This window comes from Mesorhizobium sp. M0029 (assembly GCF_040323735.1).
GTDB lineage: Bacteria > Pseudomonadota > Alphaproteobacteria > Rhizobiales > Rhizobiaceae > Mesorhizobium.
The window spans coordinates 1-56,369 of record NZ_JAMYVF010000011.1 but is presented as its reverse complement, the minus strand read 5'-3'; the positions used below and the strand labels follow the sequence as shown (position 1 = coordinate 56,369).

The following is a 56,369-nucleotide window of genomic DNA, read 5'->3' as shown; positions in this document are numbered from 1 at the left end:
GGCCTTGAACCAGCTGCGGTGTCAGCTTTCGGCGACATATTTTTCCGTGCCGGCGACGGGTCGGTTCGTCATCTCGATATGCTCGACGGGAAATTGACCAGAATTGCGGGTCATTGGGCGGAATTTCAGGCCGACTTGCAGAATGAAGCGCGCCGCGACGAGTTGCTGCTGGCGGGCCTTGTCGTTGCCGCCCGAAAGAACGGACTGATTCCGGCAGCCGGCCAATGCTATGATTTCAAGAAGCCGCCGGTGCTTGGCGGCGAAATGAGTCTGCGAGAGATGGAAACGACGTTTTTCGTTGTGAAGGTGCATATCGCCGGCCAAATCCATCGGCAGGTGAAAGATCTCCCGCAGGGCGCGAAGATAAACAAGGTTACGATCAGCGACCGATAACGCGACTTACGCCTTGCGCTCCCAGCGACGGTCGGGCGTCTGCTGCCAGTAGGTGACAGCGTGGCCCGCTTCTTTCAACACCTTCCAATGCGTCCGCGCCCCTTCGACCTGGGCCGCGTCATGGCCGTCGAACAGGAACACGGCGCGTTCGTAGCCGGCGAGATCGGCGGGTGCGGCGCCATCGACGAGGAAGCGTATCTGCGCCTGGTTGGGGTTGGCGTCGCTCGTGGTGAGCAGGATTGGCTGTTCGGCCGGATGGGCTTCACGGTCGGTCGCGTGCGCGAGGAACGAATCGTCCCTGAATGTCCACAGATGCAGGTCGAGCGCATCGCGCCGCTCCTCGGTCCCTGTCTGCACCACGGCGCGCCAGCCGCGATCGACGCTGCGCTCGAGCAGGCCGGGAAGCGCATCCTCCAGCGTCGATTCGGTCAGGTGGTAGAACAGGACATCGGCCATTCCCTGCCTTATCCCTCGTAATTGTCGCGCACCAGCCGGTCGAGCAGCCTGACGCCGAAACCCGAGCCCCAGGACTGGTTGATCTCGCTCGGCGGAGAGCCCATCGCGGTGCCGGCGATGTCGAGATGCGCCCACGGCGTTTCCTTGACGAAGCGCTGCAGGAACTGCGCGGCGATGATGGCGCCGCCATAGCGGCCGCCGATGTTCTTCATGTCGGCGTTCTTGGAATCGATCAGCTTGTCGTATTCGGGCCCAAGCGGCATGCGCCACAGCCGCTCCTGACTCGCCTGGCCGGCCGCCGTCAACCTGTCCGAAAGTTCGTCATTGTTGGAGAACAGGCCGGCATAATGCTGGCCGAGCGCGACCATGATGGCGCCGGTCAGCGTCGCCAGATTGACCATGAATTTCGGCTGGAAGCGGTCGTTGCAATACCACAGCGCGTCGGCCAGAACGAGGCGTCCTTCGGCATCGGTGTTGAGCACCTCGATGGTCTGACCCGACATCGAGGTGACGATGTCGCCGGGGCGCTGGGCATGGCCGTCGACGGCATTTTCCACCAGCCCGACGATGCCGACGACATTGGCCTTGGCCTTTCGCGCGGCCAGCGCCTGGATGAGCCCGATGACGGCCGCGGCACCGCCCATGTCGCCCTTCATGTCTTCCATGCCGGAGGCCGGCTTCATAGAATTGCCGCCGGTGTCGAAGGTGACGCCCTTGCCGACGAAGGCGACCGGTGCGTCCTTGGCCTTGCCGCCCTTCCATTGCATGACAGCCATCCGGGCGCCGCGCGGCGAACCCTGCGCGACACCGAGGAGCGAGCCCATGCCGAGCTTCTTCATTTCCTTCTCGGTGAGGATCTCGACCTCGACGCCGAGCGCTTCCAGTTCCTTGGCGCGGGCGGCGAATTCGATCGGGCCGAGCGTATTGGCCGGTTCGTTGACAAGGTCGCGCGCCAGAAGCACGCCGTCGATGACCGCAACCTCGTCGGCGAAGGCCTTTTTCGCCGCGGCAGGATCGGCGGTGTGGATGGTCACCTTGACCGGTTTCTTCGGCTCGGCATCGTCCTTGTCTTTCCTGGTCTTGTATTTGTCGAAGGAGTAGCTGCGAAGAATGATGCCGGCGGCAAGGTTCGCCGCTTGCCTGCCGCCAATCTTTGCGCCCGGCACATCGAGGATGACGGCCACCTCCGCTGCCTTGCGCAGGGACGCGGCGATGGTGCCGCCAAGCTTCAGCCAGGCAAAGTCATCGAGGCCGGCGACCTTGCCGGCGCCGACCGCCACCAGTCGGTCGAGCGATGTTCCCTGCGGCGCCAGCACTTCGACGACACCGGCGAATTTTCCGGAAAACTCCGCCACCGGAAACGCCCGCGCCAGCGTTCCTGAGGGGTCGCAGGCCTTTGCCGGTTCGCCAAGACCACCATCGTCGGCCGCCAGCACGATGATGCTGCCCTTTTTGGGTGCGGCAAATTTGGCGAAGGCGATCAATGGTCTCAAAGTCATCAGGTCCTGCTTTCGGGAAACGGCTCAGATTTTCAGGAAAAATGCATTCTCAGGGAAGATGCGCGACATTTGGTCGTTTTCCTTGATTTGGCAAGACTTTGCCGGAATCAGGGCTCATATGCGCAGCGGAATCGATAACGATTCGTCGCGGCACGGCTCCGCTTTCCTGCCGCAACCTTTTGTTAACCATTGATGTTCTCCCTTTCTTATTCATTGCCGCCGACACTCCGGCCTGCGGAACGGGCGATGTGGGACGGAGAATCGGATCGAACCGCCTGAAAGAAATGGCCAAACGCACCCAGTTGTACAGCCGCAGCCGGACGACTACCTTGTCGGCGGGCATGATGCCGTTCGGCAAATCGAGAAAAGCCTTACATGAAGGTCGTTGAACGCTACATCATGCGTCGCGCACTGGCGGTGTTTCTCGCTGCGCTGATCTGGACGCTGGCCATTGTCTGGACGACGCAGGTGCTTGCCCGCATCGACCTGGTCACCGACAGTGGCCAATCGGCGCTCACTTTTTTCGAGGTCGCGGGCCTCATCATCCCCACCATCATCCCGATCGTGGTGCCATTCGCCCTGGTGGTGGCGGTGGCCCAGACGCTCAGCGTCATGAACTCCGATTCGGAATTGGCCGTCATCAACGCCGCCGGCGCCTCGCGCTGGACGATTGTGCGGCCGGTCCTGCTGATCGCGCTGGCGGCCAGCGTCTTTTCCTTCGCGGTCGACAATGGCGTCGAACCCTATGCCAGGCAGAAGAACCGCCAGCTGATAGCATCCTCGCGCGCCGATCTCTTGTCGCTGATCATCCAGGAAGGCACGTTCCGCAAGATCGACGACGGGCTGTTCCTGCAGATAGGCGAGCGGCTGCCGGACAACCGGCTCGGCGGCATCTTCGTGGCCGATTCGCGCGAGGAAGGCGCCAATCTGATCTATTATGCCAAGAGCGGCAGCGTCGTCGAAAAGGGTGACGAGAAGGTGCTGATGATGAATGACGGCGTCATTCATCGCAAGACGCTGACCGGCGACCTGTCGGTCATTCGCTTCACGTCCTACGCCTTCGACCTTTCCGCCTTCATGTCGGCGGCGAACGATATCATGCTCCTGCCCAAGGACCGAACGACGCAATACCTGCTCAACCCGGATCCGAACGACAAGATCTTCCAGCGCAGGCCCGGCGCCTACAAGGCCGAGCTCGACCAGCGCTTTTCCGAATGGTCCTATTCGCTGGTGTTCGCGCTGATCGCGCTGGCCGTGGCAGGCGATGCGCGCTCACACCGCGAGGCGCGCATCCACCCGCTGATCACAGCCATCGCCATTGCGCTGTTCGTGCGCTGGCTGGGCTTCTTTGCCGCCGGCAAGGCCGACAAGATCCCGCAATACGCCTATATGGTCTATGGCGTGCCGGTCATCGCCTCGGCGGTCGCCATCTGGTTCATCGTCACCTCGCGAAGCATGGAACTGCCCGGCAGCTGGGCCGACTGGATGACGAATTTCGCCGGCCGCGTCAGCGATGGCTGGACGGCGCTCAAGCTGCGCCTCAATCGGCGCTACACATCCGGCCAGGGAGCCTGACGATGGGCTGGACCCTGGGCCGCTACTTCTTCTTTCGCTACGTGTCGATCACGATCTGGTTCTTCATCGGCCTTCTGGCGCTGGTGTTCCTGATCGACTTCACCGAGCTGTCCGACCGCATCACCGGCCTGCCGGGCTTCACCTACGGCACGGCGGTCGCCATCTCGGCGCTGAGGATGCCGATGATCATGCTGCAGACGGTGCCGTTCGTCGGCCTGTTCTCGGCGATGGCGACGCTGGTCTCGCTCAACCGAAAATACGAGCTGGTGATTGCGCGCTCGGCCGGAGTGTCGGCCTGGCAGTTTCTGTTGCCCTGCTGCATCGGTGCGCTGTTATTCGGCATATTGTCGGTCGGCGTGCTCAATCCGATCGCCGCGCATGGCTTCTCATGGTCGGAGCAGATGGAAAACCAGCTGCGATCCGGCAATTCGAACGCGGTGGCGGCCGATGCCACGCCGTGGATCCGCCAGAAAACCAACTCCGGCGATACCATCATCGGCGCCCGCGCCATCCTGAACCAGGGCCTGGAAATGGCCGACACCGTGTTCTTCGTCCTCGATCCGCAGGGCAATATCGTCGAGCGCAAGGACGCCGCCCGGGCCTTTCTGCGCGACGGCTACTGGGAATTGCAGGACGTCAAGGTGTTCAAGGACGGCAACATCCGTTCCGAAACGACCGACCAGTTGCCGACCAACCTCAAGCCGGAATTCGTGCAGGAACGGCTGGCGCGCCCCGAAACCATCCCGTTTTACGACCTTCCCGGCAAGATTGAGGTTGCCCGCTCCTTCGGCCTCAAGGCAAATGCCTTCGCCATGCAGTTCGATTCGCTGGTGGCGTTACCGTTCCTGCTTGTGGCCATGACGCTGATTGCGGCAACAGTTTCAATGCGATTTGCGAGGATGGGGCAGTCGGCAACGATGATTCTGGGTGGCGTCCTCGCCGGCTTTCTGCTTTATGTCGTTTCGGTATTGGTCAAGGCATTCGGCGTTGCGGGATTCGTGCCCACAGCCGTGGCTGCATGGGTTCCGGTTGTCGTGGCTATGTTCTTTGGGGTGACATTCCTGCTATACAAGGAAGACGGCTAGTGAGGGAGGCGGCTTTGCGCAGCCATAGGCAGGCCGGTTTGGCGCGCCTCTATTCGGCGAGCGCCTTGGCATGCCTGCTCGCCTGCGGCGTGCTGACGGGCCCTGCGCTGGCGCAGGACGTTACCGACGTGGCAACGAAGGTTCCCTCCGGCTCCCAGATGCTGCTGGCGGCCGACACGCTCGTCTATAACAACGACAACCAGACGGTCACCGCCATCGGCGGCGTCCAGATCGACTATGGCGGCAACAAGCTCGTCGCCCAGCGCGTCGTCTATGATCGAAACACCAAGCGGCTGGTTGCCAGCGGCAATGTCGAGATCGTCAACAGCGACGGCACCAAGATCAACTCGCAGCATATCGATATTACCGACGATTTCGCTGACGGTTTCGTCAATGCGCTGCGCGTCGAAACGCCCGAAAAAGCCTATTTCGCCGCCGAAAGCGCCGAGCGCATGGGCGGCGTGCTGACAACGTTCCACAACGGCGTCTATACGGCCTGCGAGCCTTGCGAAGACAAGCCGGACAAGGCGCCGACCTGGCGGATCAAAGCCAGGAAGATCATCTGGAACGGCGAAAAGAAAACGGTTCGCTTCGAGAACGCGAATTTCGAATTATTCGGTTTCCCGCTGGCTTATCTGCCGGCGTTCGAGATCGCCGACCCGACGGTCAAGCGCAAAAGCGGCTTCCTGATCCCCAGCATCGGCTACAACAATCGTCTCGGCGTCGGCGTCAAAGTCCCCTACTACTTCGCTTTGTCGCCGACCTACGACCTCACCGTTACCGGCAGCGGCTACACCAAGCAGGGTTTCCTCGGCGAGGCCGAGTGGCGCCAGCGCTTCAACAATGGCCAATACACGCTGAAGCTTGCCGGAATCAACCAGCAGGACCCTGGCGCTTTCCGTGATTTCGCGGCTTTCCCCGGCGGCTACAATGTCAATTCGGGGCCAGCAGGCGATCCGAACAAGTTCCGCGGCATGATGGGCACCAAGGGCCAGTTCGCCATCAATCCGCGCTGGGACTTCGGCTGGGATATCCTGCTTCAGACCGACAAGAATTTTTCGCGTACCTATACGATCGAAGGCTACAACGACGCCGTGCATCAATCGTCGGTCTACCTGACCGGCCTAAACGACCGCAATTATTTCGATGTGCGCGCCATGCGCTTCCAGGTTCAGGAGAACACACCGGACGGCAACGTCGCATCGCGCAGCGACAAGCAGCCCTGGGTGTTGCCGTCGCTCGACTACGCCTACATCCCCGACATGTCGGTGGCCGGCGGCCAGCTGTCGTTCAACGTCAATGCGCGCATCATCCGCCGCGACGATCTCGACCAGGCCTATTTTACCCCCTATGTGCCGGGCTCAGGCGTCCAGCGCGTGCGCGGCATCGAGGGCGAATCCGGTCGCCTCACCGCCGAGGCCGAATGGAAGCGTACCTTCACCACAGACGGCGGATTGCAGTTGACGCCCCTTCTGGCTCTGCAGGGCGACGTCGACTATCTCAACGCTTCTTCGGCTTCGCTGACTGCGGTAAACCAGATGGCAACGAATGTCGGTGCCGCCGACGACATGCGGTCTTCCTTCGCCCGGTACATGGCGACCGCCGGACTTGAAATGCGCTGGCCGGTGCTGTTCTCGATGACCGGCTCCAGCCATATCGTCGAGCCGATGGCGCAGGTCTTCATGCGCCCGAATGAGCAGTATGTCGGCGGGCTCGCCGTTCCCAACGAGGATGCACAGAGCTTCGTCTTCGACGCCACGACCCTGTTCGAGCGCGACAAGTTCTCCGGCTACGACCGCGTCGAAGGCGGCAGCCGCGCCAATGTCGGGTTCCGCTATTCCGGCGCCTACGACAGTGGCTGGGGCACCAACGCGATCTTCGGCCAATCCTACCAGTTGGGCGGGCGCAACTCGTTCGATTCACCGGATCTGGTCAATGCGGGCGCCGATTCCGGCTTGGAGACTTCGACCTCCGACTATGTCGGCCTTGTCGGCTTCAGCAGCCCGAGCGGCTTCTCCGGTTCGCTCAGCGGCCGCTTCGACGAGCAGACCTTCGAAGTTCGCCGTGCCGAGGTGAAGGCCGCCTATTCCGGGCTGCCGGTTTCGCTGAGCGCCAAATACGCCTTCATCCAGGCGCAGCCGCTCTATGGTTTCACCACCGACCGCCACGAAGTCACGCTCGGCGCCTCGACACACCTGGCCGAAAACTGGCGCGTCTTCGGCACCGGCACCTACGACCTGCAACAAAGCGTGCTGGTCAAGGACGGCGTCGGCTTTGCCTACAATGATTCCTGCTTCACCTACCTGATGACGTACTCGGAATCACGCGACATCAACACCAAGGAAGTGTCGCAGAATGTCGGCTTCAACCTGTCGTTCCGCACGCTCGGCGATTTCGGCTCGTCCCAAAGCTCGATCGACTCCATCCAGTAGAGCCGGCTGACGACATCGTTTTGCCGCATAAAGCGGGCACGGATTTCGCCAATATCGGGCTGGAATCGGCCAAAACCGGGCTAGAATGGGATGCTTTCGATGAGGAAATACCTGTTTTCGGCAGGATTCGCGCTCCTGTTCGCGGCGACCTCGGTCTCTGTCACCACGATGGTACCGCCGGCCTTCGCCAGTGAAATCAAGTATGTCGTCAACAACATGCCGATCACCACCGGCGACATCGCGCACCGGGCTGCCTTCCTGAAACTGCAGCGCAAGAAGGGTGACGCGGGTCAGGAAATGATCGACCAGACGCTGCGTATGGCGGAGGCCAGGCGTCTCGGCATCCGCATCTCCGACGCCCAGGTAGAGGCTGCCTATCAGCGCTTTGCCTCGAGCAACAAGATGCAGCTCAAGCAGCTCGACGGTGTCATGGCGCAGTCCGGCGTGACCAAGGAGCATTTCAAGGAATTCATCCGCTCCCAGATGGCGTGGAACCAGGCGCTGAGCGCACGCTACGGCGGCGGCGGCGGGGAGGTGAGCGAACAGGATCTGGTCAAGCGCATGCTCGAAAAAGGCGGCGCCAAGCCAAGCGCCACCGAGTACATGCTGCAGCAGGTGATCTTCGTGGTGCCGAAGGCCGAGCGCAGTGCCACACTCGCCAAACGCAAGCGCGAGGCCGAAGCCATGCGAGCCCGCTTCAATGGCTGCAACACCACGCGTGAATTCGCCAAGGGCCTGATCGACGTCACCGTTCGCGACCTCCCCCGATTGCTGGCGCCACAACTGCCGCCGGACTGGGCCGAGCAGATCAAGGCCACCAAGCTGGGCGGCGCCACGGCCGTGCGCGAGACCGATCGCGGCATTGAATTCATCGGCATCTGCTCGTCGCGCGAGGTTTCCGACGACAAGGCGGCCCAGATGGTGTTCCAGAGCGAAGGCAGCGACAAGAACGCCGACGAGCTCTCGGCCAAATATGTCGAAGAGCTGAAGGCGAAAGCCAAGATCGTTACGCGCTGAACCGGCCCAGCCGTGCGTGAGACAGAGCTTCCGCTGGCGCTGAGCGTCGGCGATCCATCCGGCGTCGGTCCGGAAATCGCCATTGCCGCGTGGCAGAGCGCCCGCGGTTCCGGTGCCGCGCCCTTCTATCTTCTCGCCGATCCGGCGCTGATTGCCGCGCGGGCGCGCCGGCTCGGCGCGGCGGTGGCAATCGCCGAGACGGTGCCGGCCCAAGCAGCTGGTGTCTTTCAACACGCCTTGCCCGTGGTGCCGCTGGCGGCCCACTTCACCGACGATCCCGGCCGGCCCGACCCGGCCAATGCCGCCGGCATCATCGAGGCCATCGATCGCGCCGTCGCCGACTGCCTTGCCGGTCACGCGGCCGCGGTCGTCACCTGTCCGATCGCGAAGAAGCCGCTTTACGATGCCGGCTTCGGCTTTCCCGGTCACACCGAATATCTGGCGCATCTGGCCTCGCTCCACACCGGCGGCACGGCGACGCCGGTGATGCTGATCGCCGGCCCCGAATTGCGCACCGTTCCTGTCACCATCCACATCGCGCTGGCCGAGGTGCCGAAGACGCTGACGACGGAGCTGATCGTTGCCATCGCGCGCATCACCGCCGGCGATCTTGCACGCCGTTTCGGCATCGCCAGGCCGAGGCTCGCGCTTGCCGGCCTCAATCCGCATGCCGGCGAAAGCGGCGCCATGGGGACAGAGGACGAGCGCATCATTCGTCCTGCGGTCGACATGTTGCGGGCGCAAGGCATCGATGCCTTCGGGCCGCTGCCGGCCGATACGATGTTTCATGCGCGCGCCCGCGCCGGCTACGACGTGGCGGTCTGCATGTACCATGACCAGGCGTTGATCCCGGCCAAGGCGCTGGCCTTCGACGAGGCCGTCAACGTCACGCTTGGCCTGCCGTTCATCCGCACCTCGCCCGATCACGGCACAGCCTTCGACATCGCCGGCAAGGGCATCGCACGTCCCGACAGCCTGATCGCGGCGCTGAAGCTGGCCCGCCGGCTGGCCGATACCGGCGCAAAGCCCGCAGCTGCATGAGCCAAAAATCATGAGCCCAAATCATGAGCCCAAAATTCATGAGCATTGACGGGCTGCCGCCGCTGCGCGAGGTGATCGAGCGCCATGGACTGCAGGCAAAGAAGGCGCTTGGCCAGAATTTCCTGCTCGACCTCAATTTGACCGGCAAGATCGCGCGGGTCGCCGGCGACCTCAGCGACAGCACGGTGATCGAGGTCGGCCCCGGCCCCGGCGGGCTGACCAGGGCGCTGCTCTCTGCCGGTGCCCGTCGCGTCGTCGCCATCGAGCGCGACGAACGCTGCCTGGCGGCCTTGGCCGAGGTCTCCAACCACTATCCGGGCCGGCTCGAGGTGATCAGCGGCGACGCGCTGAAGACGGATTTTGCCGCTCTTGCCAATGCCGCGTCACAAGGCGGTGGCCCGGTGAGGATTGCCGCCAACCTGCCCTACAATATCGGCACCGAGCTGTTGATCCGTTGGCTGACCATGGCGGACTGGCCGCCCTTCTATCAATCGATGACGCTGATGTTCCAGCGCGAGGTGGCCGAGCGCATTGTCGCCGGTGCCGGCGGCGATGCTTATGGCCGGCTCGGCGTGCTGGCGGGCTGGCGGACCGAGGCGAGGATCGCCTTCGACGTGCCGCCTCAAGCGTTCACGCCGCCCCCCAAGGTAACGTCCTCGGTGGTGCATCTGGTGCCGCGCGCCAACCCTTTGTCAACCGACGTGAAAAAACTCGGCCGCGTCACCGAAGCCGCTTTCGGCCAGCGCCGGAAGATGCTGCGGCAGAGCGTGAAGAGCCTGGGTGGCGAGGCACTGCTGACGCGCGCCGGCATCGATCCGACCCGGCGTGCGGAGACGCTCAGCGTCGAGGAATTCGTGCGGCTGACAAACGCGGTTTGACCGGCGGCGCTGGCGCGGCCGTGGACCCAAATCGCATCCTGTGTGACAGCGACGACAAGCAGCATATAGCGGCATGCAGTTGCCGGTGAGTCGCCGAGCGTGATATTGTCGTCATATGAAAAAGAGTACCTTAAGCCACCGGCCGACCCAAAATGGCCAGTTTGTGCTGACCAGCGGCAGGGGCGAAAAAATCAGCGCGGTTGAAGGCTTGAAGCTATCGCAACGTATGGGCTTCATTCTGAAGGAAGCCGTGAGCGCGGCCTGAGCGGAGATGAGCGCAGGGCGCTTATCAAGGACCAAGTAACCCGCAAGAAGTAGGATCGGCAGGTGGTCTATGCCGCTGAACATGATCCGCTGTGCTACCCAGGCACGACCGTTCTCCGCAACAGGCTGAATATCAAAGACCAGGCCCTACTCGATGAATTCGAGTTGGCACTTTTCCTGACCAGGCGACGAACATATCCCCGCAGGCCGTCTGGATTTCGAGCACTACAAGGCTGTCCATCATCACCTGTTCCAGGACGTTTATGAATGGGCGGGAGAGGTTCGCGCCATCCGCATCGGCAAGGGGGGCAACTGGTTCTGCTATCCTGAGTATATCAACCAGGAAATGCATAGAATTTTCGGCGAACTCGCCGACGGTGATTATCTCTGCGAACTCGACCTCGACGCCTTCGCCGTTCGGGCCGCGCATGTTTTGGCCGAAATCAATGCCGTCCACCCGTTTCGCGAAGGCAACGGCCGCAATGCTGATGGAGAATGCGGGATTCCCATTCAGTGCCGATATGCTCGGTCGCGAAAACGTCCTGAATGCGATGATTGAGAGCTTTGCCGGCGAGGAAACCCCATTGGCAGAACTCATAAAAGATATCGCCAGCCAGTAACAGATGCCCACAGCGTCATATTGCCAGATCGTTTGCCAAAGACGCCTTCATGGGGACAGCCGGCCATCGGGGAACGACAGCTGCCTATTCCGTCTTCTCGTCCAGCAACCCCGAGACGAATTCGAACAGCCCGGGCCGGCGGTCGCGCCGCAGCCTTTCCGCCGTCACGATGCCACGCACTTCGGCGAAGGCGCGGTCGAGATCGTCGTTGACGATGACAAAGTCATATTCCTTCCAGTGCTCGATCTCGTTGCGGGCGTTCTTCAGCCTGGTCTCGATCACGTGCTCCTGGTCCTCGGCGCGGCGCTTGAGGCGCGACTTCAATTCCTTCATCGACGGCGGCAGGATGAAGATCGAGACGATGTCGGCGCGCATCTTCTCCTTGAGCTGCTGGGCGCCTTGCCAGTCGATGTCGAAGAGCATGTCACGGCCCTGCGCCAGCGCCAGTTCGGCCGGCTCGCGCGGCGTCGCGTAGCAATTGCCGTGCACCTCGGCCCATTCGAGCAATGCGTCGGAATCGCGCAGTCGCTCGAACTCGCGCGTGGTGCGGAAGTGATAGTGGACGCCCTCGATCTCCGAGCCGCGGCGTGGCCTGGTAGTCACCGAGACCGATAATTCCAGGCTGCCGTCGCTTTCCAGCAGGTTGCGCGCGATCGTCGACTTGCCGGCGCCCGACGGCGACGACAGAACCAGCATCAGCCCGCGGCGGCGAATGCGGGATCCGAGATCCCTGGCAACCATCGGCTCCTTGCCACCCATTCGGGTTTACTCCAGATTCTGGACCTGTTCGCGAAACTGGTCGACCACCGCCTTCAGTTCCAGCCCGATGGCGGTGACAGTGGCGGCGTTCGACTTGGAACACAGCGTATTCGATTCGCGGTTGAATTCCTGCGCCAGAAAATCGAGCTTGCGGCCGATGGCGCCGCCACTTGCCAGCAGCGCTCTGCCCGACGCCACATGCGTCTTCAGCCGGTCGATCTCTTCACGGATATCGGCCTTGGTGGCCAGGAACGCCGCTTCCATGTGCAGCCGGCCGGCATCGAGATTGGCCGACGCATCCATCAGCAGCCGCACGTGTTCGGCGATCCGCTCGCGGATTGCCGCCGGCTCGCGCGACGGGTCGGCCTCGGCTTGAAGCGTCAACGCTTCGATGGCGTCGATATGGCCGGAAAGCAGCGAACGCAGCGCTTCGCCCTCGCTCTGGCGTGCCTGCTCGAGGCCTGTAAGCGCCGTTTCCAGCGCCGACAGGATTGACGCGTCGAGTGCTGCCCGCACCTCCTCGGTTTCGCTGGTTTCAGGGATATCGAGCACGCCGCGCAGGGAAAGCAGACCGTCGGCAGTTGCCGGACCAACACCGAACTGGTCCTGCAGCCGCTTGGCCAAGCCCGCCAGATCCCTGAGGAAGGCTTCGTTGACCACTGGCTGCGCCTGCTGGCCGGCGGCGCGGCCGACGGTCAGCGTCGCCTGGAAATTGCCACGCGAAAAGCGCTTCTGCAGCGTCTGCCGCACAGTCGGTTCGAGCCGCTCGAAACCTTGCGGCAGCCGCAACCTGACCTCGACGCTCTTGCCGTTGACCGACTTGACCTCCCAGGCGATCGAGGCGCCGTCATGTTCGGCAACAGTGCGTGCAAATCCGGTCATGCTCTGCAAATTCATGATGCGGCTCGTGTCTCCCTGATGGTCCGATTCTAACAATTGCGCATGCGTTCGATATCACGGGCAGCGCGAATGTCAGAATCGCAATACCGGCAGGATGTTGATTTCCGCTGTCGTTTCGATCTCGCAGGGCTGAAATCGAGATGCAGAGGCACCCGAGCAAGACCGAAAACGCTTCGAACCGCGCTACTCGTTCAAAGCAGCAGCGCGTCCGCCTCTGTCCGCGTCGCTTAAGGTCGATCCGTCTGAAAGCGCCGGCCTGCTACTGGGCGGCACCCGTATCGCCGGCATCACCGCTGTCACCGGCGGCATCGCCACTTGCGTCACCGTTGTCGTCGCCATCCGCCGGCGCATCGGTCTGGCCCGGAGTCTTGGCGCCCTTGGCGGCGTCTTCAGCCTGCTTCTTCTGCAGTGCCCGGTAGCGGGCAACGTTCTCATTGTGCTCGGCAAGCGTGGTGGCAAAGACGTGGCCGCCGGTGCCGTCGGCGACGAAATAGAGATCATCGGTCTTCGACGGGTTGGCGACGGCTTCGAGCGCGGCGCGACCGGGATTGGCGATCGGCGTCGGCGGCAGGCCATTGATCAGATAGGTGTTGTAAGGCGTCTGTTTCTGGATGTCAGATTGATAAATCGGCCGGTCGGCGGGTTTGCCCTTGCCGCCGAACAGGCCGTAAATGATGGTCGGATCGGATTGCAGCCGCATGCCCTTGGCAAGACGGTTGAGGAAGACGGCGGCAACGCGCGAGCGCTCGTCGCCCCGGCCGGTTTCCTTTTCGACGATCGAGGCCAAGATGACGAAGTCGTCGACATTGGCCAGAGGCAGGTCGGGCGCGCGCCGCTGCCAGACCTCGTCGATCAGCTTCTTCTGGTCGGCCAGCAGCTTGTCGACCATCTGTTGGCGCGTGGCGCCGCGGGTAAAGCGCAGCGTGTCGGTGGCGAGGCTGCCCTCAGCCGGCTTGGCGGCCGGCATGTCGCCGGTCAGCGCATCCTGCTCGGCGATGCGCTGCAGCGCCTGCTCGACCGTCAGGCCCTCGGGAATGGTCAGCGAATACATCACCGACTTGCCGCTCTTCAGAAGCTCCATGATGTCGCGCATGGAGGCGCGCGGCTTTATCTCGTATTCGCCTGCCTTCAGCGCTGAATCATTGCCATAGACCCGCACGGCGATGCGGAAGATGCGGGCATCGCTGATCAGCCCACGCCGTTCGAGCTGGTCGGCAATATCCTGGACGCCGGTGCTCGGCTTGACCAGGAAGGTGTCGCCGGCCACCGACGGGCCCGGTTCGTTGAATGCCTGCTTGCCGAAATAGAGCGAAACGCCGGCGGCGAGGATCATCAACATCACCGCGGAGATGACGAAGTTCATGAACACGACGACTTGGCTGCGCGAGGCGCGCGAGCGCTTTGGTGGTGGTGTGCCGGCTTCCGGGCGCAAAGCTTCGGCCGCGGTCTTCGGCACGATCGGGCCGGTCTGCTGGTTTTGTCCGAATTGTCCGCTGCCGCCCGGATTGGTGTTCATTAGCGCCCTACCATCTGATCTCTTAGAGCGACCATGCGCCCGATTGGACGCACAGCGTGCCCTAACATTTCAAGCCTACGCATCGTGCTTTTAAAAAAAGCGCCTTCGGTTTCAGGCCGATGCGACGAATCCCCAGCGGCAGAGTAGGCTTGAATATGGCAAAATTGACGACAGACCGCTGGCGCGCCGGTCGATACCGCAATCAGCCTGTATAACGCTGGAATACCAGCGAAGCGTTGGTGCCGCCGAAGCCGAAGGAGTTGGACAGCGCCACGTCGACCTGGCGATGCCGTGGCGTGTTCGGAACAAGATCGATCGCGGTTTCGCGTTCCGGGTTGTCAAGATTGATGGTGGCTGGCGCGATGTTGTCTCTGATAGCGAGGATCGAAAAGATCGCCTCGGCGGCGCCCGCGGCACCCAGGAGATGGCCGATCGACGACTTGGTCGACGACATCGAGATTTTCGAGGCGGCGTTGCCGACCAGCCGCTCGACGGCGCCGAGTTCGATCGTGTCGGCCATGGTCGAGGTGCCGTGCGCGTTGATGTAGTCGACGTCGGCGGGCGTCAGCTTGGCCCGGTTCAGCGCCGCCGTCATGCAGCGGAAGGCGCCGTCGCCGTCTTCGGCCGGTGCAGTGATGTGATAGGCATCGCCGGTCAGGCCGTAGCCGGTGACCTCGGCATAGATCTTGGCGCCGCGCGCCTTGGCGTGTTCGAGTTCTTCCAGCACGACGACCCCGGCGCCCTCGCCCATGACGAAGCCGTCACGGTCGCGGTCATAGGGACGCGAGGCCTTCTCAGGCGTGTCGTTGCGGTCGGTGGACAGTGCCCGGCAAGCAGCGAAGCCGGCAAGCGATAGTCTGGTCACCGGCGATTCCGCGCCGCCGGCCAGCATCACGTCGGCATCGCCGAAGATGATCAGCCGGGCGGCATCGCCAATGGCGTGCGCGCCGGTCGAGCAGGCGGTGACGACGGCGTGGTTGGGGCCTTTCAGCCCATGCCGGATCGATACCTGGCCAGATACCAGGTTGATAATGTTGCCGGGAATGAAGAATGGACTGATACGGCGCGGTCCGCGCTCTTTCAGGATGATAGCGTTCTCGGCGATGCCCTCGAGGCCGCCAATGCCGGAGCCGATCATGACGCCGGTGGCGCAGCGCTCGGCTTCGGTGCTGGGCTCCCAGCCGGAATCCTTCAGCGCTTCGTCGGCGGCCGCAATCCCGTAAAGGATGAAGTCGCCGATCTTGCGCAGTTCCTTGGGCTCGAGCACGGCTTCGGGATTGAGCGTGCCGTTGGTGCCGTCACCGCGAGGAATGACGTGGGCGATCTTGCAGGCAAGATCTTCCACTTCGAACTCGGTGACGCGCTTGGCGGCGCTGCGGCCGGTCAGAAGTTCCTTCCAGCTGTGCTCGAAGCCCATGCCGAACGGCGAAACCAGGCCAAGGCCCGTGACGACGACACGCCTCATCGCAGGTCCTCCCCGGTGATGACTGCGGATAGTGTCAGGCCGAAGCCTTGTCGATGTACTTCACGGCATCGCCGACGGTCAGGATGGTCTCGGCCGCATCGTCCGGAATCTCGACGCCGAACTCTTCTTCGAACGCCATGACGAGTTCGACCGTGTCGAGGCTGTCCGCGCCCAGATCATCGATGAAGCTCGCCTGCTCCGTCACCTTGTCGGCATCGACGCCAAGATGTTCGATGACGATCTTCTTGACGCGCTCTGCGGTGTCACTCATTTGGGGCATCCTCGTCTTTTGTTTGTCTGTCTTCGTTAGCGGGCAGAATGCCGCTAATCAAGCTGAAAGATGGTCCTGCCGGAAACGCAACGATGCCGGACCGGTTTTTGCCCGAACCGCCGGGTTGCGGGCCGCATTACACGAAAAATGGCCGAGGTCCAAGGCGAAATGGTCTCTTTTCACAAGCCGGCCATGTCTTCTTATCACCCGGCAATATCCCGTCAGATCATGGCCATGCCACCGTTGACATGGATGGTCTGGCCGGTGACGTAGGCTGCCTCGTTGGAGGCGAGATAGGCGACGGCCGACGCCACTTCAACACTCGTGCCCATGCGGCGCGTCGGGATCGCGGCCATTATCGCGTCTTTCTGCTTGTCGTTGAGCTTGTCGGTCATGGCCGATTCGATAAAGCCCGGGGCGACGCAGTTGACGGTGATGTTGCGGGTGGCGATCTCCTGCGCCAGCGACTTGGAAAAGCCGATCATGCCGGCCTTGGAGGCGCAATAATTGGTCTGGCCAGGATTGCCGGTGACGCCGACCACCGAGGTGATGTTGATGATGCGGCCATGGCGGCGGCGCATCATCGGATGGGTCAGCTCGCGGGTCAGCCGGAACACTGCGGTGAGGTTCACCTCCAGCACGCTGTCCCAATCCGCGTCCGCCATGCGCACGAACAGGCCGTCCTTGGTGATGCCGGCATTGTTGACCAGTATGTCGACGCCTTCGAGTTCGGCTTCGGCCTTCTGGCCAAGCGCCTTGACCACGTCACGGTCGGCAAGATTGGCCGGGAACAGCTTTACCCGGTCGCCGAGTTCGCCGGCCAGGGTCTCCAGTTTCTCGATGCGGGTGCCGTGCAGGCCGACAATGGCGCCTTGCGCATGCAGCACCCGGGCAATCGCCTCGCCAATGCCGCCCGATGCGCCGGTGACGAGCGCCTTGCGGCCGGTCAGTTCGAACATTTTCGTCTCCTGATCTTAAGAGAACACCCTTCCCACGGGAGGGGTTGAATCGCCAGTGGATTATGCAAGCGCGGCCAGCGCCGCCTCGACTTCGGCCGGCGTGCCGACGGCCGATGTGGCGATGTCGCGGTTGATCCGCCGCGCCAGGCCCGACAGCACCTTGCCGGCGCCGATCTCATAGAGCGTGGCGACGCCATTGGCGCCGAACCACTCCACCGTTTCGCGCCAGCGCACGCGGCCGGTGATCTGCTCGACCAGGCGGCGCGCGATCTCGTCGGGGTCGCTGGTCGGGACTACAGTGACGTTGGAGACGACGGGCACCACCGGTGCATTCTTGGTCACCCCGGCCAGCGCCTCGCGCATGACATCGGCCGCCGGCGCCATCAGCGCCGAATGGAAGGGGGCCGAGACCTGCAGCATCAGCGCCCGCTTGGCGCCCTTTTCGGTGCACAGTTTCGCGGCGAGTTCCACCGCTGCCTTGGCGCCGGAGATCACCAGCTGGCCGCCGCCATTGTCGTTGGCGATCTGGCAGACCTTGCCGGATCCCGTTGCGGCCTCGGTGCAAGCGGCTTCGACGTCGGGCTGTTCCAGTCCGATGATCGCCGCCATGGCGCCCTCGCCGGCCGGCACCGCCGCCTGCATGGCGTTGCCGCGGATGCGCAGCAGCCGGGCGGCATCGGCGACCGAAACGAAACCGGCCGCGGCAAGGGCGGAATATTCGCCGAGCGAATGACCGGCAACGTAGGCAACCTTGTCCTTCAGCGAAAAGCCGCGCGCTTCCAGCGAGCGGATTCCCGCCAGCGAGACCGCCATCAGCGCCGGCTGGGCATTGGCAGTCAGGGTCAGCGCCTCTTCCGGGCCTTCCCAGATCAGTTTCGACAGCTTTTCGCCCAACGCATCATCGACTTCCTCGAACACCCTGCGTGCCTCGGGGAAGGCGTCGGCGAGGTCCTTGCCCATGCCGACAGCCTGGCTGCCCTGTCCCGGAAAGGTGAATGCGACGGCCATTTGGGCGCTCTCCAGCGGCTGATTTTTCCTGCCTGTGACGCAAGGCGGACCGTCAAGTCAAGCCCGGAGGCGGCATTTCCGCTCTCGCTTGAACCGGAGCTGACCTCGAGTCCCTGTTCCCAAAGGCTTTTCGCCGATCACACCTGATGAAAACCGCTCACGAATCGTTTGCTGGCTCTTCTTATTTTCGCCACAGGCGCTAGCTTTTGCATGACAGTTCTATGACAGAACGGTGGCGCGAGTGGAAATGCGCGTTGCTTGGGCCGGGGGAAGAGACGTGGCTAGGATCAGGAAGGGCGCGGCCGTATCCGCGCCACAGTTCTTGGAAGACGATCCGTCCACCGGCTACCTGCCGGGGCGCAGATGGCCGGTCATCCGCTACGGTCTGGTCACGCTGCTTGCCTCCGCCATCCTGGTGTTCGCCATCGAATGGATCGTGCGCGGCGACTTCTTCGGCACAGTCGACTTCTTCCTGCAGCCATTCAAGCCGGGCTGGACCACCATCATTGTCTTTGCATTGGTGCTGATGGGACTGGACGCCGTGCTTGGCCGCAGTCACCAGAGCCTGATGATCGTGGCGCCGCTGACGCTGGCGCTGGCCTTTGTCGGGCATCAGAAGTCGCATTATCTCGGCGATCCGCTCTACCCAACCGATTTTCTTTATTCGCGCCAGATCATGGCACTGATGCCGCTCCTGGTGCGCGAGCGGCCCTGGACGGCGCTCGCCATGGCGGTCGGCATCGTCGCCGGCCTGTCGCTGCTGATCTATGGCTGGCGGTTGTGGCGCCGCAAGGTTCCGATCCTCAGCCGCAAAGGGCGGCTGGCGCGGCTGACGCTGGCAGTGCCGCTGCTCGCCTTCTTCGTCTCGATCATGGACTACGCCACCTTCTCATGGACCCGCGACCGGCTGCAGATCATCCCGATCATGTGGGACCAGAAGGAGAACTACGCCTCCAACGGGTTTGCGCTGGCCTTCGCGCTCAACGTGCCGATGGCGCATGTCTCGGCGCCGGCGGGCTATTCCGACAAGGCGATCGACGCTATCGACAGGCCTGCTGTGGCGGCCTCGGTACCGGATGAGAAACCCGACATCATCGTGGTGATGAGCGAATCTTTCTGGGATCCGACCAAGCTGCCCGGCGTCACAATCACGCCTGACCCGATCCCCAATGTGCGGGCGCTGCGTTCCGGCTATATGTTTTCGCCGGAATTCGGCGGCATGACCGCCAACATCGAATTCGAGGCGCTGACCGGCTTTTCCAATGCCTTCCTGCCGGCAGGCTCGATCCCCTACCAGCAATATGTGCGCACGCCGACGCCGTCGCTGGCGACCTTCCTGAAAAGCGAGGGCTACCGGGCGCGCGCCATCCATCCGGGCACCAACTGGTTCTGGAACAGAGGCGCCGTCTATGCCGATTTCGGTTTCAACGATTTCCGCTCGGAAGAGACGCTGCCGCCACTGGAAAAGCGCGGGCCGCTGGCTTCCGATGCGTCGATGACCGACGAGATCATCGCAGAGGCCGACGCCAGCGAGCGGCCGGTGTTCTTCTTCGCCGTCAGCCTGCAGAACCACGGTCCCTACGAGCCGTACCGCTATTACAATCCGACCCACAAGGTCGCGGCGCCGATCAGCACATGGGCGCGGGAATCGCTGCTCAGCTATGCCGAAGGCTCCGCCGATGCCGATCGCGGCCTCGAGCGGCTGATCGAATGGGCGAAGAAGCGCGACCGGCCGACGGTCATCGCCTTCTTCGGCGACCATCTGCCGCCGCTCGGCCCCGTCTATGTCGAAACCGGTTACCTGAAGGACAATGTCGCGCCGCGCAAGGAACCGACGCCGGCGGCGGCACTGGAGCATCATCAGACGCCGCTGGTCATCTGGTCTAACCGCACCGGTCCGGCGCAGGATATGGGCGCCGTGAGCCCGGCCTTCCTGCCCTACCACATCCTGACAACGGCCGGGATCACGCACCCCTACTACACCGGCTTCCTGGGCGCGCTGCGCGAACGCTATCGCGTCGTCGACCGCAATCTGCTTTTGACACCGTCAGGTGAGGCCACGCCGGACTGGGCGCGGCAGAAGGACGTCGATCCGGCGATCAACGATTACCGCCTGCTGCAATACGACATGATGTTCGGCAAGCGTAAGGCGGCTCCGGACTTCTTCCCCGAAACGATCAACGGTGGTACCCCGCATACGAGTTGATGCCTGGTCTTTATCCAACCCTGCGACGCCAGGACGCTGTCCGGAGCATGCGTTACCCTTGCCTTCCAGCCAAATTGCTATATAGACGCCCGCAATCTGCCGGTCCTTGCTGGGGGCTGAACGGAGGGCCGGAGGTTTTACCCAAAACCTTCGTGTGAGGCCAGAAGCGCTTCCGCCTCCCGTGTCTCCGCTCTCGACCGTCTCGAAATGCTCCTTTCTTCCCCGCCCCTTCGGGATCAGCGGGTCAGAGAAGTTGCAGAGGCTTTTGCCGCGAGGATCCGGGAGAGAAACGAAGAAAGGCACTGAACCACTATGGCTCTATACGAACATGTGTTCCTTGCCCGGCAGGACCTCTCGCAGCAGCAGGTCGATGCGCTTGTCGAACAGTACAAGGGCGTCATCTCCGCAAATGGCGGGTCCGTCGGCCGGGTCGAGAACTGGGGACTGAAGTCCCTCACCTACCGGGTCAACAAGAACCGGAAGGCTTACTACACGCTTATGGACCTCAACTGCCCGCCGGCAGCGCTCAACGAGATGGAGCGCCAGATGGGCCTGTCCGAGGACGTGCTGCGTTTCCTGACCGTCAAGGTCGAGGCGCATGAGGAAGGCCCGTCGGCCATGATGCAGAAGCGCGAAGAGCGCTCGGAACGCGGCGGCTTCGGCGACCGCGACCGTGGTGATCGTGGTCCGCGCTCGTTTGGCGACCGTGACCGCGGCGACCGTGGCGATCGTCCGCCGCGCTCATTTGGCGACGCCGGTGGCGATCGTGGTCCGCGCCGTCCGCGCGAAGGCGTTGAAGGAGGTGCAGAATAATGGTCGACATCAATCAGATCCCGACCCGGCGCCCGTTCCATCGCCGCCGCAAGACCTGCCCGTTCTCCGGCGCCAATGCGCCCAAGATCGACTACAAGGACGTGCGTCTTCTGCAGCGCTACATTTCCGAGCGCGGCAAGATCGTGCCGTCGCGCATCACCGCCGTCAGCCAGAAGAAGCAGCGCGAACTCGCCAAGGCGATCAAGCGCGCCCGCTTCCTCGGCCTGCTGCCCTACGTGGTTCGCTAAGATCTCCGAAGCAGGCGGTTCGCCGCCTGCTTCCTTCTCCCACGGCGACGGGCGCCGCAGGGGTAATTTGATGATGCATGTCGTTGTCCCAAAACCGGGACCACTCTTGGCGACATGCATTGAAATCCCGAGTTGAGGTGAAAAGCCTCTAACTGCCGCGACAGGCAGGACAGCGACACCGGCGCCAAGGCGCTCAGAGCTTCCTGACCTGTTCCATTCAATTCGGCGCCGATCCCGCGGTCGGTGCCCAGACGAAGGAACAAAACCATGCAAGTGATTCTTCTCGAACGCGTTTCCCGCCTCGGCCAGATGGGCGATACCGTCAAGGTCAAGGACGGCTTTGCCCGCAACTTCCTCTTGCCGCAGGGCAAGGCGCTGCGCGCCAACGAAGCCAACAAGAAGAAGTTCGAAGGGCAGCGCGCGCAGCTCGAAGCCCGCAACCTCGAGCGCAAGTCGGAAGCCAGCCAGGTTGCCGAAAAGCTCGACGGCAAGAGCTTCATCGCCGTGCGTTCGGCCGGCGAGACAGGCCAGCTCTACGGTTCGGTGTCGACCCGCGACATCGCCGACCTGCTGACCGCCGAAGGGTTCTCGGTCAACCGCAACCAGATCCAGCTCAACCAGCCGATCAAGACCATCGGCGTCACCAATGTGGCGATTGCGCTGCATCCGGAAGTCGAGGTCACCATCAGCCTCAACATCGCCCGCACGGCCGACGAAGCCGAGCGCCAGGCCAAGGGCGAGACGCTGACCACCGCCGAAGCCATCTATGGCGATGACATCAACGACAACGCACGGCCGGAGAACTTCTTCGACCCGAACACCGAGTTCGAAGGCGGCGAAGAAGACAACGCCTGATCCCGCACTGGGCCTGATCGGGAAGCGAGGGAGCAGCGCTCCAATCACTTCCTCGTCATCCAGCCTTTCTGGACCAATGCCCGGGCCTCTCGCCCGGGCATTTTTGTGCCAAATGGAACTTTTCGAACCCCTATATATTGTTGCAGAATTGGTCCGCCAGTCTGACCGTGAGGGGACATTTGGTGATGAATATTCTGTTGAAGCGCGTTCTCGACCGCCTGGTGCGTACGGGCAATCTGAAAGTCACCGGGCCGAAGGGCTCGACAGTGGTTTTCGGCGACGGCAGCGGCGAGCCGGTGCATATGCACATCAAGACCGCGCATGCCGAGCGCGCCATTACCTTCGATCCGATGCTGGCCGTGCCGGAAGCCTACATGGACGGCGAACTCGACATCATCGAGGGCGGCGTACTGGGTATGATGCGCATCGCCTTCCAGAACATGGGCAGCGGCGGTATCGACGCCACCTGGTCGAAGGCCATCGAGGGTCTGCGCCACGCCTTTCGCCGCCTGCAGCAGATCAACACCGCATCACGGGCGCGCCGCAACGTGCAGCGCCACTATGATTTGTCGGGTGACCTCTACCGGCTCTTCCTCGACGACGACATGCAGTATTCCTGCGCCTATTTCGAACAGCCGGACATGACGCTCGACGAGGCGCAGATGGCCAAGAAACGCCATATCGCCGCCAAGCTCAGGCTGAAGGCCGGCCAGACCGTGCTCGATATCGGCTCCGGCTGGGGTGGGCTCGGCCTCTATCTCGCCAAGGCTTTCGATGTCGACGTCCAAGGCGTGACGCTGTCGACCGAGCAGCACGGCGTCGCCACCGACCGGGCGCATGCGCAAGGCTTGCAGGACCGCGTGCATTTCGACCTCAAGGACTACCGCGAACTCAACGAACGCTTCGACCGCATCGTCTCGGTCGGCATGTTCGAGCATGTCGGCGTCAACCACTTCCGCACCTTCTTCGACAAGTCGGCGACGTTGTTGAAGCCCGACGGCGTCATGCTCTTGCACACGATCGGCCGCTCCGGCGTGCCGTGGGCGACCAGCGCCTTCATCCGCAAGTACATTTTTCCGGGCGGCTACATTCCCTCGCTGTCGGAGGTGATGCCGGCGATCGAGAAGTCGGGCCTTGTGGTCACCGACATCGAGATTCTGCGGCTGCACTATGCCGATACGCTGAAGCATTGGGGCCAGCGCTTTGCCGCCAACCGCGACAAGGCCAAGGCCATCTATGACGAGCGCTTCTGCAGGATGTGGGAGTTCTATCTGGCGGCTTCGGAAGCCGCCTTCCGCTGGCAGGATCTGGTCATCTTCCAGATCCAGATCGCCAAGAAGAACGACACGCTGCCGATGACGCGCGACTACATGGCCAAATGCGAAAAGGCGCTGGAAATGCGAGAAATGGGGCATCGTCAGGAGACGGCGGCCGTCGAGCCTGCTGTCGCCAGGTCCGTTGCTGTCAGGTCCGTTGCGGCCAAGCCAGCGCGCCGTCGCAAGGTGGCGGATCGCGAATAACGCCTCGATTGCGATTGCCGCTTGCCATTGACGGCTCTGACACTGAAAAAGGTCTCGTTCTCGAGAGACCTTTTTTAATGACCTGCCTGCCCACCATCGCCACCACCCTTGTCGAGTTCGCCGGCGCCTCGGTGCTCGCGCCACGCGGCGCCTGAGCGTGGAACTCCCCGCTTCGCTGCGACAAGGCGTCGAGCGCCTGCTCGAAACGACACCGCTGGCGGTGCTGCGCCAGGCGGCGAAGACGCTGTCTGACCGCTACCGCGCCGAATTGCGCGACGGGCGCCTGCACATGGCCGAAGAGATGGCGGTAAAAGCCTATCTGGCGACGCGGCTGCCGGCGACCTACGCGGCGGTACGGGCCGGTCTCGACGAACTCGCCTATGCGCGGCCCGATTTCCAGCCAACGAGCTTGCTCGATGTCGGCGCCGGTCCTGGCACGGTGCTTTGGGCCACTACAGACCTGTGGCCCGACCTCGAAGAGGCGGTTCTGGTTGAAGCAAGCGCCGCGGTGCGCAAGGTTGGCCAGTCGCTCGCCCTTGATACCATCGCCACCAGGATGGACTGGCGCGCCGGCGACGTGACCATCGACCTTGCCGATCTCAAGCCTGCCGATCTGGTCACCTGCGCCTATGTGCTGGACGAGATCGCGCCGGCATCGCTGCCGAAGCTTGTCGGCCGGCTCTGGCAGTTGACCGGCGACACACTGCTGATCGTCGAGCCCGGCACACCGGCCGGCTGGCAGCGCATCCTGGCAGTGCGCAGGCAATTGCTGGAGGCCGGGGCGCATGTGCTGGCGCCTTGTCCGCATGAGGCGCCCTGCCCGCTTGAGCCCCCCGACTGGTGTCATTTTTCGCGCCGCGTCGCCCGCTCGCGCCTGCATCGCCTGGCCAAGGACGCCGACGTGCCGTGGGAGGACGAGAAATTCATCTACGTCGCGGCTTCGCGGCAACCCGCGCCTGCACGTCAGCCGCGCGTGATTGCGCCGCCGAAATCGGGCTCCGGCAAGGTGCTGCTCAAACTGTGCCAGCCGGATGGCGGCGCCGGCGAGACACTTTTCACCAAGCGCGAGGGCGAGTTGTTCAAGGCAGCGCGGCGACTGGACTGGGGCGATACATTGGACGGAAGAAGCGGATAATCACCGAGATTGTTCTTGCTCTGTTCCAACGACTCGGATAAAAGTCAGCGCCTTTCTGAGTCAACCGGAATCGGGGCGCGGAAACACTCTTCTGTGGACGGTTTGCCGCCCCTGTGAACAACGGGGCATCGAGGTTGATTGGTCGTGCGGTGATGCAGAAAGGTCAGCACCGATTTATCTCGTTCTGATATCGAGAAGCCGGGATCAAAATCGGGGACATCATGGCAGAGGCAGCGCGAAAATTCGGCGTGGCGGAGCAGCAACCGCTTTATCGTGAAGCGCCGAACAACATCGAGGCCGAGCAGGCGCTGCTCGGCGCCATCCTCGTCAACAACGATGCCTTCTACCGCGTCTCCGACTTCCTCAAGGCCGGCCATTTCTACGAGCCGCTGCACCGGAAAATCTTCGAGGTCGCGGCCGAGCTCATCCGCATGGGCAAGGTGGCGACGCCGATCACGCTGAAAACCTTCCTGCCGGCCGACGAGAAGGTCGGCGACATGACGGTGGCGCAATATGTGGTTCGTCTGGCGGTCGAAGCCGTCACCGTCGTCAATGCCACCGATTATGGCCGCGCCATCTACGATCTGGCCACGCGCCGGGCACTGATTACCGTCGGCGAGGACATGGTCAACATCGCCTATGACGCGCCGGTCGACATGGCGCCGTCCGAACAGATCGAGGATGCCGAGCGGCGGCTGTTCGAACTGGCCGAAACCGGCCGCTATGATGGCGGCTTCGAGAGCTTCACCGACGCGGTCAAGACCGCCGTCGACATGGCCAACGCCGCCTATATGCGCGACGGCCATTTGTCGGGCCTCGCCACCGGCATGCGCGATCTCGACCGCCGCATGGGTGGCCTGCAGGCGTCGGATCTGATCATCATTGCCGGCCGTCCGGGCATGGGCAAGACGTCGCTCGCCACCAACATCGCCTTCAACATCGCCGAGATGTATGAGCCGGCGCAGCAGGCCGACGGCTCGTTCAAGGCAGCCAATGGCGGCGTCGTCGGCTTCTTCTCGCTGGAAATGTCGTCCGAGCAGCTCGCCACCCGCATCATTTCCGAACAGACGGAAATTTCGTCGTCAAAAATCCGCCGCGGCGAGATTTCAGAGATGGATTTCGAAAAGCTGGTCGCCTGCTCGCAGACCATGCAGAAGATCCCGCTGTTCATCGACCAGACCGGCGGTATCTCGATCGCGCAGCTGTCGGCGCGGGCGCGGCGGCTGAAGCGTCAGCGCGGCCTCGACCTCATCGTCATCGACTATATCCAGCTGATGCAGGGGTCGAGCGCGAAATCGTCGCAGAACCGGGTGCAGGAAATCACCGAGATCACCACCGGCCTCAAGGCGCTGGCCAAGGAACTCTCCGTTCCGATTATCGCGCTGTCGCAGCTGTCGCGTCAGGTCGAAAGCCGCGAAGACAAACGCCCGCAGCTGTCCGATCTTCGCGAATCCGGTTCGATCGAGCAGGACGCCGACGTGGTGATGTTCGTCTATCGCGAGGAATATTATCTGAAGAACCGCGAGCCGAAGCCCGGCACCGATGAATACATCAAGTGGGAACACGAGATGAACGAGATGCGCGGCAAGGCCGAAGTCATCGTCGCCAAGCAGCGCCACGGCCCGACAGGTTCGGTGAGCCTCGCCTTCCATGGCGAGTTCACACGGTTTTCCGACCTCGCCGAAGAGCATCATATTGCGGAGAGGTTCGAGTAGCTTTTTGGCCTACCGCAGCGCTCCGTCACACCCCCCTCTGTCCTGCCGGACATCTCCCCCGCAAGGGGGGAGATTGGCTATCGTCGCTGCTTTCGCCAATCCCCAACGTCGCAAGATGAGCGCCATTCGCAAAGCTGCTGATCTCCCCCCTTGCGGGGGAGATGGCCGGCAGGCCAGAGGGGGGTGTGCAAGATCACCCTCCTTCGGTCATTTGCAGGCAGCATCACTCCATGGCTAAATCGCGCGTCCAGTTCATCTGCCAGAATTGCGGGTCGGTGCATCAGCGCTGGGCCGGCAAATGCGATGCCTGCGGCGAGTGGAACACACTGGTCGAGGAAGGCACGTCCGGCGGCATCGGCTCGGGACCGGCCAACACGCGCAATGCGCGCAAGGGCCGCGCCGTGGTGCTGACCAGCCTGTCCGGTGACATCGAGGATGCGCCGCGGATCATCTCCGGCATTGGCGAACTCGACCGCGCCACCGGCGGCGGCTTCGTGCGCGGCTCGGCGCTGTTGGTCGGCGGCGATCCCGGCATCGGCAAGTCGACGCTTTTGACCCAGGCCGCGGCCGCACTCGCGTCAAAGGGCCACCGCATCGTCTATGTCTCGGGCGAAGAGGCTGTCGCGCAGATCCGGCTGCGGGCGCAGCGGCTTGGCGTCGCCGACACGCCGGTCGAACTTGCCGCCGAGACCAATGTCGAGGATATCCTGGCAACAATAGCCGACGGCAAAAGGCCGGACCTCGTCATCCTCGATTCCATCCAGACGCTGTGGACCGACATGGCCGACTCGGCGCCCGGCACCGTCACCCAGGTGCGCGCCTCGGCGCAAGCGATGATCCGCTACGCCAAATCCACCGGTGCTGCCATCGTGCTGGTCGGCCATGTCACCAAGGAAGGCCAGATCGCCGGTCCGCGCGTCGTCGAGCACATGGTCGACGCCGTTCTCTATTTCGAAGGCGAAGGCGGCCATCACTACCGCATCCTGCGCACGGTGAAGAACCGGTTTGGGCCGACCGACGAGATCGGCGTCTTCGAGATGTCGGACAAGGGCTTGCGCGAGGTCGCCAATCCGTCGGAGCTGTTCCTCGGCGAACGCCACGCAAAATCGCCGGGTGCCGCGGTATTTGCCGGCATGGAAGGCACACGTCCGGTGCTGGTCGAGATCCAGGCGCTGGTGGCGCCGTCCACATTGGGCACGCCGCGCCGTGCCGTCGTCGGCTGGGACGGCGCACGGCTGTCGATGATCCTTGCCGTGCTCGAAGCCCATTGCGGCGTGCGCTTCGGCACCCACGATGTCTACCTCAACGTCGCCGGCGGCTACCGGATTTCCGAGCCGGCGGCCGATCTGGCGGTTGCCGCTGCACTGGTTTCGTCGCTCACCGGTCTTGCCCTTCCCGCCGATTGCGTCTATTTCGGCGAAATCAGCCTGTCGGGCGCAGTGAGGCCGGTTGCGCATGCGCAGCAGCGCCTTAAAGAGGCCGAAAAGCTGGGTTTTGGAAGTGCGGTTCTGCCCTTGGGCAGCGAGGAGGTTGTCGGGGGGATCGGGGCCGGCGCTTTCCAGCCGACCGAACTTGCCGATCTCGTCGCACGCATAGCCGGCTCACGGCGCAGCCGTGTCGACGTGGAAGATTGACGCGGCTCGCCCGAGCCGTGAAAGACAATCTGAGTGGGGCGAAAGACATGCCGATTACGCTGCTGGACGGAATTCTCGTCGGCTTCACCCTGGTCTCGGCGATGCTCGCCATGGTTCGCGGCCTGTCACGCGAAATCCTGTCCGTCGTGTCCTGGGCGGCTGCCGCCGCGGCGGCATTCTTCTTCTACAAGCCGGTGCTGCCTTACGTTCAGCCCTATGTCGAAAGCGACAAGATCGCCATGGCGGCATCCGCCGGCATCGTCTTCCTCATCGCGCTGATCGTCGTTTCCGTCATCACCATGAAGCTAGCCGACTGGATCATCGATTCCAGGATCGGCGCGCTCGACCGTACGCTGGGCTTCCTCTATGGCGCCGCGCGCGGCGTCCTCGTCGTCGCCGTGGCGCTGCTGTTCTTCAACTGGCTGGCCGGCGCCAAGGCCCCTGCCTGGATCGCCAACGCCAAGTCGAAGCCGCTGCTCGAGACCATCGGCGCCAAGCTGGAAAGCCTGCTGCCCGAAGATCCGGAAAACGCCATCCTGAAGAAGCTCAATCCGAATCAGCCGGCAGCCGAGACGCCTCCGGCGGCCGATGCACCGGCGGCGGATGCTCCGGCAACCGGTGACGATACGCCGGCGCCCGACGACGAGACCGACGCTCCGGCCGATAACGCACCCGCTGCTCCGGCTCCGGCCCCAGCCGCGCCGGCAAACTGATACGGACGGATGGTGCCTGACAGGCGCCATCCCGGCAGTTCCGGCCTGACTACGTTGCTTTCGCGGCGCTATCGCACTATATGGCCATTTTAGCGGAGCTTGAGCCCCATGGCAGTTTCGAAGGCAGACGCGGACGACGTGCTTTCCGCCGAAGCAGACGATCATTTCCACGACGAATGCGGGGTGTTCGGCATTTTCGGCCGGCAGGACGCTGCGGCCATCGTAACGCTAGGCCTGCATGCGCTGCAGCATCGCGGCCAGGAAGCGGCCGGCATCGTCTCCTATGACGGCACGCAGTTCCATGTCGAACGCCATGTCGGCCTGATCGGCGACACCTTCACCAAGCAGCACGTCATCGACAGCCTGCAAGGCAACCGTGCCATCGGCCACACGCGCTATGCCACGACCGGCGGCGCCGGCATGCGCAACATCCAGCCCTTCTTCGCCGAACTCGCCGATGGCGGCTTTGCCGTCGCCCATAACGGCAATCTCACCAACGCCATGACCGTGCAGCGCGCGCTGCAGAAGCAGGGCGCGATCTTCTCGTCGACCTCCGACACCGAGACGCTGCTGCATCTCGTTGCCACCAGCAAGGAACGCGATTTGAATTCGCGCTTCATCGACGCCGTGCGTCAGGTCGAAGGCGCTTTCTCGCTGGTCGCGATGACCTCCAAGAAGATGATCGGCTGCCGCGATCCGCTCGGCATCCGCCCGCTGGTGCTCGGCGACCTCGACGGCGCCTGGATCCTGGCCTCCGAAACCTGCGCGCTCGACATTATCGGCGCCCGCTTCGTGCGCGACCTGAAGCCCGGCGAAATGGTCGTGGTGACCTCGAAGGGCATCGAGAGCCTGTTCCCCTTCGAGCCGCAGAAGACCCGCTTCTGCATCTTCGAATATGTCTATTTCGCCCGCCCGGACTCCTCGGTCGAAGGCCGCAATGTCTACGAAGTGCGCAAGCGTATCGGCGCCGAATTGGCGCAGGAAAGCCCGGTCGAGGCCGATATCGTCGTGCCGGTGCCGGATTCCGGCACGCCGGCGGCAATCGGCTTTTCCCAGGCGGCAGGCATCCCCTTCGAACTCGGTATCATCCGCAACCACTATGTCGGCCGAACCTTCATCCAGCCCGGCGATTCGATCCGCCATATGGGCGTCAAGCTCAAGCACAACGCCAACCGCCGGATGATCGAGGGCAAGCGCGTGGTGTTGGTCGACGATTCGATCGTGCGCGGCACCACCAGCCAGAAGATCGTGCAGATGGTGCGCGACGCCGGCGCCAAGGAAGTGCACATGCGAATCGCCTCGCCGCCGACCAGCGCGTCGTGCTTCTACGGCGTCGACACGCCGGAGAAGTCGAAGCTGTTGGCATCGCGCATGTCGATCGAGGAAATGGCCGAGTTCATCCGTGTCGATTCGCTCGGCTTCCTCACCATTGACGGGCTCTACCGCGCCGTCGGCGAAGCCAGCCGCGACAATGAGCAGCCGCAATTCTGCGACGCCTGTTTCACCGGCCAGTACCCGACCCGCCTGCTCGACTTCGAAGGCCACGACAATGTGCGCACGCTGTCGCTGCTGGCGAACAACGGGGCGTGAAGCCCAACTGCTATCCTTGAAAGCGATCGCATGACCCTCGACCTCTCCGGCCGCGTCGCGGTCGTTACCGGCGCCTCGCGCGGCATCGGCTACTTCATCGCCAGGGAACTTGCCGCCGCCGGCGCGCATGTCATTGCGGTAGCCCGGACCGTCGGCGGGCTGGAAGAACTCGACGACCAGATCAAGGCCGAGCGCGCGAAAACCGGCAAGGGCGAAGCGACGTTGGTGCCTCTCGACCTCTCAGACATGGCCGGCATCGACCGGCTGGGCGGCGCCATTCACGAGCGCTGGGGCAAGCTCGACATTCTGGTGGCCAATGCCGGTGTGCTCGGCGTCATCTCGCCGATCGGCCATGTCGAGGCCAAAACCTTCGAGAAGGTTATGACCATCAATGTCACCTCGACCTGGCGGCTGATCCGCTCGGTCGACCCGCTGCTCAGGCTGTCCGACGCCGGCCGCGCCATTCTCATGTCGTCCGGGGCCGCGCATTCGGCGCGCGCCTTCTGGGCGCCCTATGCGGCGTCGAAGGCGGCGGTGGAAGCCATGACGCGTTCCTGGGCGCATGAGACGCAGAGCCTGGCGCTCCGCGTCAATGCGGTCGACCCCGGCGCCACCCGCACCGCCATGCGTGCACAGGCCGCGCCCGGCGAGGATCCGGAAACGCTGCCGCACCCCTCAGAGGTGGCAAAACGCATCGTGCCGCTGGCGAGCCCCGAGCTGAAAGAGACGGGGCTGATCTTCCAGGTCAAGAACAACCGCTTCGTCGCCTACCGGCAGCCGGAATAAACCGGGTTGTAGCGGGATTAAACAGGCCCCCAGTTACGTTTCTTCGAATGTAGGACATTCGAAACCGGAGGACCGACATGCGTAGACTTCTTCTCGTTGCCGCCGCCGCGATTGCCGCCACAGCCGGCGTGGCGCTGGCGCAAGACGCAAAGATGAGTTTCTTCGTCACCAGCGTCGGTTCCGGCAAAGGCGCCGATCTCGGCGGTCTCAAGGGTGCCGACGCGCATTGCGCCTCGCTGGCGGAAGCGGCTGGGGTTACCGGCAAGGAATGGCACGCCTATTTCTCGAGCGCCAATGTCGATGCGCGCGACCGTATCGGCAAGGGTCCCTGGGTCAACGCCAAGGGCGAGAAGATTGCCGATGACGTCGCCTCGCTGCACAGCGACGCCAACGCCATCACCAAGCAGACGGCGCTCAACGAAAAGGGCGAGGTGGTCAATGGCCGCGGCGACAAGCCGAACCGGCACGACATTCTGACCGGCTCGAAGCCCGACGGCACCAAGATCGCCGACCAGACCTGCGGCGACTGGACCTTGAGCGGGGCGGAGGGCGCGGCGATGATGGGCCATCACGACCGCACCGGCCTTGATGAGTCGGCGGCGGCGAAATCCTGGAACTCCTCGCATGCCTCGCGCGGCGGCTGCAGCCAGGAGGCGCTGAAAGGCACCGGCGGCGACGGCCTGTTCTACTGCTTTGCCGCGAACTAAGCGGGCTCGGGAGCGGTTCTGTTCACGGGTCTGTGATGGTCCGGCGAGCCGCTCCCCCATCGCCCTGCTTTCGCCATCAGCCGGGAGTTGCTAGGGTCAACCGACTCCGACACCCAGCAAAGCGAGGAATTCCCATGGCTGCTCCCAGCGTAGCATTGGTCTGGTACCTGGTGATCGCCGGCCCGCAAGGCGGCATGGTGGTGCTGCCCAGCACCTTCGACACCCGCGAACAGTGCACCAACGCCATTACCGAATATCAGAAGCAGCCGACGCCGGCCGGCTGGGCGGTGAACTGCGTGCCGAGCGCCTCGCCTTTCACCGATGAGGGTGATGCGGAAGAGCCGGCGGCGCAGTAGCGCAATCTCCCCCCTCGAGGGGAGATGGCCGGCAGGCCAGAGGGGGTCGCCTCGCGTAGAGTGCCAACCTCCTTCCGCACAAAGGGCGTCGCGTCCAGTCGGCCCGACCCCCTCTGTCGCCTTCGGCGACATCTCCCCCTCAAGGGGGGAGATCAGGCGCGCGCCTTCACCGTCAGCTCCGGCTTGCTGTTGATGGTCTGGAAGACCACGCAATAGCGTTCCGTCAGCTTGATCAGCGAATCGATGCGATCCTGCGGCTCATCCGTGTCGAGGTTGAAATTCAGCCGGATGGCGCGAAAGCCCACGGGGGCGTCCTTGGCCACGCCCAGCGTGCCGCGAAAATCGAGATCGCCTTCGGCCTCGACGGTCGCCGCGCCGAGTTTGAACTCTAGTGCGGTGGCCACCGCCTTCAGCGTCACCCCGGCGCACGCCACCAGCGCCTCCAAAAGCATATCGCCCGAACACAATTCCAGCCCGGAACCGCCGGTCGCCGGATGCAGGCCGGCGACCGCCAGCGCCCTGCCCGTCTCGACCTTGCAGGCAATCGACTGGTCGTCGATGGAGCCTTTGGCGCGAAGCGTGATCAGCGCTCGAGAGGAATCGTCGCGATAAGCCTCCTTGATCGGTGCCTGCATGGCCTTGAGTGCGGTGGCGTCCATGTTGCATTCCTTTTCGAGTCCGTCGCGCTTTGATAGCACTGATATGCCGGCGAAACAGCGCCCCCCTCTGCCTGCCGGCCACCTCCCCACAGGGGGGAGATCTGCAGCTTCGCCGATGGCGCTTTCTACGCCGGCGATTAGCGAAGGCGGTCGCGACATCCAATCTCCACCCCTGTGGGGGGAGATGTCCGGCAGGACAGAGGGGGCTGAAGGAATGCTACCTCACGAAGAGTTACTTTGACTTCGACCGCCCCGGCCATACCTAAGCAGAGTCATTCCCGCGGAGGCATCATGCCGTTCAAGCTGAAACTGATCTCGCTTACCCTGTTGGTGCTTGCAGCCTTCGCGCAGCCAGTTCTCGCCGAAACGCCCGAGCGCCCCGCACCGGCAGGCGGCGTGCTGTCGCTGCTGCCGGCACCGCAGACGACCAGCCATTCAATCACCATTGCCGGGCGCAAGCTGGACTATCAGGCTAAGGCCGGCACGCTGTCGCTGTTATCCGGCAAGGGCGAGGTCACCGCGGAAATCTTCTATGTCGCCTATACGCTGCCGCCACTGGCGGGCGCGGAGAAGGCTCGCCCCATCACCTTCGTCTTCAATGGCGGCCCGGGCGCGGCATCCGCCTATCTGCATCTCGGCGCACTCGGCCCGCGTGTCGTCGCGACCGGCGCCGATGGCCAATTCCTGCCGCCGCCGCAAAAGCTGATCGACAATCCCGACAGTTGGCTCGACATGACCGACCTCGTCTTCGTCGATCCGGTCGGCACCGGCTACAGCCGCGAGGCCCCCGGCCAGGACACGAAAGATTTTTGGGGCGTCAGCCAGGACGCCAGTTCGATCGGCGCTTTCATCCGGCTCTATCTCGCCCAGAACGGCCGCACCGGATCGCCGCTCTTCCTCGCCGGCGAAAGCTATGGCGGGTTCCGCGCGGCACTTCTCGCCAGGACCCTGCAGGAAGATGTCGGCCTGAGCCCCAACGGCATCGTGCTGATCTCGCCTGCACTGGAGTTCACGCTGGTGCTGCCCGACGAATTCCAGCCACTGCATTGGGCGCTGGAACTGCCCTCGCTGGCGGCGGTGCGCCTGCGCAGCGAAGGCCTCAGCGGCGAAGCACTGCGCGAAAAGCTCGCCGAGGTCGAAAAGTATGCGCTGGGCGACTACCTCACGGCTCTGACCGGCGGGCTGGAACAGGGCGGGCGGCTGGCCAGCCAGCGCGTGGCCGAGATCACCGGCCTGCCGCTCGACCTCGTGCAGCGCAATTTCGCCCGCATCCCGACCGGCCTGTTCGCGCGCGAATTCCAGCGCGCCAGTGGCAAAGTGCTCAGCCCGTATGACGGCACCATCGCCACCAGCGACATCGCCCCGGAGAGCGCCCGCAGCGCCGGCCCGGATCCGGTGCTCGACCGCAGCGTGCCGGCGCTGACCTCGGCCTTTGTCGGTTATGCGCGCGACGAGCTGAATTTTCGCACCGATGTCAGCTACCGGTTGCTCAATGGCGATGTGACCCACGCCTGGGACTATGGCGGCTCGCGGCAAGGCTATGCCGGGGTGATGGACGATCTGCAGCGGGCGCGCTCGCTCAACCCGGGGCTTGGCGTGGTGATCGTCAACGGTGACACCGATCTGGTCACGCCCTATCTGGCCTCACGCTATCTGGTGAGCCAAATCCCGACGCTGGGCGCGGCAAAACCCATCCGTCTCGACGTCATCGAGGGCGGCCACATGATGTATCTCAGGCCGGGCGGCCGGCGCGCCCTGAAGGAGGCCGCTTGGGAGCTCTACCAGGCAACACAGTGAACGGCGTGCCCACGCTGTCGGCCAGGCTGCGCCAACGCAAGCTTGCCACTGGCGTAGCGCCCCGCAGGCTTTCGCCCGTGTAGCCTGCAATGGGAGCCTGATTGGGGCAGGCTTCTTCTTCGTCCTCTTGACAGCGCCGGACACGCCGCATGGCCGATATTGCCATTCTGGAAACCCGCGAAAGGGTGCTTGCCGGCATCCTGTTCACCGGCTGCGCCTATTTCCTGTTTTCGACGCAGGACGCCGCGATCAAGCTTCTGGTCGTCGGCATCAGCGTCTGGCAGATCATGTTCTTCCGCTCGATCGCTGTGCTTATCGGCTGTGCTGCAATCGGCGGACCGCCCATCTTTGCCGACACAATGCGCTCGCCCATCGTGCGGCCGATGCTGGTGCGCAGCGCCTTCACGCTCGGCGCCTGGCTCTGCTACTACAACGCGGCCCGCTCCCTGCAGCTGGCCGAACTCACCACCATCTATTACGCCGCCCCGATCATCGTCACCGTGCTGTCGGTGGTGATGCTTGGCGAAAAGGTGCCTCTGTTGCGCTGGCTGGCGGTGTTCATCGGCTTCGTCGGCGTCTTCATCGCCTGTGATCCCACTCGTCTCGGCTTGTCCGTGCCGATGCTCTTGGTACTGGCTGCGGCAGTGCTGTGGGGCATTGCCGTGGTGCTGTTGCGCAAGACGGCGCTGGCCGAGCGCACGCTGATCCAGCTTGTGCTCAACAATTTCTACTTCCTGGTGTTTTCCACGGTGCCGGCGCTGTTGGTCTGGCAGATGCCGGACTGGCGCCAGTTGCTGCTTTTGATCAGCGTCGGCGCGCTCGGCGGCGTGGCGCAATTTATGCTGTTCGAAGGCATGAAGCGGGCGCCGGTGTCGATCGTGGCGCCGTTCGAATACACCTCATTGGTCTGGGCCTTCGGGCTCGGCTTTGCGATCTGGGGCGACGTGCCGCGTCGCGAGGTGTTTCTGGGGGCGGCGTTGATCGTCGGCGCCGGCCTGCTGATCATCGGCAACGAGCATTTCCGCAAGCGGCTATGAGTACCCCGTGCTGACAGCATGGTGGCAGGAGAAGACGGATGGCTGCTGAGATGACGGAAGCGCTCGACGGCCCAGGCACCACAGATACCGCTGCCGAGCGTACGCTCGGCATCATGCTGGTGGCGGCCTCGGCGGCTTTCTTCGCCCTCACCGGCGTGCTGACCAAATCGATCCACGCCGACCCGCTGACCATCACTTGCTGGCGCGGCTTTGTCGGCGCGATCCTGATCACCTTCTATGTGCTGTGGCGCCGGCGCCGCTCCGGCGGGCGGGAAAGCTTGCGGCTTGGCTGGCGCGGCTGGCTGCTGGCCCTCGAGGGCGCCGCGGCCAGCATCGCCTTCATCTCGGCGTTCAAATTCACCTATGTCGCCAATGTCGCGGTCATCTACGCCACCGCGCCCTTCATCACCGCGCTGCTCGCCTTCGTGCTGGTGCGCGAGCCGTTCCGGGCGCAGACGCTTGCCGCCGCCGCCGTTTCGCTGTGCGGCGTGGCGATCATGGTCGGCTCCGGCTTCGGCAGCGGTCATCTGTTTGGCGATGGGCTCGCGCTGCTGATGACCGCCGGCAGCGCGCTCTACATGATCATGGTGCGCGCCTTCCGCGACACGCCGGTGGTGTGGGCGGGCGCAGTCTCGGCGCTTCTGCTGTTCGTGCTCGGCTGGTTCGTCACCGACCCCCTGGCGATTTCTGCTCGCGACGCCGTGCTGCTCGTCGCCTTCGGAGGATCGTTCGCGGCGGCGTCGATCCTGTGGACGGAAGGCTCGCGGCTGATCCCTGCGCCTGAGTCCGGCCTTCTCGGTGCCGCCGAAGTGCCGTTTGCGATCCTGTTCGCCTTCCTGTTCCTCGGCGAGATCGCGCCGGCCGCCAGCCTGATCGGCGGCGCCATAGTACTGTGCGCGGTTTTCGCCCATGCGGGGCGCGACTGGCTGGCCGCGAGAAAAAGTGCGGCAACCCAATAATTATTTTCCAAGTCATGGAACCATCATGCGGATCAGGCAGTTTTATGTGCGACGGGTCACCCCCCAAGTCCCCCCAAACCCCTCGACCCGTCCTCCTCAAAGCCGACCGTAAAGGTCGGCTTTTTCTTTGGACATCAGCCGGCAAAGCCGGGCAAGGCGAGGTTGTCGCTGAGCAGGATGGCAAGATCGCGCGCCGGCCGCTCGGCGCCCTGGCCGAGTTTTATCGCGAATTGCGCTGTCGGCACCGGCGGCAGGGCGAATTCGCGCGGTGCTTCGGCAATGCCTGAATGGGCAAAGCGGGCGGTGCGCAAGGTCAGCGCGATGCCGGCATTGACCGCCGTACGCAAGCCGGCAAGGCTGGCGCTGCCGGCGGCGATGCGGTAGCGGCGGCCGGCAGCATCGAGGGCCGCAAGTGCCGCTTCGCGAAAGCCGCAATAGGGATCGAGCAGCGCCAGCGGCAGTTCCTCTTCCCGCACGGCAAGGCCCTTTTGCGAACACAGCCACAGCATCGGTTCACTGAACAGCCCTACTTCGTCATTGGCCGGCGTCTTGCGCATGACAACGGCCAGATCGAGCTGCCCGGCCTGCAGCGCCTCGCCAAGCTCGGCCGAACGGCCGACGCGCAGTTCGACCCTGACGCGCGGATGGCTGGCCGCGAAGGCGCGCAGCAACTCCGGCAGGCCGCTATCAGCGAAATCCTGTGTCGTGCCGATGGCGACGCGACCAGCGGCACGCGCGCCCTTGAGCGCCAACCAGGCCTCGCTGTGCACGGCAAGAATGCGGCGGGCATGACCAACAAGATCCTCGCCGGCCGGCGTCAGCCCGCGCCCGCGCCCCTGCGCCACCAGCAGCGGTTCGCCGACGATCTCCTCCAGGCGCTGCATCTGCGCGGTCACCGCCGAGGGCGAGCGGCCGACAACAGACGCAGCCTGAGCCAGCGAGCCGCCATCGACAAAGGCAAGGAAGGTTTTGAGCAGATCGGGATCGAGAGCTTGCATACTTCGATAATACAGAACCTTATGTTCGAGACAATTCGATTTTTTTGGCCCAAAGATGGTGGCATTGTCTCTCCAACGCCGCTCAAACGAAGGAGAGAAAAATGCCCATCATCAACATCAGCGTCACCGGTGAGCCCGACGCCAAGCTGTCCGCCAGAATCGCCAAGGAAATCACCGGCCTGACCGCAACCCATCTGCGCAAGGACCCGACGATCACCGCCGTCGCTGTCACCTATATCGACCCGCAGCACTGGTTCGCCGGCGGCAAGTCGCTGGCAGAGCATGGCGCCAATACTTTCTGGCTCGACATCAAGGTGGTCGACGGCACCAACACCAAGCTGGAGCTGGAGGCTTATCTGAAGGCGATCTTCGACACCTTTGGTAAGCTGCTCGGTGGCGTGCATGAGGAGAGCTATGCCTTCGTGCATGAAGTCCCGGCCGCGGCGTACGGTTATGGCGGCAAGTCGCAGGAGTTCCGGTTCATCAGCGGGCGGATCAAGGCGGCTTGAGCGCGCGGCAGCCTGGCCTTCTGGGAGAAGGTGGCCTCGCGAAGCGGGGTCGGATGAGGGGTGTTGGTAGGATGGCAATCTTCAAGAACTAAGCGCTTGATAGGTCTTGATTTTTCAACGTCTCACTCCGCTGGAACACCCCTCAACCGTCTCGACGCCGCGCCGATCCACCTTCTCCCCAAGGGGAGAAGGGGAGCTTGTCCCTTCCGCATTGACCTTGCCCCCCATTGCGTTACCCTCTGCTCTCCAAGCGGACGAAGAGCCGCATACCGGACCGTTGGGAGAGACGCGGCATGATCCTGACACTGGCGCTGCTTGCAGGCCTCGTGCTGGCCTGGCTGCTGATTGGCGCGATCGAGACGTTTCGTCTCGACCTGCGCTTTACCCAGGCGCTGCTCTACGTGCCGTTCAAGCTCGCCTACCGGATCGATGACCGGCGCATCCGCATTGCCCGCAACGCGCCGACGCCGGTGATCTATGTAGTCTCGCACCAGTCACGCTTCGAGCCGGCGCTGATGCTGTCGCTGCTGCCCGACGACACGCTGCACATTCTCGACGAGGCCTCGGCGCGCTCGCCCTGGATGGAGCCTTGGCGCGAGCTTGGCCGCACCATCGCCTTCAACGCCGAGCATCTCTTCGTCAGCCGGCGGCTGGTCAGGGTGCTGAAGGGTAAAGGCCGGCTTGCCGTCTATCTGCCCGATGACGTCGAGCCCGACGTGAAGACGTTTCGCCTGTTCCGCGCCGTCACCCGCATCGCCATGCAGGCCGACGCCCGCATCGTGCCGATCTTCGTCACCGGCTCGCGCGACCTGCCGGTTTCCTTGACGCCAAAGAACCGGGCGCCGCGCCACTGGTTCCCAAAACTCTCGATCAGCGTGCTGGAGCCAATGACGATTGCCGAACTGGTGGCGCGCAACCCCGACCAGGCTTCCAACACCAATGCGTTGTTCGACCGAATCGCCGAGGCGCGGCTTTATGGCAGCAACCTCGATCGCGGCCTGTTCCTGGCCATGCGCGATGCCGCGGATCGCACCGGCGCCTCGCACCCGATCATCGAGGATGTGATCAGCGGCTCGCTCAGCTATCGAAAAATGTTCATCGGCGCGCGCGTGCTCGGCCGCCGTTTCGAGGCGGTGGCGGCGCCCGGCGAAGCGGTCGGGGTTTTGCTGCCCAACGCCAATGGCGTGGTGCTGTCCTTCGTCGGCCTGCTCTCGGCCGGCCGGGTAGCGGCGATGATCAACTACACGGCAGGGCCGGCCAGCGTAACCGCCGCGGTGCGCACGGCAGTCATCCGAACGGTGGTTTCCTCGCGCGCGTTCGTCGAGAAGGCGGCGCTTGCCGACATCATCGCCGCGGTCGAGGCCGGCGGCGCCAAGATGCTGTGGCTGGAGGATGTGCGCGCAAGCGTCACGACGCTGGAAAAGCTCGCAGCAGCGGTGCTCTGGCGGTTCCCGCTGCAGCGGCAGGATGCGGCCAAGCCCGCCGCAATCCTGTTCACCTCAGGCTCGGAAGGCACGCCCAAGGCCGTGGTGCTGTCGCATCGCAATCTCCACGCCAACGCCATGCAGGCCGAGGCGCGCATTACCATTTCGCCGTCCGACATCCTGCTCAACGTGCTGCCGGTTTTTCACTCTTTCGGCCTGACCGGCGGTACCATCCTGCCGCTGGTGACCGGGGTGAAACTGTTCCTCTACCCGTCACCGCTGCACTACAAGATCATCCCGGAGATCGCCCGCAAGGTGAAGCCGACCATCATGTTCGGCACCGACACTTTCCTCGCCAACTATGCCCGCACCGCCAAGGATGGCGATTTCTCCAGCCTGCGCTTCGTCGTCGCCGGCGCGGAAGCGGTGAAGCCGGAGACGCGGCGCGTTTATCGCGAGCGCTTCGATGCCTCGATCATCGAGGGGTTCGGGCTGACGGAGGCCGCTCCCGTCGTCGCCGTCAACACCGCCATCCATGGTCGCGACGGCACGGTCGGACGGCTGTTGCCGGCGATGCGCATGAAGCTCGAACCGGTCGAGGGTATCGAGGGTGCCGGCCGCCTGTGGCTCGACGGGCCGAATTTGATGATGGGCTACATGACCGCTGACCGGCCCGGCGAATTGCAGCCGCTGGACGGCTGGCACGACACCGGCGACATCGTCTCGGTAGACCGCGAAGGCTTCATCACCATTCGCGGCCGGGCAAAACGCTTCGCCAAGATCGCTGGCGAGATGGTGTCGTTGGGTGCCGTCGAGATGCTGGTGCAGTCGCTGTGGCCGGAAGAGCGCCACGCCGCGGTGGCGGTGCCGGACAAGAGGCGCGGCGAGCGCATCGTGCTGGTCACCACCGCCGACGACGCCGATCCGGAAGAACTGCGCGCCTTCGGCAAGAAAGCAGGGGCGGCCGAGCTGATGGTGCCCAACGACATCGTCAAGGTCGAGGAGATCCCGGTGCTGGGTTCCGGCAAGACGGATTATGTCTCGACGCAGAACCTGGCGATCGAGAAGCTGGGGTTGGGCCTGGCGGCTTAGCGTATCTCCCTCCTCGAGGGGGAGATCGCCGGCAGGCCAGAGGGGGTCGCCTCGCGTGAAGCGCCGACGTCCTCTTCGCTCAAACGAGGTCGCGTCCGGGGCGTACCGACCCCCTCTGTCGCCTTCGGCGACATCTCCCCCTGGGGGGAGATAACAACTACCCAATATCCGACGGCGGCACTTTTTCGCCCTCGCGCTTGGCGCGCTTCGAATACGCCCGCACGCTGAAAGGCAGGAAGATGAGATAGCCTGCGACAGAGGCGGTCAGCGTGTACCAGGGATAGGTCATCAACAGCAGGACGTAGAGAACGACCGCCAGGATGATCGGCAGCACCTTGTCGCCCGGCACTTTCAGGCTTTTGCCGGAATAGACCGGCAGCCGGCTGACCAGCAGGAAAGCGACCAGCACAGTGAAGCCGGTGGCGACGAATGCCGTCAGGCGGTCCGGCTCGAGACCGAGCCGCAGGAAGGACAGATAGAGCGGCAGCATAACCAGCACGGCGCCGGCCGGCGCCGGCACGCCGACGAAGTATTCGCTCTGCCAGATCGGCCGGTCATGGTCTTCGTCGAGCACGTTGAAGCGCGCCAGCCGCAGGCCACAGGCGATGGTGAACAGAAGAGCTGCGATCCAGCCGAAGGAGCCGGCGCGGTCGAGCAGGAAGGCGTAGAGCACCAGTGCCGGCGCGACGCCGAAATTGACGATGTCGGCCAGCGAATCCATCTGCGCGCCGAATTTGGATGTCGCCTTCAACATGCGCGCCAGGCGCCCGTCTATGCCGTCCAGGAAGGCGGCGAGCAGCACCATCACCACGGCCGGCTCGAAACGGCCCTCGAAGCCGAAGCGGATGCCGGACAGGCCGGCGCAGATGGCAAGCACGGTGACCAGATTGGGCAGCACCATGCGCATCGGAATCTCGCGGATGCGCGGGCCGCCGCTGCCATGGGCCTCGAACTTTTTGAACGGCGCGCCCACCGCTTACGAAATCCTGACGAGCGGGGTTGCGGAGACGCCGCCGAATTCGGCGAGCACGGTTTCACCTCCGACCGCCGTCTGGCCGACGGCGACGCGCGGCACCGCGGTCGACGGCAGGAAGACATCGACGCGCGAGCCGAAGCGGATCAGGCCAAAGCGTTCGCCGACGGCAATGGAGCCGCCGGTCTCGGCCCAGCAGACGATGCGGCGCGCCACCAGGCCGGCAATCTGCACGGCGACAACGATGCCGTTGGGACTGTCTATGACCAGCCCGTTGCGCTCGTTCTCCGAGCTTGCCTTGTCGAGTTCGGCGTTGAGGAATTTGCCCGGCCGGTGCTCGATTTTGGTGATGCGGCCGCGCACCGGAGCGCGGTTCACATGGCAGGAAAAGACGTTCATGAACACCGAGATGCGGGTCATCTCGGTGTTGCCGAGGCCAAGCTCGCGCGGCGGCACGGCCGGGCCGACCGCCGAGATGACGCCGTCGGCGGGACTGACCACCAGCCTGTCATCGACCGGGGTGACACGCTCGGGGTCACGGAAGAAATAGACGCACCAGGCGGTCAGGATCAGGCTGATCCAGAACAGCACCGAGGAGAAATAGCCGAGGAACAGCGTGCCCGCACCAAAGGCGGCAATGAACGGATAGCCCTCGCGATGGATCGGAACGAAGGCATTCTTGATCGAATCGACAAGGCTCATCGGATGGGGCTCATGGGATGGGGGCGGTCCCTGTTTCAGGTCCGGCCTCAATACCGGAAAGGCTCCGCTGCCGCAACGCAACATTGGGCAAGGCCGCATCGTCCGCAGCCGGCAGGAACGGTGACGTGCTTGCCTGTCGGCTGCTTTGCCGCCAGAATTCGGGTCAACGCCGGCTGAACGCGCGGCGAAAAGGCCGACTGCCATGGCGCCAAATTCAGGCAAAACGTATCTTGTTGCCATACGATCGTCAGCCGTGGGTGCCGTTTTGACCGTACTTGTGGCAGCGAGCGACCACGCAGTTGCGCAAGGCAAGCCATCCTTCGATTGCGCCAAGGCCGCCAGCGTGGCGGAAAAGGCCATATGCGCCGATCCGGTCCTGGCGCAGGCCGATGCCGACGTCGCGAAGAATCATGCCGCGCTGCTGAAGAGGCTCGATGCTCATGCCGGCAAGGCTCTGCGGGACGACCAAAGCGATTTCATCGCCTATCGCGATCAGATCGCCGGTTTCAACGAGAACACGCCCAAGGACCAGCAGACATTCGATCTCGGCGAATTCCTGCATGACCGCGCGACCTTCCTGGGCGGCATCCGTAAGCCGGCCGATGGCGGCTTCATCGGCACATGGAGCAGCGTGCGCGGTAGCGTCGACATCAAGGCTGTTGGCGGAGGCAAGGTCGAGATCTCGGAAGATGTTGTTTCCAATCCAGTTTCAGGAAGTGGGTCATGCGAGATCGACGGCACGGTCGCAAACCGCAATACGCTTCGACTTGAGGACACCGACGACAACGACAAACCGACTGGATTCGTCTTCACCTTTCGCCGCGACGGCGATGCGCTTGTCGTCGAGCAGAGCGGCGCCGGCAAGGATGGCAGATCGGAGCCACCGTCATGCGGCGCCAACGGCCATGCCGATGGAACGTTCCTCCTGAGCGAAAAACAGTAAACCTGCTGTCGGCAAAACCACCCCTCACCCGTCCTTGGTGAGACGGCGATCATGGTTCCTTGCCATGATTGCGCACCCAACAGGAGTTACCTCAAAATGCTGAACCAGACGCGTCTCGTTGCCGCCGGCCTCGCGTTCGGGGAGTCGCCGCGCTGGCATGACGGACGGCTGTGGCTCTGCAATTGGGGCACCGGCGAGATCGTCGCCGTCGATGCAGACGGCGACAGCGAGATCCTGCTCAAGATACCAGCCACCCTGCCATATTCCATCGACTGGCTGCCGGACGGGCGGCTGCTGGTCATCTCGGGGCGTGAAGGGCTGCTGCTGCGGCAGGAGGCGGATGGAACGCTGGCCACCCACGCCGATCTTCGGTCGCTGTCAAACAGCCCGTGGAACGAGATCGTCGTCGACGGGCGCGGCAACATCTATGTCAATGGCGGCGGGTCGGCGCCTGCACCGGGCGAGCATTTCGGGCCCGGCACCATCGTGCTGATCACGCCGGACGGCTCGGTTCGACAAGTGGCCGAGAACATCGCTTTCGCCAACGGCATGGCGGTGACGCCGGACAACAGGACACTGATCGTGGCGGAGTCGCATGCCAACCGGCTGACCGCCTTCGATATCGCGGAGGATGGCGGGCTTTCCAACCGCCGGGTCTGGGCCGATCTCGATGGCTTTCCCGACGGCGTCTGCCTCGATGCCGAAGGAACTGCCTGGTATGCGGATGTTCCCAACAAACGCTGTGTGCGGGTGCGCGAAGGTGGCGAGGTGTTGCAGACAGTCGATGCCGATCGCGGCTGCTTTGCCTGCATGCTGGGCGGGCCGGATGGCAGGACACTGTTCATCGTCGCCGCCGAATGGCGTGGTTTCGAGAACATGATCAGCGATGCCCGCACCGGCCAGGTGCTGAGCGTCGAGGCGCCAGCACCTGGCACGGGCTGGCCCTCCTACATCTCAGGCAGACGCTGATAGTTGGCGATATCGGCCTTCACACCCAGCCGGGCAATGGTCTCCTGCGGGTTGAAGCCCGCCCGCTCGTGGGCCGCCTTGACGATCGGCACGACATTGTCGACGGCCGCCTGGTTTTCCCATTCGACAATGGTGACCAGGTTGAACTCACCCGGACCCGAAAATTGCTCGAGCACGAAATCCTGGACGAAGCCTTGCTGCAGGCGCAGCAGTTCATGCGTTGCCCTGACCTTGCGAAGGATTTCTTCACGGGCCTCGGCAGGAACGACGAATTTGTCGACCCTGAACACGGCTGCCTCGGCAAATTTATCCATTTGAATCTGTCTCCGTTCTTGAACGACTTGGGTTCGGTGGCTCAGGAACGGGTTTGCGATCTCAACTTAGGTTGAGGTCAAGGGGAAATTTTCGGTGGTGATGATGGCGACGACGCTGCATATCTCCCCCCTTGAGGGGGAGATGGCCGGCAGGCCAGAGGGGATCGGTTCGACTGGATGCGCCCCCCTTGCGACCGATGAAGGTTAGCGCTCCACGCGCGGCGACCCCCTCTGTCGCCTTCGGCGCCCATAACCCCCACAAGGGGGGTTTGGGGCGCTCCGCCGCCTAGCTCACCTCCGAAGTCCGCCTGCGCACAACCACACCCAGCTCATCGCTCTCGCGTGCAACTCGAAGCCTCTCTTCGGCTTCTGTCGCTTCGCGCTGGCGGTCCCACATCGACGCGTAGAGGCCATGCTTTTGCATCAGCTCGGCATGGGTGCCGCGTTCGGCGATCTCGCCTTCCTTGAGTACGATGATCTCGTCGGCCGTGATCACCGTCGATAGGCGATGGGCAATGACGATGGTGGTGCGGCCCTTGCTGACCAGGTCGAGGGCGGCCTGGATCTCCTGTTCGGTGTGGCTGTCCAGCGCCGAGGTCGCCTCGTCGAGCATCAGGATCGGCGGCGCCTTCAGGATGGTGCGGGCGATCGCCACGCGCTGCTTTTCGCCGCCCGACAGTTTTAGCCCGCGCTCGCCGACCATCGAGCGGTAGCCTTCGGGCAGTCGTTCGATGAACGGGCCGATCTGGGCAAGCTCGGCGGCTTTCTGCATGTCTTCCTCGCTGGCGCCGATGCGGCCGTAACGGATGTTATAGGCGATGGTGTCGTTGAACAGCACGGTGTCCTGCGGCACCATGCCGATGGCGCCGCGCAGGCTCGCCTGCGTCACATCACGGACATCTTGGCCGTCGATCAGCACCTGACCGCCCTGGACGTCGTAGAAGCGGAACAAGAGCCGCGAAATCGTCGACTTGCCGGCGCCGGACGGGCCCACGATGGCCACCGTCTTGCCGGCCGGAACCTCGAAGGAGACGCCCTTCAGAATCTTGCGGCTGGGGTCGTAGGCGAAGTGCACGTCGCGGAACTCGACCTTGCCGGCTGTAACAGTGAGCGGCTTGGCATCCGGCTTGTCGGTGATTTCCTGCGGCACATCGAGCAGGTCGAACATCTGCTCGATGTCGGTCAGCCCCTGGCGGATTTCGCGGTAGATGAAGCCGATGAAATTGAGCGGCACCGAAAGCTGCATCAGCATGGCGTTGATGAAGACGAAGTCGCCGACCGTCTGCGTGCCGGCCTGCACCTCCAGCGCCGACATGCACATGACGATGACGGTGCCGAGACCGAAGATGATGCCCTGGCCGAAATTCAGCCAACCGAGCGAGGTCCATATCCTGGTCGCCGCCATTTCATAGCGCGCCATCGAACGGTCGAAGCGCTCAGCCTCCATACCCTCGTTGTTGAAGTATTTGACGGTCTCGTAGTTGAGCAGCGAATCGATCGCCTTGGTATTGGCGTCGGTGTCGCTGTCGTTCATGTCGCGGCGGATCGAGATGCGCCAGTCGCTGGCGCGCACCGTGAACCAGACGTAGAGCCACACCGTGGCCGCCACCACGACCACATATTTCCAGCCATAAGTGTAGGCGAAGATGCCGGTGGTCAGCGCGAATTCGAGGATAGTCGGCGCCGTGTTCAGCATGATGAAGCGCACGATCGTCTCGATGCCCTTGGTGCCGCGCTCGATGATGCGCGACAGGCCGCCGGTGCGGCGCTCGAGGTGAAAGCGCAGCGACAGCTGGTGCATGTGAACGAAGGTGCGGAACGCGAGCTGGCGCACCGCATATTGGCCAACGCGGGCAAACAGCGCGTCGCGCAGCTGGTTGAAGCCAAGCTGCACCAGCCGCACGACATTGTAGGCGACGACCAGCATCACTGGCGCCAGCAGGAAAGATGGCAGCGGCGGCGGCGATTTGGCGTCGCCGGCCAGGGCATCCGTCGCCCATTTGAAGAAATAGGGCCCGGCAACCAGCGTCAGCTTGGCAACGACCAGAAGCAGCGTCGCCCAGGTGACGCGTGCCCTGAGATCGGGGCGGTCGGCCGGCCACATATAGGGCCACAGATTGCGCAAGGTGCCGAAGGTCGAGCTATCGGAAACGGTTTTTTCTGCCACTTGTCTTGCCTTTGGGGTGAGAGGTCAGCGGCCGGAGCAGCAGGAGTTGACGAGTGCGGTCAGCGATGCGGAAACGTCGGCGAGCGCGGCGCGGTCGAGTTGATAGCGCGAGCGCTGGCGGTCGGGCTCGAAGCGGACCAAGCCTGCTTCGACCAGGATTTTCAGGTGCTGGGAGACCGTCGACTGCGCGAGGTCGAGATGGTCGACAACCTCACGGCAGCAGCAGGAGCGGCTGGCCGACAGATGTCTAAGGATCTCGATGCGCGCCGGGTGCGAGAGTGCGGCGAAGCGAGCGGCAACGGCGCGGCTTTGGGGCGGTGCGCAGTTTGCGTGGTCTGGTTCAGCGAGCGAGTCTGCCATCGTTCATCGGCGATAGACGATGAACGGGTGCGTGGCAAGCTAACCCGATGGGTAGAGCGACCTAATCTCCCCCCTCGAGGGGAGATGTCGCCGAAGGCGACAGAGGGGTCGGTACGTCCTGACGCAACGTCGTTTGCAGCAAAGAGAAGGTCGGCGTTCTGTGCGCGGCGACCCCCTCTGGCCTGCCGGCCATCTCCCCCTCAAGGGGGGAGATCAAGCGCTCGGCCGCTACTGCGTCTTCACCGGCGCCGTTGTCACCTGCTCGCCCATCGCCTTGAGGTCGGCGGCTTCGCCTTCCTTGGACTTTTCCGGAACCTTGAACACCTGCCCCGGCCAGATGCGGTCGGGATCGCTGATCTGGTCCTGGTTGGCGAGATAGATGGTCGAGAAGCGCACGCCGTGACCGTAGACGCGCCGTGAGATCCGCCACAGCGTGTCGTGCCTGCGGATGATGACCGCGCCGTCTGCATGTTCGAGCTTTGGCGCCACCGTCTCTGGCACATCGGGCGTTGCCGCCGCGACGACGGCTGGAACCTCAGCGGCGGGCGCTGCCGGTGCCGCAGGTGCCCCGGCAACCGCCGGGGCAGCCGGAGCCGGCGCTTCAGCCGCCGGTGCGGCTGGTGCGGATGCGGCAGCAGCCGGTGCGGGCTTCGCTGGGGCAGCCGCGATAGTGGCTGGCGCCGCAGGCTCCGGAGCGGCCGGTGCTTCGGCAGCAGCCGGTGCGGCCGGCTCAGCAGGCTTTGCTTCGCCGGGCTTGGTCTCGGTGGGCTTGGCCTCCGCGGGCGCCACGGCGGCGATCGCTTCGCCGGGTTCGCGCTCGAACGGCACGGCGGCGCGGGCCACGACCTTCACGCCGTCGGCGTCGAGACCGTCGACATGGATGGTGTAGCTGCCGACCGGGATGTCGCGCGTCGCCTCGACCAGGAAATGACCGTCGGGCGAGGTCACCGCATCACCAAGCAGGATATCGTTGGCATAGGCGCGCACCTTGCGGCCGGCGTCAGCCAGACCGGCGACGAAGATCTTGTTGCCGTCGATCTCGACCGCCTCGACGACGATCTTGGGTGCAGCCACGCCTGCCGCCGGCGGCGCTGCAGGTACTGCTGGCGCTGCAGGGGCAGTTGCGGCTTCCACAGCCGGAGCAGCAGGTGCTGTTTCAGCGGCCACGGCAGGCGCAGCCGTAGCAGGCGCCTCAGCGGCTGGGGCAGCGGCCTGATCGCCGGCGGCCGGTGCCGCGGGCTTGGTCTCGGGCGCCGGGACGCTAAGCAACTCGGCCGGCTTGCCGGGTTCCTCGACCATCGCCAGCACCTGGCCGGCGGCGTCCTTGGGAACCGAAACGACGGCGGTCTGCACGGAAGGGGTAACCACATCGCCGGCCGTCGCGCGCAACGCAATCGTATAGTCGCCGGGCTTCAGCGGATCGTCGAGAACGATGACGAAGGCGCCGTCCGGACCGGCGACAGTCGAGCCAAGCACCGAGGAGCCGTTGAGGATCTCGATCTTCGAATTGGGCGCAGCATTGCCGGCAACGACGATCGAGCCGTTGCTTTCGACGCGCACGACGTCGAAGCTCGGCGCAACAGCGCCGGCCGCGGCCGGCGCTGGGGTTGTTGGGGCAGCAGCGGGCGCGGCAGGTGCCGCCGGAGCCGCAGCTTCGGTCGCGGGAGCCGTTGCGTCGGCAGGCGCGGGTGCTGCGGGAGCCTTGGCATCGGTGGGCGCGGCGGGCGCCGGCGGCAGCCTTCCCTCGGTCCCCGGATCGGCCAGCTTTTCAGCCGGCGGCGTCAGCGATGCAATCGCCGCAGGCGGCGTGGGATTCAGATACGGGTCGAGTGCGCCCGATACATAGGCGGTTCCGACGACCGCGACGGTCCCACCGGCCGCGAACAGAAACGCCTTCAATGGATTAACAGCCATATTTCCCCTACCCCTTAGCCACCTGAAGCCGGTCTAGCGTGTTTTGCCGGCACCGACAAGAAAAAGCCCGGGCTTGTCAGCCTCTGGGGCTTGACCCCGCATTCAGACCCAATCACCAATCACTCATGAACACGATTCGATCCGTCTGCGTCTATTGCGGCTCGTCTCCGGGCCGCGATGAAATCTATGCCAAGGCCGGGCACCTGCTTGGCCGCTCGCTCGCCAAAGCCGGCCTGCGGCTGGTCTATGGCGGCGGCACCAAAGGCATCATGGGCGCCGTAGCCGAAGGCGCGCTCAAGGCCGGCGGCAAGGTAACGGGCATCATTCCACGCTTCCTCATCAACAAGGAGGCGACCGAAACCGCGCTTGACCGGCTCGACGAGTTGCTGATCACCGACAACATGCACGAGCGCAAGCACAAGATGTTTGAGAAATCCGACGCCTTTGTGGCGCTGCCCGGCGGCATCGGCACGGTCGAGGAAATCGTCGAGATCATGACCTGGGGCCAGCTCGGCCATCACCGCAAGCCGATCGTCTTCGCCAACGTCAAAGGATTCTGGAATCCGATGCTGGCTCTGCTCGACCACATGTCGGGCGAAGGCTTCATCCACACCGCGCAGCGGGTCAAGCCGCTGGTGGTCGAAGACCCCGAGGCAATCGTCGCCGCCATCATGGTGGCGGGGTCGTCGGTCGATGCGCCGACGGAAGGCGTGCAGTCGGTGATTGATAAGATGTGATAGTGACTAGTGAGAGAGGCCCCGCTGCCCATCACGCCGTAGCGCGAAGATCCTCGACGATGGTACCGGAGGCAGCGACCTCCGCTTCATGGTCCGGCTCCCGCCAGGTCTCGGCGAGACCCGCCGCATACCAGTCCTGCATCGCCGGCAGGCCGAGCAATTGCGCGAGATAGGTGGCAGCAGCACCTTCGAAAGACAATCCATAGGACTGGACGCGGAACGCCACCGGGGCGAAGAAGGCATCGACGGCGGTGAAATGGCCGCCGGCAAGGAACGGCCCGCCGAACCGGGTGAGACCATCGTTCCACAGATCGCCCAAACGGAAGAGATCCCGCTTCAATGCCTCGGACATCGGCAACGGTTTTACCCGCAAGCCGCAATTCATCGGGCATGCGCCGCGCAAGGCCGTGAAACCAGAATGCATTTCGGCGGCGGCCGAGCGCGCCCAAGCTCGCGCCTTGGCCTCGGCAGGCCACACGCCATGGTGGCGCTCGGCGAGATACTCGGCAATAGCCAGCGAATCCCAGACAGCCCAGCCGTCATCCACCAGGCAAGGCACGCGCCCGCTGGGCGAGAACGCCCGGTAGAGATCGAAACTGGGCCCGGTCGGAAACGGCGTCAATTGCTCCTCGAACGGAATGTCGAGGGTGCGCATCAGCACCCATGGCCGCAGCGACCATGACGAATAGTTCTTGTTGGCGATATGCAGCACGTACATCGAAAGGCTCCCTACTTCGGGGCCAACGCCACCGGGCGGATTTCACGGCCACGAAACATCGACCAGGAATACATCGCCAATGCCGCCCAGATCAGCGCAAAGGCAATTGCTTGCGTGGTGCCGAACGGCTCGTCGAAAATCAGCACGGCGATCAGGAACACCATGGTCGGTGCGATGTACTGCATGATGCCGATGGTGGAGAGGCGCAGAAGCTTGGCGCCGAAGGCGAACAGAAGCAGCGGCACCGAGGTGACTGGCCCGCAGCCGATGAGCAAAGCCATATCGGTGCCGTTGCTGGAGATGAAATGGTCCTGGCCGTTGACGACCAGGAAGACGATGTAGGCAAGCGCCGGCACCGACAGCAAAAGCACTTCGAGCAGAAAGCCCTGGCTCGGGCCGATCGGCAGCGTCTTGCGGAAGAACCCATAGGCAGCGAAGGAAAACGCCAGCGCCAACGACACCCAAGGCAATTTGCCGGCATCGACGGTCAGAACGGCAACTGCGACCGCCGCCAGCAACACGGCCGCGATCTGCAGCCGGTCGAGCTTCTCGCCGAGCAACAACGCGCCGACGACGATGCTAACTAATGGGTTGATGTAGTATCCGAGCGCGGTCTCGACGGTGCGGTCGACCGAGATCGCCCAGACATAGATGGCCCAATTGACGGAGATCAGGGTCGCCGTCAACGCCGCCATGGCGATGCTGCGTGGTGAGCGGATTGCCCCCTTGAAATCGGCGGTCCGACCGGCCCAGACCAGCACTGCAGCAGCAATCGGCACCGACCAGACGATGCGGTGGGCGATCACCTCGATCAGCGGCAGATGCGCAACCGCCTTCATGTAGAAGGGCAACAGCCCCCATAGCAGATAAGCGCCGAGCGCGAGGAGAAAGCCGTTGCGGGCTTTGGAGTCGGCGTCGGGCTGGATCGTGTCGCTGGCCATGGCAAACGCTATGGCCCAGTGGGCCATCCAAAACCATCGCAAAATTATGATGGATCAATGGACTTCCGCTGATGGTTCAAGGGGCGCCGCCAGTTCCTCGCCCCACTTCGAGGGGCGAGGAACCCAAGTCCTGCAAGCTTACTCCGCCGCCACCAATCCCGCCATGTCGCGGTTCTTCATCAGCTTGTAGACGATCGAATCCATCAGCGCCTGGAAGGAGGCGTCGATTATGTTTTCCGACACGCCGACCGTCCACCAGCGTGCGCCGGTGCCGTCATGCGATTCGATCAGGACGCGAGTGATCGCCTCGGTGCCGCCATTGAGGATACGCACTTTGAAATCGGCGAGCTCCATGTCGGCGATCTCGCTCTGGAATTTGCCGAGGTCCTTGCGCAACGCGATGTCGAGCGCGTTGACCGGGCCGTGGCCTTCGGCCACCGACATCTTCTCCTCGCCCTCGACCATCACCTTGACGATGGCTTCGGAGACCGTCTTCAACTGGCCGTTGGCATCGAAGCGGCGCTCGACCATGCAGCGGAACGAAGTGACGTTGAAGAACTCCGGCAGGCCGTGCAGCATTTTGCGCGCCAACAGCTCGAAGGAGGCATCGGCGCCCTCATAGGCGTAGCCCTCGGCCTCGCGGTCCTTGACCACCGAGATCAGCGCATCGAGACGATGGTCGTCTCTGGGCACATCGATGCCGCGCCGCTTCAGCTCGGCGAGGAAATTGGCCTTGCCGCCCTGGTCCGAAACCATAACGCGGCGGCGGTTGCCTACCGCCTCGGGCGGCACATGTTCATAGGTCGCCGGCTCCTTGGCCAGGGCGGAGGCATGGATGCCGGCCTTGGTGGCGAAGGCTGAGGCGCCGACATAGGGCGCCTGCGCTTCCGGAGCGCGGTTCAGCAATTCGTCGAAGGCGCGGGAAAGCCGGGATATCCCGGTCAGCGCCTCGGCCGAGATGCCGGTTTCGAAGCGATCGGCGAAAGCCGGCTTCAGCGCCAGCGTCGGTACGATCGAGACCAGATTAGCGTTGCCGCAGCGCTCGCCGATGCCGTTCAGCGTGCCCTGGATCTGGCGCACGCCGGCCTCGACGGCGGCGAGCGAATTGGCCACCGCTTGGCCGGTGTCGTCATGGGCATGGATGCCGAGATGGCCGCCCGGAATACCTGAAACAATGACCTTGTCGACGATGGCGCGCACTTCCGAGGGCTGCGTGCCACCATTGGTGTCGCACAACACCACCCAGCGCGCGCCGGCATCATAGGCGGTCCTGGCGCAGGCCAGTGCGTAGTCCGGATTGGCCTTGAAGCCGTCGAAGAAATGCTCGCAATCGACCATCGCTTCCTTGCCGGCGGCAACAGCTGCTTCGACCGACGCGTTGATCGAGTCGAGGTTTTCCTCATTGGTGCAGCCGAGCGCGACGCGGACATGATAGTCCCAGCTCTTGGCGACGAAGCAGATGGCGTCGGACTTGGACTGCACGAGCGCTGCCAGGCCCGGGTCGTTGGATGCCGACACGCCTGCCCGCTTGGTCATGCCGAAGGCGACGAACTTTGCCTTCGCCGTGCGCTTCTGCCGGAAGAAGGCGGTGTCGGTCGGATTGGCGCCGGGATAGCCGCCTTCGACATAGTCCATGCCGAACTCATCGAGCAGCTTGGCAATCGCGATCTTGTCCTCGACGGAAAAGTCGATGCCCGGCGTCTGCTGGCCATCGCGGAGGGTTGTGTCGAAGAGATAGAGGCGTTGTTTGGTCATTGTTCTGTTGGCGCGCGAGCACCCCCCTCTGGCCTGCCGGCCATTTCCCCCTCAAGGGGGAAGATCGGCAGCTTTAGCGTCGGATCGTTTCCTGCAGCGACGGAGATTTGCGAAAGCGCCGATGACAGCCAATCTCCCCCCTTGAGGGGGAAATGGCCGGCAGGACAGAGGGGGGTGCCACGCGCTGTCATTTCCCCGCAAACCCATCCGTCGCGCGTATCAGCCGATCCAGAATCCCCGGCTCCGAATAGGAATGGCCGGCGCCTTCGATGAGGTGGAAATCCGCCTTCGGCCAGGCCTTGTGCAGGGCCCAGGCATAGCGCGCCGGGCACGGCATGTCGTAGCGGCCGTGGACGATTGTGCCGGGAATATCCGCGAGCTTATGGGCATCGCGCAGAAGCTGCCCCTCCTCCAGCCAGCCGGCGTGGACGAAATAGTGGTTCTCGATGCGGGCAAAGGCGATGGCGAAGTCGTCCTCGCCGAACTTGTCGCTGGTCTCCGGCTCCGGTAGCAGCGTGATCGTCTCACCTTCCCACAGGCTCCAGGCAAGGGCGGCTTCCAGCTGCGCCTTGCCATCGGCGCCGACCAACCGCCTGCGGTAAGCGGCCATCATGTCGCCGCGCTCGGCTTCAGGAATTGGCGCCAGGAAACGCTCCCATTTGTCGGGGAACATCTCGGAGACGCCGAACTGATAGTACCATTCGAGTTCGGCGCGGGTCAGCGTGTAGATGCCGCGCACGACAAGCTCGCTGACGCGATTAGGATGCGTCTCGGCATAGGCCAGCGCCAGCGTCGAGCCCCACGAGCCGCCGAACACCAGCCATTTTTCGAAGCCGCACATCTCACGCAGCCGCTCGATGTCGGCAACCAGGTGCCAGGTGGTGTTGGCCTCGAGCGAGGCGTTGGGTGTCGATTTCCCGCAGCCGCGCTGGTCGAACAGGATGACGTCGTAAAGCTTCGGGTCGAACAATTGCCGATGTTTTGGCGAGAAGCCGCCGCCGGGACCGCCATGCAGGAAAACGGCCGGCTTGGCGCCCCTGGTTCCGGAGCGCTCCCAGTAGATATGATGGCCGTCGCCGACATCGAGCATGCCGGACTCGAACGCCTCGATCTCTGGATAAAGAGTACGAAGTTCACTGTTCATTTCATTGCTCATATTTTCAGGCCGTGCGCGGGCCAGTCCGTGGTTTCGTGGTCGGGATGCTGGAAGGAGATGATCTGCTCCTGGCGGGAGTAGAAATCCGGATCCTGATGCATGGGCTGGTCAAAGATCGTTTCCACCCAAGGCAATCGGACCGCGTAGTTGACCTGGATCTGCGGCGCCAGATCGGAGCGGTCGTCGAAGGCGCCGATGGCGATCTCCAGTGCGCCAGGTTGGCGATAGGTCAGCGGTGTACCGCAGCGGGCACAGAAGCCGCGATCGATGTTGACCGACGACTGGAAATAGGTGGGCTCTTCGCGCATCCATTCGACGCCATCGTTGGGCACTGTCACCAGCGCGCCGAAAAACGAACCGAACTGTTTCTGGCACATGCGGCAATGGCAGATGGACGCCCGGCCGAGCTTGCCCTTGATGCGGAAACGCACGGCACCGCACTGGCAGCCGCCGGTTCGAACTTCATCGGTCATGATTTTTCCTCTGGCGGCCATTGTTCGGTGTCATGGTCGGGATGCTGGTAGGAGACGAGCTCGGCGAGATAAGGCGCCGACGACATGTCGGCCATGGTGTCCTCGCCCGGCAATTGCGGGATGGTATCGACATAGGGAAGTTTTGCCTCCGTGCCCCACTGGATCAGCGGCACGATATCAGCCGGATTGTCGAAGGCGCCGATGGCGAGGCCGATGCCGTCCGGCGCGGTAAAGGTCAGCGGCGTGCCGCAATTGGCGCAAAAGCCACGATCGACATGGCTGGACGAGGCGAAATATTTCGGTTCGCCGCGCGTCCAGTCGAGTTTGGCGCCACGCACCGAGACCAGGGGCGCGTAAAATGAGCCGAACGCCTTCTGGCACATGCGGCAATGGCAGATCGAGGCGTCACCCAGCGCACCCTCGACGCGAAAGCGCACCGCGCCGCACTGGCAGCCACCGGTGTAGATCGGCCGGTTGTCGAGGCTCATGGCGTCTCACTCCGTTTCATAGTCATTCGGGCGCATGGCAGACGGCCTCGACATTGTTGCCGTCGGGATCCAAGACGAAGGCGCCGTAATAGTCCGGGTGATAATGCGGGCGCAGCCCCGGCCCGCCATTGTCCTTGCCGCCGGCGGCGAGCGCCGCGGCATGGAAGGCGTCGACCTCGGCGCGGCTGCGCGCGGTGAAGGCGACGTGCTGATGGGTCCTCGGCTTGTCATCGCTGGCCTGCAGCCAGAACACCGGCCGGTCGCGGCCATAGCCACCGACCTTGGCGCCGCCGGTATATTCCAGTGGCACCATGTAGATCAGCGAGGCGCCAAGCGGCGCTATCGCCTGGTCATAAAAGGCTTTCGACGCGTCGAAGTCGGCGACATTGATGCCGAGATGGTCGATCATGAAACAAGTTCCTCCCTTGCTGGCGCCGGCACGTCGGCGCCGGCCAAGCCGGCCCCGATGACGATGTGCTGGCAGGCATTGTCGATATCGCGGATGACGTCGTCGTTCCAGAAGCGCAGGATGGTCCAGCCACTGGCACTCAATTGAGCGCTGCGTGCCTTGTCGCGTTCTGCATCTTCTACGTCGGCATGCTGACTGCCATCAACCTCGACTACGAGGTGGTGGGCCGAACAGGCGAAGTCGACAATGTAGGGTCCAATCGGTACCTGTCGGCGAAAGCTTATCCCCATCAGCCGGTGAGCCCGCAACTCATTCCACAGTTTCAGCTCGGCATCGGTCATGAAGCGACGCATGGACTTTGCATTCTTGCGCTGACGCGATGGAACGAGGTCGTGACCCATGCTCAGGCCACTCCGCGCTGGCGATTAGCGAAAACCGAGGCGAGGGCTGATCTCCCCC

56 protein-coding genes (1 of these 56 running past the window's edge) are annotated in these 56,369 nt (G+C 63.7%); 29 read left to right on the top strand and 27 right to left on the bottom strand.

Going from position 1 to position 56,369, the window contains the following annotated elements:
• On the top strand, positions 1-393 hold the 3' portion of the coding sequence (locus tag NKJ76_RS18885) for a T6SS immunity protein Tdi1 domain-containing protein (protein WP_023685696.1). 204 nt of this gene lie to the left of the window's left edge; the window shows 393 of its 597 coding nt (coding positions 205-597); the start codon falls outside the window, past its left edge; the stop codon is at positions 391-393.
• A 6-nt stretch (positions 394-399) separates the two neighbouring features.
• On the opposite strand, the gene NKJ76_RS18880 is transcribed toward NKJ76_RS18885, so the two are convergent.
• Genes NKJ76_RS18880 through NKJ76_RS18870 form a run of 3 tightly spaced genes read right to left on the bottom strand, consistent with a single transcriptional unit; the run spans position 400 to position 2,691 of the window.
• A complete protein-coding gene (locus NKJ76_RS18880; RefSeq protein WP_023672739.1) occupies positions 400-849 on the bottom strand; it encodes a DNA polymerase III subunit chi in 450 nt (149 codons plus the stop codon).
• Positions 850-857: 8 nt separating this feature from the next.
• Entirely contained in the window at positions 858-2,348 is a 1,491-nt protein-coding gene (locus NKJ76_RS18875; protein ID WP_023695590.1) for a leucyl aminopeptidase, read from the bottom strand.
• Positions 2,349-2,397: 49 nt separating this feature from the next.
• A complete protein-coding gene (locus NKJ76_RS18870) occupies positions 2,398-2,691 on the bottom strand; it encodes a hypothetical protein (RefSeq protein ID WP_155921583.1) in 294 nt (97 codons plus the stop codon).
• Positions 2,692-2,723: 32 nt separating this feature from the next.
• Here NKJ76_RS18870 and lptF point away from each other — a divergent pair, with 32 nt between their 5' ends.
• From lptF to NKJ76_RS18835, 7 genes are all read left to right on the top strand, one after another.
• On the top strand, positions 2,724-3,923 hold the full coding sequence (gene lptF, locus NKJ76_RS18865) for an LPS export ABC transporter permease LptF (protein ID WP_023672737.1): 1,200 nt from the start codon (positions 2,724-2,726) through the stop codon (positions 3,921-3,923).
• 2 nt (positions 3,924-3,925) lie between these two features.
• Positions 3,926-5,008 carry an LPS export ABC transporter permease LptG gene (gene lptG / locus NKJ76_RS18860; protein WP_352538088.1) on the top strand — a complete coding sequence of 361 codons (1,083 nt, stop codon included), beginning with the start codon at positions 3,926-3,928 and terminating at the stop codon, positions 5,006-5,008.
• Positions 5,008-7,440, top strand: a complete 2,433-nt coding sequence (locus tag NKJ76_RS18855; protein WP_352538087.1) for an LPS-assembly protein LptD — start codon at positions 5,008-5,010, stop codon at positions 7,438-7,440. Before lptG ends, NKJ76_RS18855 begins: the two co-directional genes overlap by 1 nt.
• A 90-nt stretch (positions 7,441-7,530) precedes the next feature.
• Entirely contained in the window at positions 7,531-8,457 is a 927-nt protein-coding gene (locus NKJ76_RS18850; RefSeq protein WP_023705354.1) for a peptidylprolyl isomerase, read from the top strand.
• Between the two features lie 12 nt (positions 8,458-8,469).
• A complete protein-coding gene (gene pdxA / locus NKJ76_RS18845; protein WP_352538086.1) occupies positions 8,470-9,498 on the top strand; it encodes a 4-hydroxythreonine-4-phosphate dehydrogenase PdxA in 1,029 nt (342 codons plus the stop codon).
• A gap of 38 nt (positions 9,499-9,536) precedes the next feature.
• Positions 9,537-10,376, top strand: coding sequence for a 16S rRNA (adenine(1518)-N(6)/adenine(1519)-N(6))-dimethyltransferase RsmA (gene rsmA, locus NKJ76_RS18840; RefSeq protein ID WP_023672732.1), 840 nt, complete (start codon positions 9,537-9,539; stop codon positions 10,374-10,376).
• 115 nt (positions 10,377-10,491) lie between these two features.
• The gene (locus tag NKJ76_RS18835; protein ID WP_352538085.1) at positions 10,492-10,641 is read left to right on the top strand and encodes a hypothetical protein; all 150 of its coding nucleotides are present in this window, start codon (positions 10,492-10,494) and stop codon (positions 10,639-10,641) included.
• 132 nt (positions 10,642-10,773) lie between these two features.
• Here the strand turns inward: NKJ76_RS18835 and NKJ76_RS32415 are convergent, their stop codons facing one another.
• The 8 genes from NKJ76_RS32415 to fabD form a co-directional block, all read right to left on the bottom strand.
• On the bottom strand, positions 10,774-11,238 hold the full coding sequence (locus NKJ76_RS32415) for a hypothetical protein (RefSeq protein ID WP_502902321.1): 465 nt from the start codon (positions 11,236-11,238) through the stop codon (positions 10,774-10,776).
• Positions 11,239-11,344: 106 nt separating this feature from the next.
• Positions 11,345-12,019: a guanylate kinase gene (gene gmk / locus NKJ76_RS18825; protein WP_502902320.1), complete on the bottom strand. Its 675-nt coding sequence runs from the start codon at positions 12,017-12,019 to the stop codon at positions 11,345-11,347.
• A gap of 6 nt (positions 12,020-12,025) precedes the next feature.
• Positions 12,026-12,916: a YicC/YloC family endoribonuclease gene (locus NKJ76_RS18820; protein ID WP_352538084.1), complete on the bottom strand. Its 891-nt coding sequence runs from the start codon at positions 12,914-12,916 to the stop codon at positions 12,026-12,028.
• Positions 12,917-13,178: 262 nt separating this feature from the next.
• Complete coding sequence (gene mltG, locus NKJ76_RS18815; RefSeq protein ID WP_352538083.1) at positions 13,179-14,435, bottom strand: endolytic transglycosylase MltG; 1,257 nt, start codon at positions 14,433-14,435, stop codon at positions 13,179-13,181.
• Positions 14,436-14,637: 202 nt separating this feature from the next.
• A complete protein-coding gene (gene fabF, locus NKJ76_RS18810; protein WP_023685687.1) occupies positions 14,638-15,900 on the bottom strand; it encodes a beta-ketoacyl-ACP synthase II in 1,263 nt (420 codons plus the stop codon).
• Positions 15,901-15,934: 34 nt separating this feature from the next.
• A complete protein-coding gene (locus NKJ76_RS18805; RefSeq protein ID WP_006203723.1) occupies positions 15,935-16,171 on the bottom strand; it encodes an acyl carrier protein in 237 nt (78 codons plus the stop codon).
• Positions 16,172-16,392: 221 nt separating this feature from the next.
• Entirely contained in the window at positions 16,393-17,130 is a 738-nt protein-coding gene (gene fabG / locus NKJ76_RS18800) for a 3-oxoacyl-[acyl-carrier-protein] reductase (protein ID WP_023752523.1), read from the bottom strand.
• Positions 17,131-17,190: 60 nt separating this feature from the next.
• Complete coding sequence (fabD, locus tag NKJ76_RS18795; protein WP_352538082.1) at positions 17,191-18,138, bottom strand: ACP S-malonyltransferase; 948 nt, start codon at positions 18,136-18,138, stop codon at positions 17,191-17,193.
• Positions 18,139-18,415: 277 nt separating this feature from the next.
• Here fabD and NKJ76_RS18790 point away from each other — a divergent pair, with 277 nt between their 5' ends.
• The 13 genes from NKJ76_RS18790 (at position 18,416) to NKJ76_RS18730 (ending at position 32,416) form a co-directional block, all read left to right on the top strand.
• Entirely contained in the window at positions 18,416-20,344 is a 1,929-nt protein-coding gene (locus NKJ76_RS18790; RefSeq protein ID WP_352538081.1) for an LTA synthase family protein, read from the top strand.
• Positions 20,345-20,656: 312 nt separating this feature from the next.
• Positions 20,657-21,157 carry a 30S ribosomal protein S6 gene (gene rpsF / locus NKJ76_RS18785; protein ID WP_023672722.1) on the top strand — a complete coding sequence of 167 codons (501 nt, stop codon included), beginning with the start codon at positions 20,657-20,659 and terminating at the stop codon, positions 21,155-21,157.
• Positions 21,157-21,405, top strand: coding sequence for a 30S ribosomal protein S18 (gene rpsR, locus NKJ76_RS18780; RefSeq protein ID WP_006203718.1), 249 nt, complete (start codon positions 21,157-21,159; stop codon positions 21,403-21,405). The genes rpsF and rpsR overlap by 1 nt, the downstream gene beginning before the upstream one ends.
• A gap of 267 nt (positions 21,406-21,672) precedes the next feature.
• A complete protein-coding gene (gene rplI / locus NKJ76_RS18775) occupies positions 21,673-22,260 on the top strand; it encodes a 50S ribosomal protein L9 (RefSeq protein ID WP_023672721.1) in 588 nt (195 codons plus the stop codon).
• A gap of 185 nt (positions 22,261-22,445) precedes the next feature.
• Positions 22,446-23,780: a cyclopropane fatty acid synthase gene (locus NKJ76_RS18770; RefSeq protein ID WP_352538080.1), complete on the top strand. Its 1,335-nt coding sequence runs from the start codon at positions 22,446-22,448 to the stop codon at positions 23,778-23,780.
• A 157-nt stretch (positions 23,781-23,937) separates the two neighbouring features.
• The gene (locus NKJ76_RS18765; RefSeq protein WP_352538079.1) at positions 23,938-24,915 is read left to right on the top strand and encodes a small ribosomal subunit Rsm22 family protein; all 978 of its coding nucleotides are present in this window, start codon (positions 23,938-23,940) and stop codon (positions 24,913-24,915) included.
• Between the two features lie 221 nt (positions 24,916-25,136).
• On the top strand, positions 25,137-26,630 hold the full coding sequence (locus tag NKJ76_RS18760; RefSeq protein WP_023672717.1) for a replicative DNA helicase: 1,494 nt from the start codon (positions 25,137-25,139) through the stop codon (positions 26,628-26,630).
• Between the two features lie 230 nt (positions 26,631-26,860).
• Entirely contained in the window at positions 26,861-28,264 is a 1,404-nt protein-coding gene (gene radA, locus NKJ76_RS18755) for a DNA repair protein RadA (RefSeq protein ID WP_023685682.1), read from the top strand.
• A gap of 47 nt (positions 28,265-28,311) precedes the next feature.
• On the top strand, positions 28,312-28,977 hold the full coding sequence (locus NKJ76_RS18750) for a CvpA family protein (RefSeq protein WP_023711951.1): 666 nt from the start codon (positions 28,312-28,314) through the stop codon (positions 28,975-28,977).
• A gap of 108 nt (positions 28,978-29,085) precedes the next feature.
• Positions 29,086-30,567 carry an amidophosphoribosyltransferase gene (purF, locus tag NKJ76_RS18745; RefSeq protein ID WP_023672714.1) on the top strand — a complete coding sequence of 494 codons (1,482 nt, stop codon included), beginning with the start codon at positions 29,086-29,088 and terminating at the stop codon, positions 30,565-30,567.
• A 30-nt stretch (positions 30,568-30,597) separates the two neighbouring features.
• Positions 30,598-31,353 carry an SDR family NAD(P)-dependent oxidoreductase gene (locus tag NKJ76_RS18740; protein ID WP_352538078.1) on the top strand — a complete coding sequence of 252 codons (756 nt, stop codon included), beginning with the start codon at positions 30,598-30,600 and terminating at the stop codon, positions 31,351-31,353.
• Between the two features lie 77 nt (positions 31,354-31,430).
• Complete coding sequence (locus tag NKJ76_RS18735) at positions 31,431-32,060, top strand: hypothetical protein (protein ID WP_352538077.1); 630 nt, start codon at positions 31,431-31,433, stop codon at positions 32,058-32,060.
• A 134-nt stretch (positions 32,061-32,194) separates the two neighbouring features.
• A complete protein-coding gene (locus NKJ76_RS18730) occupies positions 32,195-32,416 on the top strand; it encodes a hypothetical protein (RefSeq protein WP_023689120.1) in 222 nt (73 codons plus the stop codon).
• A gap of 152 nt (positions 32,417-32,568) precedes the next feature.
• Here the strand turns inward: NKJ76_RS18730 and NKJ76_RS18725 are convergent, their stop codons facing one another.
• Complete coding sequence (locus NKJ76_RS18725) at positions 32,569-33,075, bottom strand: OsmC family protein (RefSeq protein ID WP_352538076.1); 507 nt, start codon at positions 33,073-33,075, stop codon at positions 32,569-32,571.
• Between the two features lie 291 nt (positions 33,076-33,366).
• Here NKJ76_RS18725 and NKJ76_RS18720 point away from each other — a divergent pair, with 291 nt between their 5' ends.
• The 3 genes from NKJ76_RS18720 (at position 33,367) to NKJ76_RS18710 (ending at position 36,868) form a co-directional block, all read left to right on the top strand.
• Positions 33,367-34,872: a S10 family peptidase gene (locus NKJ76_RS18720; protein WP_352538075.1), complete on the top strand. Its 1,506-nt coding sequence runs from the start codon at positions 33,367-33,369 to the stop codon at positions 34,870-34,872.
• A 149-nt stretch (positions 34,873-35,021) separates the two neighbouring features.
• Positions 35,022-35,909: a DMT family transporter gene (locus NKJ76_RS18715; RefSeq protein WP_023689123.1), complete on the top strand. Its 888-nt coding sequence runs from the start codon at positions 35,022-35,024 to the stop codon at positions 35,907-35,909.
• 38 nt (positions 35,910-35,947) lie between these two features.
• Complete coding sequence (locus NKJ76_RS18710) at positions 35,948-36,868, top strand: DMT family transporter (RefSeq protein WP_352538074.1); 921 nt, start codon at positions 35,948-35,950, stop codon at positions 36,866-36,868.
• Between the two features lie 134 nt (positions 36,869-37,002).
• Here the strand turns inward: NKJ76_RS18710 and NKJ76_RS18705 are convergent, their stop codons facing one another.
• A complete protein-coding gene (locus tag NKJ76_RS18705; protein WP_352538073.1) occupies positions 37,003-37,866 on the bottom strand; it encodes a LysR substrate-binding domain-containing protein in 864 nt (287 codons plus the stop codon).
• Between the two features lie 101 nt (positions 37,867-37,967).
• On the opposite strand from NKJ76_RS18705, the gene NKJ76_RS18700 reads away from it, so the two are divergent.
• Positions 37,968-38,375: a tautomerase family protein gene (locus tag NKJ76_RS18700; protein WP_352538072.1), complete on the top strand. Its 408-nt coding sequence runs from the start codon at positions 37,968-37,970 to the stop codon at positions 38,373-38,375.
• Positions 38,376-38,668: 293 nt separating this feature from the next.
• Positions 38,669-40,891, top strand: a complete 2,223-nt coding sequence (locus tag NKJ76_RS18695; RefSeq protein ID WP_352538071.1) for an AMP-binding protein — start codon at positions 38,669-38,671, stop codon at positions 40,889-40,891.
• Positions 40,892-41,048: 157 nt separating this feature from the next.
• On the opposite strand, the gene pssA is transcribed toward NKJ76_RS18695, so the two are convergent.
• Positions 41,049-41,864 carry a CDP-diacylglycerol--serine O-phosphatidyltransferase gene (gene pssA / locus NKJ76_RS18690; protein WP_023672701.1) on the bottom strand — a complete coding sequence of 272 codons (816 nt, stop codon included), beginning with the start codon at positions 41,862-41,864 and terminating at the stop codon, positions 41,049-41,051.
• A 3-nt stretch (positions 41,865-41,867) separates the two neighbouring features.
• Positions 41,868-42,650 (bottom strand): phosphatidylserine decarboxylase, encoded by a 783-nt coding sequence (locus NKJ76_RS18685; RefSeq protein WP_352538070.1) that lies wholly within the window; start codon positions 42,648-42,650, stop codon positions 41,868-41,870.
• 181 nt (positions 42,651-42,831) lie between these two features.
• Between NKJ76_RS18685 and NKJ76_RS18680 the strand changes: the two genes are divergently transcribed.
• Together NKJ76_RS18680 and NKJ76_RS18675 are read left to right on the top strand one after the other, a co-directional pair.
• Positions 42,832-43,509, top strand: coding sequence for a lysozyme inhibitor LprI family protein (locus NKJ76_RS18680; protein ID WP_352538069.1), 678 nt, complete (start codon positions 42,832-42,834; stop codon positions 43,507-43,509).
• A gap of 96 nt (positions 43,510-43,605) precedes the next feature.
• Positions 43,606-44,478 carry an SMP-30/gluconolactonase/LRE family protein gene (locus NKJ76_RS18675; protein WP_352538068.1) on the top strand — a complete coding sequence of 291 codons (873 nt, stop codon included), beginning with the start codon at positions 43,606-43,608 and terminating at the stop codon, positions 44,476-44,478.
• Here NKJ76_RS18675 and NKJ76_RS18670 read toward each other — a convergent pair.
• From NKJ76_RS18670 to NKJ76_RS18655, 4 genes are all read right to left on the bottom strand, one after another.
• Entirely contained in the window at positions 44,457-44,792 is a 336-nt protein-coding gene (locus NKJ76_RS18670; protein WP_352497157.1) for an antibiotic biosynthesis monooxygenase, read from the bottom strand. The two genes, NKJ76_RS18675 and NKJ76_RS18670, sit on opposite strands and share 22 nt — an antisense overlap.
• A gap of 286 nt (positions 44,793-45,078) precedes the next feature.
• On the bottom strand, positions 45,079-46,959 hold the full coding sequence (locus NKJ76_RS18665) for an ABCB family ABC transporter ATP-binding protein/permease (protein ID WP_352497156.1): 1,881 nt from the start codon (positions 46,957-46,959) through the stop codon (positions 45,079-45,081).
• Positions 46,960-46,983: 24 nt separating this feature from the next.
• Complete coding sequence (locus NKJ76_RS18660) at positions 46,984-47,319, bottom strand: ArsR/SmtB family transcription factor (protein ID WP_023672695.1); 336 nt, start codon at positions 47,317-47,319, stop codon at positions 46,984-46,986.
• 228 nt (positions 47,320-47,547) lie between these two features.
• The gene (locus tag NKJ76_RS18655) at positions 47,548-49,233 is read right to left on the bottom strand and encodes a LysM peptidoglycan-binding domain-containing protein (protein ID WP_352538067.1); all 1,686 of its coding nucleotides are present in this window, start codon (positions 49,231-49,233) and stop codon (positions 47,548-47,550) included.
• A 125-nt stretch (positions 49,234-49,358) separates the two neighbouring features.
• Between NKJ76_RS18655 and NKJ76_RS18650 the strand changes: the two genes are divergently transcribed.
• Positions 49,359-49,970, top strand: coding sequence for an LOG family protein (locus NKJ76_RS18650; protein WP_352538066.1), 612 nt, complete (start codon positions 49,359-49,361; stop codon positions 49,968-49,970).
• A gap of 31 nt (positions 49,971-50,001) precedes the next feature.
• Here NKJ76_RS18650 and NKJ76_RS18645 read toward each other — a convergent pair whose 3' ends face one another.
• From NKJ76_RS18645 to NKJ76_RS18610, 8 genes are all read right to left on the bottom strand, one after another.
• Complete coding sequence (locus NKJ76_RS18645) at positions 50,002-50,688, bottom strand: glutathione S-transferase family protein (RefSeq protein WP_352538065.1); 687 nt, start codon at positions 50,686-50,688, stop codon at positions 50,002-50,004.
• Between the two features lie 11 nt (positions 50,689-50,699).
• Complete coding sequence (rarD, locus tag NKJ76_RS18640; RefSeq protein WP_023743784.1) at positions 50,700-51,629, bottom strand: EamA family transporter RarD; 930 nt, start codon at positions 51,627-51,629, stop codon at positions 50,700-50,702.
• A 138-nt stretch (positions 51,630-51,767) separates the two neighbouring features.
• On the bottom strand, positions 51,768-53,384 hold the full coding sequence (gene cimA / locus NKJ76_RS18635) for a citramalate synthase (RefSeq protein WP_352538064.1): 1,617 nt from the start codon (positions 53,382-53,384) through the stop codon (positions 51,768-51,770).
• Positions 53,385-53,571: 187 nt separating this feature from the next.
• Positions 53,572-54,528: a prolyl aminopeptidase gene (pip, locus tag NKJ76_RS18630; protein ID WP_023743783.1), complete on the bottom strand. Its 957-nt coding sequence runs from the start codon at positions 54,526-54,528 to the stop codon at positions 53,572-53,574.
• Positions 54,529-54,536: 8 nt separating this feature from the next.
• Positions 54,537-55,013, bottom strand: a complete 477-nt coding sequence (locus tag NKJ76_RS18625; protein ID WP_352538063.1) for a GFA family protein — start codon at positions 55,011-55,013, stop codon at positions 54,537-54,539.
• Positions 55,010-55,501, bottom strand: a complete 492-nt coding sequence (locus NKJ76_RS18620) for a GFA family protein (RefSeq protein WP_352538062.1) — start codon at positions 55,499-55,501, stop codon at positions 55,010-55,012. The genes NKJ76_RS18625 and NKJ76_RS18620 overlap by 4 nt, the downstream gene beginning before the upstream one ends.
• A 22-nt stretch (positions 55,502-55,523) precedes the next feature.
• Positions 55,524-55,910, bottom strand: coding sequence for a VOC family protein (locus NKJ76_RS18615; protein WP_023673572.1), 387 nt, complete (start codon positions 55,908-55,910; stop codon positions 55,524-55,526).
• The gene (locus NKJ76_RS18610) at positions 55,907-56,311 is read right to left on the bottom strand and encodes an endonuclease domain-containing protein (protein WP_352538061.1); all 405 of its coding nucleotides are present in this window, start codon (positions 56,309-56,311) and stop codon (positions 55,907-55,909) included. The genes NKJ76_RS18615 and NKJ76_RS18610 overlap by 4 nt, the downstream gene beginning before the upstream one ends.
• Between the last annotated feature and the right edge of the window lie 58 nt (positions 56,312-56,369).

Coding starts and splice junctions, on each gene's coding strand:
- NKJ76_RS18880 (WP_023672739.1), bottom strand. CDS start 849: ATGGCCGATGTCCTGTTCTACCACCTGACCGAATCGACGCTGGAGGAT.
- NKJ76_RS18875 (WP_023695590.1), bottom strand. CDS start 2,348: ATGACTTTGAGACCATTGATCGCCTTCGCCAAATTTGCCGCACCCAAA.
- NKJ76_RS18870 (WP_155921583.1), bottom strand. CDS start 2,691: ATGCCCGCCGACAAGGTAGTCGTCCGGCTGCGGCTGTACAACTGGGTG.
- lptF (WP_023672737.1), top strand. CDS start 2,724: ATGAAGGTCGTTGAACGCTACATCATGCGTCGCGCACTGGCGGTGTTT.
- lptG (WP_352538088.1), top strand. CDS start 3,926: ATGGGCTGGACCCTGGGCCGCTACTTCTTCTTTCGCTACGTGTCGATC.
- NKJ76_RS18850 (WP_023705354.1), top strand. CDS start 7,531: ATGCTTTCGATGAGGAAATACCTGTTTTCGGCAGGATTCGCGCTCCTG.
- rsmA (WP_023672732.1), top strand. CDS start 9,537: ATGAGCATTGACGGGCTGCCGCCGCTGCGCGAGGTGATCGAGCGCCAT.
- NKJ76_RS18835 (WP_352538085.1), top strand. CDS start 10,492: ATGAAAAAGAGTACCTTAAGCCACCGGCCGACCCAAAATGGCCAGTTT.
- NKJ76_RS32415 (WP_502902321.1), bottom strand. CDS start 11,238: ATGAGTTCTGCCAATGGGGTTTCCTCGCCGGCAAAGCTCTCAATCATC.
- gmk (WP_502902320.1), bottom strand. CDS start 12,019: ATGGGTGGCAAGGAGCCGATGGTTGCCAGGGATCTCGGATCCCGCATT.
- NKJ76_RS18820 (WP_352538084.1), bottom strand. CDS start 12,916: ATGAATTTGCAGAGCATGACCGGATTTGCACGCACTGTTGCCGAACAT.
- mltG (WP_352538083.1), bottom strand. CDS start 14,435: ATGAACACCAATCCGGGCGGCAGCGGACAATTCGGACAAAACCAGCAG.
- fabF (WP_023685687.1), bottom strand. CDS start 15,900: ATGAGGCGTGTCGTCGTCACGGGCCTTGGCCTGGTTTCGCCGTTCGGC.
- NKJ76_RS18805 (WP_006203723.1), bottom strand. CDS start 16,171: ATGAGTGACACCGCAGAGCGCGTCAAGAAGATCGTCATCGAACATCTT.
- fabG (WP_023752523.1), bottom strand. CDS start 17,130: ATGTTCGAACTGACCGGCCGCAAGGCGCTCGTCACCGGCGCATCGGGC.
- fabD (WP_352538082.1), bottom strand. CDS start 18,138: ATGGCCGTCGCATTCACCTTTCCGGGACAGGGCAGCCAGGCTGTCGGC.
- rpsF (WP_023672722.1), top strand. CDS start 20,657: ATGGCTCTATACGAACATGTGTTCCTTGCCCGGCAGGACCTCTCGCAG.
- rpsR (WP_006203718.1), top strand. CDS start 21,157: ATGGTCGACATCAATCAGATCCCGACCCGGCGCCCGTTCCATCGCCGC.
- rplI (WP_023672721.1), top strand. CDS start 21,673: ATGCAAGTGATTCTTCTCGAACGCGTTTCCCGCCTCGGCCAGATGGGC.
- NKJ76_RS18770 (WP_352538080.1), top strand. CDS start 22,446: ATGAATATTCTGTTGAAGCGCGTTCTCGACCGCCTGGTGCGTACGGGC.
- NKJ76_RS18760 (WP_023672717.1), top strand. CDS start 25,137: ATGGCAGAGGCAGCGCGAAAATTCGGCGTGGCGGAGCAGCAACCGCTT.
- radA (WP_023685682.1), top strand. CDS start 26,861: ATGGCTAAATCGCGCGTCCAGTTCATCTGCCAGAATTGCGGGTCGGTG.
- NKJ76_RS18750 (WP_023711951.1), top strand. CDS start 28,312: ATGCCGATTACGCTGCTGGACGGAATTCTCGTCGGCTTCACCCTGGTC.
- purF (WP_023672714.1), top strand. CDS start 29,086: ATGGCAGTTTCGAAGGCAGACGCGGACGACGTGCTTTCCGCCGAAGCA.
- NKJ76_RS18740 (WP_352538078.1), top strand. CDS start 30,598: ATGACCCTCGACCTCTCCGGCCGCGTCGCGGTCGTTACCGGCGCCTCG.
- NKJ76_RS18735 (WP_352538077.1), top strand. CDS start 31,431: ATGCGTAGACTTCTTCTCGTTGCCGCCGCCGCGATTGCCGCCACAGCC.
- NKJ76_RS18730 (WP_023689120.1), top strand. CDS start 32,195: ATGGCTGCTCCCAGCGTAGCATTGGTCTGGTACCTGGTGATCGCCGGC.
- NKJ76_RS18725 (WP_352538076.1), bottom strand. CDS start 33,075: ATGGACGCCACCGCACTCAAGGCCATGCAGGCACCGATCAAGGAGGCT.
- NKJ76_RS18720 (WP_352538075.1), top strand. CDS start 33,367: ATGCCGTTCAAGCTGAAACTGATCTCGCTTACCCTGTTGGTGCTTGCA.
- NKJ76_RS18715 (WP_023689123.1), top strand. CDS start 35,022: ATGGCCGATATTGCCATTCTGGAAACCCGCGAAAGGGTGCTTGCCGGC.
- NKJ76_RS18710 (WP_352538074.1), top strand. CDS start 35,948: ATGGCTGCTGAGATGACGGAAGCGCTCGACGGCCCAGGCACCACAGAT.
- NKJ76_RS18705 (WP_352538073.1), bottom strand. CDS start 37,866: ATGCAAGCTCTCGATCCCGATCTGCTCAAAACCTTCCTTGCCTTTGTC.
- NKJ76_RS18700 (WP_352538072.1), top strand. CDS start 37,968: ATGCCCATCATCAACATCAGCGTCACCGGTGAGCCCGACGCCAAGCTG.
- NKJ76_RS18695 (WP_352538071.1), top strand. CDS start 38,669: ATGATCCTGACACTGGCGCTGCTTGCAGGCCTCGTGCTGGCCTGGCTG.
- NKJ76_RS18685 (WP_352538070.1), bottom strand. CDS start 42,650: ATGTTGCGTTGCGGCAGCGGAGCCTTTCCGGTATTGAGGCCGGACCTG.
- NKJ76_RS18675 (WP_352538068.1), top strand. CDS start 43,606: ATGCTGAACCAGACGCGTCTCGTTGCCGCCGGCCTCGCGTTCGGGGAG.
- NKJ76_RS18670 (WP_352497157.1), bottom strand. CDS start 44,792: ATGGATAAATTTGCCGAGGCAGCCGTGTTCAGGGTCGACAAATTCGTC.
- NKJ76_RS18660 (WP_023672695.1), bottom strand. CDS start 47,319: ATGGCAGACTCGCTCGCTGAACCAGACCACGCAAACTGCGCACCGCCC.
- NKJ76_RS18655 (WP_352538067.1), bottom strand. CDS start 49,233: ATGGCTGTTAATCCATTGAAGGCGTTTCTGTTCGCGGCCGGTGGGACC.
- NKJ76_RS18650 (WP_352538066.1), top strand. CDS start 49,359: ATGAACACGATTCGATCCGTCTGCGTCTATTGCGGCTCGTCTCCGGGC.
- NKJ76_RS18645 (WP_352538065.1), bottom strand. CDS start 50,688: ATGTACGTGCTGCATATCGCCAACAAGAACTATTCGTCATGGTCGCTG.
- rarD (WP_023743784.1), bottom strand. CDS start 51,629: ATGGCCAGCGACACGATCCAGCCCGACGCCGACTCCAAAGCCCGCAAC.
- cimA (WP_352538064.1), bottom strand. CDS start 53,384: ATGACCAAACAACGCCTCTATCTCTTCGACACAACCCTCCGCGATGGC.
- pip (WP_023743783.1), bottom strand. CDS start 54,528: ATGAACAGTGAACTTCGTACTCTTTATCCAGAGATCGAGGCGTTCGAG.
- NKJ76_RS18625 (WP_352538063.1), bottom strand. CDS start 55,013: ATGACCGATGAAGTTCGAACCGGCGGCTGCCAGTGCGGTGCCGTGCGT.
- NKJ76_RS18620 (WP_352538062.1), bottom strand. CDS start 55,501: ATGAGCCTCGACAACCGGCCGATCTACACCGGTGGCTGCCAGTGCGGC.
- NKJ76_RS18615 (WP_023673572.1), bottom strand. CDS start 55,910: ATGATCGACCATCTCGGCATCAATGTCGCCGACTTCGACGCGTCGAAA.
- NKJ76_RS18610 (WP_352538061.1), bottom strand. CDS start 56,311: ATGGGTCACGACCTCGTTCCATCGCGTCAGCGCAAGAATGCAAAGTCC.